44 protein-coding genes, 10 tRNA genes, 1 other RNA gene and 1 riboswitch (2 of these 56 only partly in view) are annotated in these 57,671 nt (G+C 70.6%); of the genes, 30 read left to right on the top strand and 25 right to left on the bottom strand.

Features of this window, described 5'->3' with window-relative positions:
* Together trmB and OG867_RS14850 are read left to right on the top strand one after the other, a co-directional pair.
* Nucleotides 1–289, top strand: the final stretch of a protein-coding gene (gene trmB / locus OG867_RS14845; RefSeq protein WP_406285740.1) for a tRNA (guanosine(46)-N7)-methyltransferase TrmB. Its footprint begins 548 nt before the window's first position; the window shows 289 of its 837 coding nt (coding positions 549–837); the start codon falls outside the window, past its left edge; it ends in the stop codon at nucleotides 287–289.
* A 50-nt stretch (nucleotides 290–339) separates the two neighbouring features.
* Nucleotides 340–1,926 carry a PrsW family intramembrane metalloprotease gene (locus tag OG867_RS14850; RefSeq protein ID WP_406285742.1) on the top strand — a complete coding sequence of 529 codons (1,587 nt, stop codon included), beginning with the start codon at nucleotides 340–342 and terminating at the stop codon, nucleotides 1,924–1,926.
* Nucleotides 1,927–1,929: 3 nt separating this feature from the next.
* On the opposite strand, the gene OG867_RS14855 is transcribed toward OG867_RS14850, so the two are convergent.
* The 4 genes from OG867_RS14855 to OG867_RS14870 form a co-directional block, all read right to left on the bottom strand.
* Nucleotides 1,930–2,874 carry an aldo/keto reductase gene (locus tag OG867_RS14855; RefSeq protein WP_406285744.1) on the bottom strand — a complete coding sequence of 315 codons (945 nt, stop codon included), beginning with the start codon at nucleotides 2,872–2,874 and terminating at the stop codon, nucleotides 1,930–1,932.
* 187 nt (nucleotides 2,875–3,061) lie between these two features.
* Entirely contained in the window at nucleotides 3,062–4,231 is a 1,170-nt protein-coding gene (locus tag OG867_RS14860; protein WP_406285746.1) for a M23 family metallopeptidase, read from the bottom strand.
* Nucleotides 4,232–4,242: 11 nt separating this feature from the next.
* A riboswitch (cyclic di-AMP (ydaO/yuaA leader) is annotated at nucleotides 4,243–4,396 on the bottom strand.
* A gap of 211 nt (nucleotides 4,397–4,607) precedes the next feature.
* Nucleotides 4,608–5,771, bottom strand: a complete 1,164-nt coding sequence (locus tag OG867_RS14865; protein WP_406285749.1) for a PP2C family protein-serine/threonine phosphatase — start codon at nucleotides 5,769–5,771, stop codon at nucleotides 4,608–4,610.
* A gap of 169 nt (nucleotides 5,772–5,940) precedes the next feature.
* Nucleotides 5,941–6,014: transfer RNA gene (locus OG867_RS14870), tRNA-Met, on the bottom strand.
* 279 nt (nucleotides 6,015–6,293) lie between these two features.
* Here OG867_RS14870 and OG867_RS14875 point away from each other — a divergent pair.
* Both OG867_RS14875 and OG867_RS14880 read left to right on the top strand, forming a co-directional pair.
* Complete coding sequence (locus OG867_RS14875) at nucleotides 6,294–6,578, top strand: hypothetical protein (RefSeq protein WP_406285751.1); 285 nt, start codon at nucleotides 6,294–6,296, stop codon at nucleotides 6,576–6,578.
* 102 nt (nucleotides 6,579–6,680) lie between these two features.
* Nucleotides 6,681–7,091: an SHOCT domain-containing protein gene (locus tag OG867_RS14880; protein WP_406285753.1), complete on the top strand. Its 411-nt coding sequence runs from the start codon at nucleotides 6,681–6,683 to the stop codon at nucleotides 7,089–7,091.
* A gap of 61 nt (nucleotides 7,092–7,152) precedes the next feature.
* On the opposite strand, the gene OG867_RS14885 is transcribed toward OG867_RS14880, so the two are convergent.
* The 6 genes from OG867_RS14885 to OG867_RS14910 all read right to left on the bottom strand — a co-directional run bounded on the left by OG867_RS14885 (nucleotide 7,153) and on the right by OG867_RS14910 (nucleotide 16,224).
* A tRNA-Lys gene (locus OG867_RS14885) sits at nucleotides 7,153–7,226 on the bottom strand.
* A 111-nt stretch (nucleotides 7,227–7,337) separates the two neighbouring features.
* Nucleotides 7,338–9,467, bottom strand: a complete 2,130-nt coding sequence (locus OG867_RS14890) for an FG-GAP repeat domain-containing protein (RefSeq protein WP_406290961.1) — start codon at nucleotides 9,465–9,467, stop codon at nucleotides 7,338–7,340.
* Nucleotides 9,468–9,514: 47 nt separating this feature from the next.
* Nucleotides 9,515–12,517, bottom strand: a complete 3,003-nt coding sequence (locus OG867_RS14895; RefSeq protein ID WP_406285756.1) for an FG-GAP-like repeat-containing protein — start codon at nucleotides 12,515–12,517, stop codon at nucleotides 9,515–9,517.
* Between the two features lie 278 nt (nucleotides 12,518–12,795).
* Nucleotides 12,796–14,922 (bottom strand): DEAD/DEAH box helicase, encoded by a 2,127-nt coding sequence (locus tag OG867_RS14900; protein ID WP_406285759.1) that lies wholly within the window; start codon nucleotides 14,920–14,922, stop codon nucleotides 12,796–12,798.
* A 240-nt stretch (nucleotides 14,923–15,162) separates the two neighbouring features.
* On the bottom strand, nucleotides 15,163–15,744 hold the full coding sequence (locus OG867_RS14905) for a hypothetical protein (RefSeq protein WP_406285761.1): 582 nt from the start codon (nucleotides 15,742–15,744) through the stop codon (nucleotides 15,163–15,165).
* Nucleotides 15,745–15,873: 129 nt separating this feature from the next.
* On the bottom strand, nucleotides 15,874–16,224 hold the full coding sequence (locus tag OG867_RS14910; RefSeq protein ID WP_018101725.1) for a metallopeptidase family protein: 351 nt from the start codon (nucleotides 16,222–16,224) through the stop codon (nucleotides 15,874–15,876).
* Between the two features lie 86 nt (nucleotides 16,225–16,310).
* Between OG867_RS14910 and OG867_RS14915 the strand changes: the two genes are divergently transcribed.
* From OG867_RS14915 to OG867_RS14945, 7 genes are all read left to right on the top strand, one after another.
* The gene (locus OG867_RS14915) at nucleotides 16,311–17,843 is read left to right on the top strand and encodes a metallophosphoesterase (protein ID WP_406285764.1); all 1,533 of its coding nucleotides are present in this window, start codon (nucleotides 16,311–16,313) and stop codon (nucleotides 17,841–17,843) included.
* Nucleotides 17,844–17,923: 80 nt separating this feature from the next.
* Nucleotides 17,924–17,996: transfer RNA gene (locus tag OG867_RS14920), tRNA-Glu, on the top strand.
* Between the two features lie 38 nt (nucleotides 17,997–18,034).
* Nucleotides 18,035–18,109, top strand: a tRNA-Asp gene (locus OG867_RS14925).
* A 24-nt stretch (nucleotides 18,110–18,133) separates the two neighbouring features.
* Nucleotides 18,134–18,207: transfer RNA gene (locus OG867_RS14930), tRNA-Phe, on the top strand.
* A gap of 138 nt (nucleotides 18,208–18,345) precedes the next feature.
* Entirely contained in the window at nucleotides 18,346–22,266 is a 3,921-nt protein-coding gene (hrpA, locus tag OG867_RS14935) for an ATP-dependent RNA helicase HrpA (RefSeq protein WP_406285766.1), read from the top strand.
* A 105-nt stretch (nucleotides 22,267–22,371) separates the two neighbouring features.
* A tRNA-Asp gene (locus OG867_RS14940) sits at nucleotides 22,372–22,446 on the top strand.
* 138 nt (nucleotides 22,447–22,584) lie between these two features.
* The gene (locus OG867_RS14945; protein ID WP_406285768.1) at nucleotides 22,585–22,899 is read left to right on the top strand and encodes a DUF6274 family protein; all 315 of its coding nucleotides are present in this window, start codon (nucleotides 22,585–22,587) and stop codon (nucleotides 22,897–22,899) included.
* Nucleotides 22,900–23,377: 478 nt separating this feature from the next.
* Here the strand turns inward: OG867_RS14945 and bldC are convergent, their stop codons facing one another.
* A complete protein-coding gene (gene bldC, locus OG867_RS14950) occupies nucleotides 23,378–23,584 on the bottom strand; it encodes a developmental transcriptional regulator BldC (RefSeq protein WP_003949541.1) in 207 nt (68 codons plus the stop codon).
* 534 nt (nucleotides 23,585–24,118) lie between these two features.
* Entirely contained in the window at nucleotides 24,119–24,964 is an 846-nt protein-coding gene (locus tag OG867_RS14955) for a hypothetical protein (RefSeq protein WP_328901303.1), read from the bottom strand.
* 177 nt (nucleotides 24,965–25,141) lie between these two features.
* On the opposite strand from OG867_RS14955, the gene OG867_RS14960 reads away from it, so the two are divergent.
* Together OG867_RS14960 and OG867_RS14965 are read left to right on the top strand one after the other, a co-directional pair.
* On the top strand, nucleotides 25,142–26,233 hold the full coding sequence (locus tag OG867_RS14960) for a Glu/Leu/Phe/Val dehydrogenase dimerization domain-containing protein (protein WP_328901302.1): 1,092 nt from the start codon (nucleotides 25,142–25,144) through the stop codon (nucleotides 26,231–26,233).
* A gap of 290 nt (nucleotides 26,234–26,523) precedes the next feature.
* Nucleotides 26,524–26,781 carry a DUF3073 domain-containing protein gene (locus tag OG867_RS14965; RefSeq protein WP_018101730.1) on the top strand — a complete coding sequence of 86 codons (258 nt, stop codon included), beginning with the start codon at nucleotides 26,524–26,526 and terminating at the stop codon, nucleotides 26,779–26,781.
* Between the two features lie 147 nt (nucleotides 26,782–26,928).
* Here the strand turns inward: OG867_RS14965 and purM are convergent, their stop codons facing one another.
* From purM to OG867_RS14985, 4 genes are all read right to left on the bottom strand, one after another.
* A complete protein-coding gene (gene purM, locus OG867_RS14970) occupies nucleotides 26,929–28,002 on the bottom strand; it encodes a phosphoribosylformylglycinamidine cyclo-ligase (RefSeq protein WP_328901301.1) in 1,074 nt (357 codons plus the stop codon).
* Nucleotides 28,003–28,062: 60 nt separating this feature from the next.
* Entirely contained in the window at nucleotides 28,063–29,589 is a 1,527-nt protein-coding gene (gene purF / locus OG867_RS14975) for an amidophosphoribosyltransferase (protein WP_406285772.1), read from the bottom strand.
* 364 nt (nucleotides 29,590–29,953) lie between these two features.
* On the bottom strand, nucleotides 29,954–30,754 hold the full coding sequence (locus OG867_RS14980) for a sterol carrier family protein (RefSeq protein ID WP_406285775.1): 801 nt from the start codon (nucleotides 30,752–30,754) through the stop codon (nucleotides 29,954–29,956).
* Nucleotides 30,755–30,816: 62 nt separating this feature from the next.
* Complete coding sequence (locus OG867_RS14985; protein WP_406285777.1) at nucleotides 30,817–31,455, bottom strand: TetR/AcrR family transcriptional regulator; 639 nt, start codon at nucleotides 31,453–31,455, stop codon at nucleotides 30,817–30,819.
* A gap of 126 nt (nucleotides 31,456–31,581) precedes the next feature.
* On the opposite strand from OG867_RS14985, the gene OG867_RS14990 reads away from it, so the two are divergent.
* A complete protein-coding gene (locus tag OG867_RS14990) occupies nucleotides 31,582–33,108 on the top strand; it encodes an MFS transporter (protein WP_406285779.1) in 1,527 nt (508 codons plus the stop codon).
* Nucleotides 33,109–33,231: 123 nt separating this feature from the next.
* Here the strand turns inward: OG867_RS14990 and purL are convergent, their stop codons facing one another.
* From purL to purS, 3 genes are read right to left on the bottom strand one after another with little or no spacing between them, the layout of a single operon-like run.
* Entirely contained in the window at nucleotides 33,232–35,481 is a 2,250-nt protein-coding gene (gene purL, locus OG867_RS14995) for a phosphoribosylformylglycinamidine synthase subunit PurL (protein ID WP_328901296.1), read from the bottom strand.
* Nucleotides 35,478–36,158, bottom strand: a complete 681-nt coding sequence (gene purQ / locus OG867_RS15000) for a phosphoribosylformylglycinamidine synthase subunit PurQ (protein WP_328901295.1) — start codon at nucleotides 36,156–36,158, stop codon at nucleotides 35,478–35,480. The genes purL and purQ overlap by 4 nt, the downstream gene beginning before the upstream one ends.
* Entirely contained in the window at nucleotides 36,155–36,415 is a 261-nt protein-coding gene (gene purS, locus OG867_RS15005; protein WP_406285783.1) for a phosphoribosylformylglycinamidine synthase subunit PurS, read from the bottom strand. Before purS ends, purQ begins: the two co-directional genes overlap by 4 nt.
* A 386-nt stretch (nucleotides 36,416–36,801) precedes the next feature.
* Here purS and OG867_RS15010 point away from each other — a divergent pair, with 386 nt between their 5' ends.
* The 8 genes from OG867_RS15010 to OG867_RS15045 all read left to right on the top strand — a co-directional run bounded on the left by OG867_RS15010 (nucleotide 36,802) and on the right by OG867_RS15045 (nucleotide 41,467).
* On the top strand, nucleotides 36,802–37,137 hold the full coding sequence (locus tag OG867_RS15010) for an Lsr2 family protein (protein WP_328901294.1): 336 nt from the start codon (nucleotides 36,802–36,804) through the stop codon (nucleotides 37,135–37,137).
* 133 nt (nucleotides 37,138–37,270) lie between these two features.
* Nucleotides 37,271–37,342: transfer RNA gene (locus OG867_RS15015), tRNA-Gly, on the top strand.
* Nucleotides 37,343–37,421: 79 nt separating this feature from the next.
* A tRNA-Gly gene (locus OG867_RS15020) sits at nucleotides 37,422–37,494 on the top strand.
* A 172-nt stretch (nucleotides 37,495–37,666) separates the two neighbouring features.
* On the top strand, nucleotides 37,667–38,611 hold the full coding sequence (locus tag OG867_RS15025) for an ABC transporter ATP-binding protein (RefSeq protein ID WP_406285786.1): 945 nt from the start codon (nucleotides 37,667–37,669) through the stop codon (nucleotides 38,609–38,611).
* On the top strand, nucleotides 38,608–39,408 hold the full coding sequence (locus OG867_RS15030) for an ABC transporter permease (RefSeq protein ID WP_406285789.1): 801 nt from the start codon (nucleotides 38,608–38,610) through the stop codon (nucleotides 39,406–39,408). Before OG867_RS15025 ends, OG867_RS15030 begins: the two co-directional genes overlap by 4 nt.
* Before the next feature lie 18 nt (nucleotides 39,409–39,426).
* Nucleotides 39,427–40,758, top strand: coding sequence for a sensor histidine kinase (locus OG867_RS15035; protein ID WP_406290964.1), 1,332 nt, complete (start codon nucleotides 39,427–39,429; stop codon nucleotides 40,756–40,758).
* Nucleotides 40,759–40,760: 2 nt separating this feature from the next.
* Nucleotides 40,761–41,372, top strand: a complete 612-nt coding sequence (locus tag OG867_RS15040) for a response regulator transcription factor (protein ID WP_018101743.1) — start codon at nucleotides 40,761–40,763, stop codon at nucleotides 41,370–41,372.
* Nucleotides 41,373–41,394: 22 nt separating this feature from the next.
* A tRNA-Gly gene (locus tag OG867_RS15045) sits at nucleotides 41,395–41,467 on the top strand.
* 54 nt (nucleotides 41,468–41,521) lie between these two features.
* On the opposite strand, the gene OG867_RS15050 is transcribed toward OG867_RS15045, so the two are convergent.
* From OG867_RS15050 to ffs, 6 genes are all read right to left on the bottom strand, one after another.
* Nucleotides 41,522–42,433: a phosphoribosylaminoimidazolesuccinocarboxamide synthase gene (locus OG867_RS15050; protein WP_406285791.1), complete on the bottom strand. Its 912-nt coding sequence runs from the start codon at nucleotides 42,431–42,433 to the stop codon at nucleotides 41,522–41,524.
* Between the two features lie 116 nt (nucleotides 42,434–42,549).
* Nucleotides 42,550–44,001: a N,N-dimethylformamidase beta subunit family domain-containing protein gene (locus tag OG867_RS15055; RefSeq protein ID WP_406285794.1), complete on the bottom strand. Its 1,452-nt coding sequence runs from the start codon at nucleotides 43,999–44,001 to the stop codon at nucleotides 42,550–42,552.
* A 196-nt stretch (nucleotides 44,002–44,197) separates the two neighbouring features.
* A complete protein-coding gene (locus tag OG867_RS15060; protein WP_406285796.1) occupies nucleotides 44,198–45,877 on the bottom strand; it encodes a hypothetical protein in 1,680 nt (559 codons plus the stop codon).
* Nucleotides 45,878–46,109: 232 nt separating this feature from the next.
* On the bottom strand, nucleotides 46,110–47,378 hold the full coding sequence (gene purD / locus OG867_RS15065; protein ID WP_328901287.1) for a phosphoribosylamine--glycine ligase: 1,269 nt from the start codon (nucleotides 47,376–47,378) through the stop codon (nucleotides 46,110–46,112).
* A 69-nt stretch (nucleotides 47,379–47,447) separates the two neighbouring features.
* Complete coding sequence (locus OG867_RS15070) at nucleotides 47,448–49,643, bottom strand: DNA polymerase III subunit gamma and tau (RefSeq protein ID WP_406285798.1); 2,196 nt, start codon at nucleotides 49,641–49,643, stop codon at nucleotides 47,448–47,450.
* Nucleotides 49,644–49,706: 63 nt separating this feature from the next.
* Nucleotides 49,707–49,803: signal recognition particle sRNA small type (gene ffs / locus OG867_RS15075), an RNA gene on the bottom strand.
* 110 nt (nucleotides 49,804–49,913) lie between these two features.
* On the opposite strand from ffs, the gene OG867_RS15080 reads away from it, so the two are divergent.
* From OG867_RS15080 to OG867_RS15115, 8 genes are all read left to right on the top strand, one after another.
* Nucleotides 49,914–50,001 (top strand) — tRNA-Ser (locus OG867_RS15080).
* Nucleotides 50,002–50,280: 279 nt separating this feature from the next.
* Nucleotides 50,281–52,731, top strand: a complete 2,451-nt coding sequence (locus OG867_RS15085; RefSeq protein ID WP_406290966.1) for a helicase-associated domain-containing protein — start codon at nucleotides 50,281–50,283, stop codon at nucleotides 52,729–52,731.
* A gap of 94 nt (nucleotides 52,732–52,825) precedes the next feature.
* A complete protein-coding gene (locus tag OG867_RS15090; protein ID WP_328901284.1) occupies nucleotides 52,826–53,731 on the top strand; it encodes a phosphorothioated DNA-binding restriction endonuclease in 906 nt (301 codons plus the stop codon).
* Between the two features lie 66 nt (nucleotides 53,732–53,797).
* Nucleotides 53,798–54,076 carry a CopG family transcriptional regulator gene (locus OG867_RS15095; protein ID WP_328901283.1) on the top strand — a complete coding sequence of 93 codons (279 nt, stop codon included), beginning with the start codon at nucleotides 53,798–53,800 and terminating at the stop codon, nucleotides 54,074–54,076.
* Nucleotides 54,073–54,498, top strand: coding sequence for a PIN domain-containing protein (locus OG867_RS15100; protein ID WP_274344534.1), 426 nt, complete (start codon nucleotides 54,073–54,075; stop codon nucleotides 54,496–54,498). The genes OG867_RS15095 and OG867_RS15100 overlap by 4 nt, the downstream gene beginning before the upstream one ends.
* Nucleotides 54,499–55,041: 543 nt before the next feature.
* Nucleotides 55,042–55,257, top strand: a complete 216-nt coding sequence (locus OG867_RS15105; protein WP_406247461.1) for a type II toxin-antitoxin system VapB family antitoxin — start codon at nucleotides 55,042–55,044, stop codon at nucleotides 55,255–55,257.
* A complete protein-coding gene (locus OG867_RS15110) occupies nucleotides 55,254–55,676 on the top strand; it encodes a PIN domain nuclease (RefSeq protein ID WP_406285802.1) in 423 nt (140 codons plus the stop codon). Before OG867_RS15105 ends, OG867_RS15110 begins: the two co-directional genes overlap by 4 nt.
* Before the next feature lie 1,229 nt (nucleotides 55,677–56,905).
* Nucleotides 56,906–57,671, top strand: the 5' portion of a protein-coding gene (locus OG867_RS15115) for a hypothetical protein (protein ID WP_406285804.1). The gene runs 593 nt beyond the window's last position; 766 of the gene's 1,359 nt are visible here — the first part of the coding sequence; the start codon lies at nucleotides 56,906–56,908; its stop codon lies beyond the right edge, outside the window.

Below are 57,671 nucleotides of genomic sequence, written 5' to 3' on the forward strand. Positions count from 1 at the left end.
CGACCCGTGGCCCAAGTCCCGCCACCACAAGCGCCGGCTGATCCAGCCGGAGTTCCTGGACCTGGTGGCGGGCCCGCTGAAGCCCGGGGCGATCGTGCACTGCGCGACCGACTGGGAGCCGTACGCCGAGCAGATGCTCGACGTGCTCACCGCGCACCCCCTCTTCGAGAACACGGTGGCCGGCGGCGGTTACGCCCCGCGGCCCGCGTTCCGCCCGCGGACCCGGTTCGAGGGCCAGGGTCTGGGGAAGGGCCACGTCGTGCACGACCTGCTCTTCGCGCGCGTCTGAGCCCGACGGGCACCATGGCCGTTGTCGGACCCGCTCGTTAGGGTCGAGGGGTGTCCGACGGGTCTGTTCAGCGACAACGGTGGGATCAGCCGGCCGTCCCCGTGCTCCAGGAGCAGCGGGTCGGCGAGATCCTGGCCGCCGTGCCGGCGCGGGGCCAGTGGCGTTACCGGCCGCGCCGCGTCGGCCTGCTCTGGCGGAACCGGACGTTCCGAGTCGTCGCCGTCTTCACGCTGCTCGCGCTCTGCGGGGTGGTGATCCTCGCCCTGGTCCGCGACCAGACCGGCACCGAGGGATTCCTCGTCGGCCTGAGCCTGGCCGTCCTGCCTGTTCCGGTACTGATGACGGCTTTCCGCTGGCTGGACCGGGTCGAGCCGACTCCGTGGCGGAATCTGCTGTTCGCCTTCGCGTGGGGTGCGTGCGCGGCGGCCCTGGTCGCCATCCTCGCCAACTCGTTCGCGACCCGGTGGATAGCCGACAGCGATCCGGGGAACGCCGACACCGTCGGCGCCACGGTCATCGCACCGGTGGTCGAGGAGAGCGCCAAGGCGGCCGCTGTCCTGCTGCTCTTCCTCTTCCGCCGGAGGGACTTCACCGGGATCGTGGACGGCGTCGTCGTCGCCGGGTTCACCGCGACGGGGTTCGCCTTCACCGAGAACATCCTCTACCTGGGCAACGCCTTCGGCGAGGACCAGCAACTGGACTCCGGTTTCGCGTCGGTGACCGTGGTGACGTTCCTGGTCCGGGCCGTGATGACCCCCTTCGCCCACCCGCTCTTCACCGTCATGACCGGCATCGGTCTCGGGATCGCCGCGAGCAGCGCCCCTGGCCGGCGGGTGCGGCGCATCGCCGTCCCGCTGCTCGGCCTGATCCTCGCGATGGGCATGCACGCCCTGTGGAACGGCTCGGCGACCTTCGGCCGGTACGGCTTCTACATCGTGTACGGGGCGTTCATGGTCCCGGTGTTCGGCCTGGTGACCTGGCAGATGGTCCGGGCCCGCCGCAAGGAGCTCCGCTCCCTGGCCGTCGAGCTCCCCGCGTACGCCGAAGCCGGCTGGCTCACCCCTGACGAACCCCGCGCCCTCGCCTCGATGCGGGCCCGCGCCCTGGCCAGGAACGCGGCCCGCCGGCGGTACGCGGTGAGCGCGTCCGGCCATCCGTACCACCCGGACTACGCGAGGGTCCGTGCCAAGGAGGCGAAGGAGCGCGGCAGGGCGGCGGCGCGGGCGGTCGCCGAGTACGAGGCGTTCGCGACGTCCCTGGCCTCCCTGCGCCGGCAGGCCGGGCTGGGCAGGGCGGACCCGGACTTCGCCGCGCGCGAGCTGGAGCTGCTGCATCACCTGTGGCAGCGCCGTGAGATCGCGGGCCCCGCCCTCGCGTACGCGGCCCGGGCCACCCACCGCCGGCCGCCCGGCTACACGGCCGCCTGGCCACCCCGCCGGCCGTACGCGGGCGGGCCCACGCCCTACGCGTACGGCAACCCGGCCCCGTACAACGGCCACCCGCATCCGTACAACGGCAACCCGGCCCCGTACGGCAGCCCATCCCCGTACGGCAGCCCGCCCCCGCACCCGACGACGCAGCCCTACGGTCAACACGCCTACGGCCAGCAGCCCTACAACAACGGGCCGCCGGCCTGACCCCTACGCCGACGCCGCCGTCAGCGTCGACAGCTCCTCGTCCGTCAGCTCAAGCCCGGCGACGGCCAGCAGGGCGGGCAGCTGGTCGAGCGTGCGGGCGGAGGCGATCGGCGCGGCAACCGTCGGGCGGGACGCGAGCCAGGCCAGGGCCACCGTCGCGATCTCGGCGTCCCGGTCCCGCGCCACCGTGTCGAGCGCGGCGAGCACCCGCTGTCCGCGCTCCGACTCCAGGTGACCGGCCGCGCTCCCGGCGCGGGCACTGTCCACGGTCGTCCCCAAGCGGTACTTGCCGGTGAGGAAGCCGGAGGCCAGCGCGTAGTACGGGACGGCCGCGAGCCCGGCGTCGGCGGCGGTGTCCTGGAGCTCGCCCTCGTAGGTGTCCCGGGAGACGAGGTTGTAGTGCGGCTGAAGCGCCACATAGCGGGCCAGGCCCTCGCGTTCGGAGAATTCCAGCGAGGCGCGCAGCCGCGCGGCACTGATGTTGGAGGCGGCGATCTCGCGGACCTTGCCCTCCTTCACCAGCTCGTCGAGCGCGGTGATGATCTCCTCGACCGGGACGGTCTCGTCATCGAAGTGCGTGTAGTACAGGTCGATGTGGTCCGTGCCGAGCCGGCGCAGCGACTCCTCGGCGGCCGACTTGATCGTGGGTGCCGAGAGGCCCTTGTAGCCGGGGAGCGCGCCGACCTTGGTGGCCACCACGACGTCGGACCGGTTGCCGCGCGACGCGAGCCACGTGCCGATGACCCTCTCCGACTCGCCGCCCTCGTTGCCGGGCACCCAGTGCGAGTAGGCGTCGGCGGTGTCCACGAAGTTGCCGCCGGCCGCCGCGTACGCGTCGAGGACGGCGAAGGACTGGGCCTCGTCCGCGGTCCAGCCGAAGACGTTTCCACCGAGGCAGAGCGGGAAGACCTGGAGGCCCGACGGGCCGAGATTGCGCAGTGAAGTCATATGTGGAACAACAGCTTCCGGCCTGCCCGCTATTCCGTGCCCCATCCATCCGGAAGGCTGCCGCATCCGGCAGCTGCGGCCACGCAGACCGGCAGCCCTGACGTCGGGGGTGTGCGTCAGGGCTGCCGGGGTTCGGACGGCCGCGGGCAGGGAAGAGCCCGGGCTCAAGAATGCGGAGCGGAAGTGCTCAGACCGTGAGACCGCGGGCGCGCAGCCAGGCCATCGGGTCGATGCCGGTGCCGTCGGGGGTGTGGACCTCCAGGTGGAGGTGCGGGCCGGTCACGTTGCCGGTCGCGCCGACGCGGCCGATGGTGTCGCCGGTGGTGACCTTCTGCCCGACCGTGACGCCGATCGAGGACTGGTGGCAGAACCACAGCTCGGTGCCGTCCTCCAGCTCCAGCACCGTGCGGTAGCCGTAGGCGCCGGACCAGCCGGCCGACTTGATGGTGCCGGTGTGGATGGCCTTGATCGGGGTACCGGTCGGGGCCGCGAAGTCGAGGCCCGTGTGGTAGCCGGAGGACCACATCGAGCCGGCCTCGCCGAACGTCGAGGTGATCGTGTACGAGGAGGTCGGGATGGCGTAACTGGCGGCGAGCTTGGCCAGGCGCAGGGCCTCGGCCTTCTTCTTCGCCTCCTCCTCCGCCTTCTTCTTCTCGGCGGCGGCCTTGGCCTCGGCCTCGTCCTGCTGCTTCTTCGCCTCGGCGGCCGCCTTCTCGGCAGCTGCCTTCTCCTCGGCCGCCTTCGCCTCGGCGTCGGCGGCGCCCTGCTGCTGCTCGGCCTGCTGGAGGATGCGGGCGCGCAGCGCCTCGCCGGCGTCCGTGGTGCCCTGCTCGGCCTCGGCCGTGGTGATGCCGGCGGTCGTCAGCGGGGCTGCGGCGGTGGCGGCAGCGGGGGTCTCGGCCGCGCTCTCGCCGGAGAACAACGCCCCCACGCCGGGAAGGGACTTGGCGTCGGGGAGATTGTCCGCGATGGAATCGGGAAGAGAGATGGAGACCGGCGGCTTGCTCTGCGCGGTGGCCATGCCTCCCGCGCCGACGGCCGCGATGACACCGACGCCGAGGACGGTGGAGCTACGGGCCAGACCATTGCGCTGCTTGGCGACACGGTGCTTGCCGCGGACGGGGCGAACGGACTCCTCGGTGGGGTTCCATTCCTCCCAGGCCCGCTCGGAGTCGGCGTCATCGGCGCGGAAGCCGCTGCCGAAACCGGCGCCGGTGGCGAAGCCGTTGCCCCGATCGGTCGTGTAGTCGCTTCCCTGTTCCGGGATGTACGCGGTGCCGGGGCCGGACACGAAGTCGGCGCCGTACTCGGGCACGAACCGGGAAGGTGATTCGGGGGCAGGCTTGTTGGACGCCACGCGGGCGCACTCCTTTCCTTCCTTCTCGCCTACCGGGTTAGCTGACGGGTTCGGAGCAGGAAGGTCTCCTACGGGTTCCTCCGCCTCTTGTGAAGACGAAGATGCCCGATTCACCCCATGTAGGTGGTTCCCCGGTTCCCTTGCGGAATTCGGCGCACGCGCACGGCGCCGTCCCTGACGACGGCTGGGACAACCGCGCTGCGTTATCGAACGTTAATAGACAGACGGGTCCGATTCCAAGCTGTTCCCACTGATCGTTCACGCGCTTGGCCTGGACTTTATGGGACACAACCGGGTGGAATCGGGCGAGTTGATCAGCGTTCGGTCACTACGCTTTTTCCGACGTTGCGTCAAATGTTATGCGGAGCGGCGTCTCTCAGTCACGCAGTGTGGCACCCCCCTTGACGATCTTCACCGTCCTGCGCCGGTCGGGCTGTCCCTTGGCCGGCCGAGCCACCGCGAGCAGCGCCATGTCGTCGGTCGACTCGCCCCCCGTATGCCGCCGTACGTCGTCGGTCAGCGCGGACAGCAGCTCCTCGGGGCCCGGGAAGAGGCGCCCGCGCAGCCGCTCCGCCGGGTCGTAGAAGACGCCCTCGGCGTCACGGGCCTCCGACAGGCCGTCCGTGTAGAACAGCAGCGTCCCGCCGGACGGCAGCTCCCACTCGTCCGAGCGGTCCGGCCGCACCCCCAGGTCCATGCCCAGCGGCAGGGCGGGCTCCGAGGGCGTCAGCGCCTCCACCGCCCCGTCCCCGTACAGCAGCAAGGGGTCCGGATGGCCGCGGTTCACCAGCCGTACGCGTTCCGCGCCCGGCGGGATCTCCGCGAACACGGCGGTCACGAACCCCTCGAACGCGTCCAGATTGCTCCGCCGTACCGACTCACGCGCCAGCGCGCGCTCCAGCCGCTGCGCCACGCCCTCCAGCGACTTCTCCTGCTCCGCCGCCTCCCGGAACGCCCCGATCACCACCGCCACCGCGCCGACCGCCTCCAGCCCCTTCCCGCGCACGTCCCCCAACACAAGCCGTACGCCGTACGGAGTGTCAGCGGCCGCGAAGAGGTCGCCCCCGACGAACTCGTCCGCCTGCGCCGCCTCGTACCGCGCGGCCACCTGGAGTCCGCCGATCCGCTCGGGCGGCGCGGGGAGCACGGCCCGCATGGCCGTCTCGGCGATGATCCGGGCGGACGCCAGTTGTTCGCTGCCGCGCCGCACAACACGGTTGATCACCGCGGCCTGGAAGGCGACGGTCAGCACGGTGAGCATCTCGATGACCGGGACCGCGCCCGGCAGGTCCCCCGTGTAGAGCCGCATCGCGGCGATCGCGACGACCCCGGCGAGCCCGATCCGGAGGGTGGCGCCGAGGCCGAAGAACGGCGCGGCGATCAGCGGGGCGGCCGCGAACATCGGGATCGCCGTGAACGCGGGCGGGGTGAAGTAGTCGAAGACCACTCCCACGACGATCATCGTGGCGGGCAGCACCCGGACGAATCGACGGCTGTCCACACCGTCACGCCCTCGCCACCGTCGCGCCCACTTCCCCACCTGCGGTCTCCTGCCCGGTGCGGCCACGGCCGATACCGCGCACCTCTCTCAGCCTCGCGCCCGCCCGGCAACCGGGCGAATCCTCGGCCGCCGATGGGGCGAAAACGCGTAGGCGCCGACAACGCATCAGGCCCGGCACGCTGTCAGCGTACCGGGCCTGATCCTTCAGTAGCGGGGACAGGATTTGAACCTGCGACCTCTGGGTTATGAGCCCAGCGAGCTACCGAGCTGCTCCACCCCGCGTCGGTAAACACAACTCTACTGCATGTTCGGAGCTCTCATGACCACCCGTCCCGCACACCCCGTGCGCACCGACGGCGCGGACCGCGGCCCCCCTTGACCAGAACGCCAAAGTGCCGAAAAAGAGAAGGCGTTGCGAGGGAACATGTGTTCTTTCGCAACGCAGCTGCTGCACCCCCGGCTCGGTGGGCTGCCGTGCGAGCAGGCCCCCGACCGCGCATGCCGGCGCGCGGAGAGCCGCTCCCGGTCTCTGATCGCAGCCTGCCTGGAGGGCTCTCGACCATGGCCGCACCACTCGCCTCCGATCACACCCCCGCCTCCTCGGCCGCCCCGCCGTCACCCGTACGCGCCGCCGCCAAGAGCGGCCTCATCGGCGGTGCGATGGGCGCGGCGATGAGCGCGGCGGTGAACTACCTGGCGATCGGCCTCCCGGGCAGCGCGTCCAGCAACGCGTTCAACCACGCGATATCGGGCCTGATCAGCGGGTTCCTCGCCGGTTTCATCGGCATCATGGTCCACGGCAAGAAGGCGGCCGCAGCCGCCGACGCGTCCGAGCCGGAGAAGTAGGCGCCACCCCTCCACAGCGCACCCCCTCCAACGGGCGCACGGACCCATATGGCGATATGACTGATTTCAGACTCAGCCATTTCGAGGCTCCGGGAGTGGACGATGGACGACTATCCCCTGCTCAACCTGTTCTGGACGATGCTCTGGTTCTTCCTCTGGATCATGTGGCTCTTCCTTCTCTTCCGGGTCATCATGGACATCTTCCGCAGCGATGACCTGAGCGGCTGGGCCAAGGCCGGCTGGCTGATCCTGGCGCTGGTGCTGCCCTACGTGGGCGTGCTGATCTACGTGATCGCCCGCGGCAAGTCCATGGGCAAGCGCGACGTCCAGGACGCGAAGGAACGCGACGCCGCCTTCAAGGCGTACATCAGGGACGCGGCGGGTACGGAAGGCGGCGGCAGCCACAAGAGCGGCGGCCATGTCGAGGACCTGTCGAAGCTCGCCGACCTCAAGGACAAGGGCGCGATCACCGAGGAGGAGTACCAGCGAGCGAAGTCGAAGCTCCTGGTCTGACGCCCGCCCCCGCACATGACAGAGCCCCGGGTCGCGCACGCGCTGACCCGGGGCCACGAGGTAGGCCGTGTGGGACTCGAACCCACAACCAACGGATTAAAAGTCCGCTGCTCTGACCAATTGAGCTAACGGCCCTCGGCACATCACCCCGAGCATAGCCCGCCCCGGCCGCGCAGCCGATCGGGTATCGGCTGCGCGGCCCCGTCACCGGGGTGGGGGCGGGCTCAAGGGCTCAGGGCTCAGGACTCAGAAGATGCCCTTGTACGTCTGCCAGCCGGTGGCGATCTGCGTACGGGCTCCGAAGGAGCCCTTGCCGTTGCCGTTGTTGCGGAACAGCTTGCCCGCCGAGTCGCGCACGACGAAGTCGTTCCGGCCGTCGCCGTTCAGGTCGCCGACGCCGATCAGCGCGTTGTACGAGCTGCCCCAGTCCGAGAACACCTTCACGCGCGCCGCGAAGCGGCCGTTGCCCAGGCCGTTGTAGCGCCACAGGCCGCCGCTGCGGTCGTGGCCGAGCAGGTCAGGGATGCCGTCGCCGGTGATGTCGCCGACGCCGGTGATCTGAGCGTACGTCCGCCAGTCGGTGTTGATCCGGGTCTTCGGGAGGAACTTCCCCGCGGCCGTGCCCGCGTAGAAGTAGATGTCGCCGGTGGACGTCTGACGGGCGACGAGGTCGGCCCGGCCGTCGCCGTTCAGGTCGCCGGGCGACGTCAGCACGTCGTACTGCTGCCAGCCGCCGCCGATCACGGTGTGCTTGCTGGTCGGCCTGTAGCCGGAGGTGCCGCAGCTGCCGTCGTACCGGCGCAGTTCGCCGCCGGGCATCCGGACGAGGAGCTCGGAGCAGCGATCGCTGCCGGTGTCCGCGAAGGGTACGGCGACCGTGCCGGCCGGCCAGCCGGTCCCCGACGCCTTGCCGCTGAAGACACCCGAGTCCTGCCCGAACTGGATGGTCAGGTCCCCGTGGGAGTTGAGCGTGACGAGGTCGCCGATGTGGGAGCGGCCCTGGTCGTGGAAGCCCGGCTTGCCGCCGCTGACCGCGATGGTCCCGTTGGCGGTGTACTTCCCCGTACCGTCCTCGGCCGTCGCCGTCAGGGTCCAGCTGTGCGGGCCGTTGCCCGTGTATCCGCCCGCGTCCGTCAGGCCGTCCCAGTCGACGTCCGCCGCGGTCCCGTCACCGCCCTTGAGGGTGCGCACCGTGCGGCCCGTCCAGTCCTTGACGGCGTACGTCCAGGAGACGGGCTTGTTGAACTGCCAGGTGCTGTTCCAGCTCTCCAGCCCGTCGACGCCCTTGATGTCCATGTACGAGTCGCCGAGATCGGCGGCGATCTTCGCGAGGGGCTGCGCGGGCACCCCGCTGGGCACGACGTGCAGGGTCTGCGCCGCGTCGAGATACGCGATGTCGCCGCCGAACTTGTCCACCGCCCAGGTCAGCCGCCGCTGATCGGCGGTCTTCCCCGCGGGGAGCGCCGCAATCGCGCGCGGGGCGGCCGCCTTGCCCGTGTGGAAGTCGGTGAGCAGCAGTTCGCCCGCGCTCCGGTCGTGCCGGACGAGGTAGCCGTCGCCGACGAGTGCGGGCCCGGACGGCACGGTGAACGACTTCTTCGCCGTACGGTCGTACACACCCGCGGCACCGGTCGTCCCGCAGTTCCAGTACACCCAGCGGCCGACCGCGCGCACCTCCTTGATCACGCAGGGAGCGCCGGTGGCCGCCGTCTCCACGACCTTCTTCGTCTCCAGGTCGGTCGCGGTGAGCGCCCCGGTGGCGGTGGTCGCCGCCCACAGCGCGGTGCCCCAGACGGAGGCCGCGCCCGGCGTGCGGACGATGGGCTCGGCGGTCGAGGTGTGGCCCGGGTACATGCCCGCCCGCTGCTTGGCGGGGGAACCGCCGTTGACGACGTAGGCGCGCCCGGTCAGGTCCACGACCTTGGCAGTATCCACGGGGTACTTGACGTCGCCACCGTGGTACGAGTTTCCGGGCGCCCAGAACTTCACCGACTCGGTGCCGGCGTCGTCGCCGTCGACGAACACCGTACCGACGTCACCGTGGCCCGAGGCGACCAGCTCGACGCAGGCGCCGTTGTCACAGGGCACCGTCCCGAGGTGCGCGCCGTTGGCGTACGTCCCGGCGAAGGCACGGCTCTCGCGCGCCCCCACGGTCAGGGCGTCGGCGGACACCCGGCGGTCGTACACCGTACGGTCGCCGGAAGCGCTCAGCTCCGTCGTCACCAGCCGCCCGCCCGCGAAGTCGAGGCCGTACACCCCGGTCGTGGCCACGGTGGCCGGGGCGGGGTCGGCGGCGCTCGCCGGTACGGCGGCCGTGGCGAGGACGGTCGCCCCGGCCACGGCGCCCACGAGCGCGGCGCGCCCGCGTATGAACACGGTCAAGAGAAGTTCCTTTCCGGGAAGCCCGGAGGTCAAATGATTGATCAGAAGAGATTCTTGTACATCTGCCAGCTGCCGCCGACCTTGGTACGCGCCGCAAGCGCGCCCTTGCCGTCGCCGCGGTAGCTCCACAGCACGCCGGACGTGTCGCGGGCCAGCAGGTCCGCGCGGCCGTCGCCGTTCAGATCGCCGGAGCCGACCATCGTGTCGTACATGGTCCAGCCGTAACCGATCTTGGTACGGGTGCCGAGTGTGCCGTTGACGGTGGCCGGGTAGCGCCACACGTCGCCCGAACGGTCGCGGGCCACCAGGTCGCCCTTGCCGTCGCCGTCCAGGTCGCCCGTCCCGGCCAGGAGGTACCCCTGCCAGCCGTAGCCGATCTTCACCCGGGGCTCGAAGAAGCCGTCGCCCTTGCTCTTGTAGAAGTACAGATCGCCCGCGGGCGTCCGGCCGAGCAGATCGGCGCGCCCGTCGCCCGACATGTCGCCGGGCGAGGTCAGGGCGTCGAACATGTTCCAGCCGGTGCCGATCTTCGTGTGCGGCGTCGTGGGCTTGAGCGCGGCCCCGCAGCCCGGCTTGTACGCGCGCAGCTCGCCCGCCTTCGTACGGACCAGGACGTCGTTGCACCGGTCGCCGCTGATGTCCTCGAACGGCACGGCGGCGGTCACGGTGTTGTCGCCCGTCCAGCCGGTGGCCGACACCTTGTCCTCGACCCGCCCGGCCCCGGTCCCGGTACCGGCCCGCCAGTCGGCCTGGCCCGCCGAGGTGAACGCGAGCAGGTCCCCGAACCCGTCGTTGCCGACGAAGTCCCGTGGCGCGGCTGCCGCTCCGGAGACCTTCACGGTCCCGGAAGCGGTCAGGGCGGCACCCCGGCCGTCGGCGGGCTTCGCGGTCAGCGTCCAGCTGTACGCGCCATTGGCCGCGAACCGGCCACCCGCGTCCTTGCCGTCCCACCCGGCCTTCACCAGGCCCCGCGCCTCACCACCGGCCAGCGTGCGGACCGTGGCCCCCGTCGCGGCGTTCCGCAGCGTCAGCTGCCAGGACGACGCGGGCTTCGACAGCCACCAGCGGGGTGACCAGGGAGCGCTCGCGACGTTGACCGATGCCGCGGCGGCGAAGTCGCGGACGGACAGTGCGGAGGCCGACACACCGGACGGGACCACGTGCACCCTGCCGTCCGTGTCGGCGAAGGCGAGCGGGCCGCCGAACCGGTCGACGGTCCACCCCTCGCCCTGCGCGGGATTGGCCGGCCGGCCAACGACGTGGGTGCCCGTCGTGCCCCGCACATCGGTGACGGAGAGGACCCCGTCCTTCTCCCATCCGACGTAACCGTCACCGAGCATCGCGTCCCCGTGGGCGGGGAGACGGACCGACTTCTTCGTGACGGTGCCGTAGACGCCGGAGGTGCCGGTCGCGCACTCCCAGTACAGGTCGGTGCCGTTGGCGCGAAGATCCGTGAGGTCGCAGTCGCCGACGTCGACGCTGCGGACGTTGTCTCCGGTGCGTACGTCGAGCGCTTGGACGACGCCCTGTGCGGCACCCTCCACCCACAGCGTGGATCCGTCGATCGCGAACGCCGGCATGTACGCGTTCTGGGCGGGGCCCGTGTAGACCGGCTTCCCGGTGTCCAGGTCGATGACTTGCAGGCGCGGGTTGTAGTCCTCCGAAGACGGTCCGGGAATCCTTGCCACGGTGTAGCGGCCGGAAGCCTGCATCGTGTCGTGCGGCTGCTGGTACGTGGACTGGTCGTTGACCTTCCGGGCCGGCAGGGACGCCGACTCGTCGAGGACGCTCAGCCCCTCGCCGTTGATGCCCTGGTACGCCAGCCGGCCGTCACCGGTGGACTGGATCTCCTCGCACCAGTCCCAGTCACAGCCCGCGTACTGGTTGAACAGCCCCCGGTCCACGCGCGGTCCGGCCGTCGGACCGCCGCTCGGCGAGACGTCGGTCCGGCGCAGCCGCGCCTTGCCGAACGGGATCCTGTCGACGGTGTGCAGGCGCCCCTGAGCCATGCTCATGCCCTCGACGACGGTGGCGATCGCGGCGACGTCGGCCACCTTCGCCGTGGTGACCCTGCCTTCCGCGCCCGCCCGCAGCGCGTACACGGAACTGGTCGCGTCCTGACTCCCGCTCGCCCTGCCCAGCAGCATCGTTCCGTCGGGCTCGACCACCGGTATCGCCGCGGCACGGTCGAGGACCACGCGCTCCGGGCCGCCGGTCACCGGGACCGCGAGGACGGCGTGGTCGGTCGCGGTGTCCCCGCCGGTCGCCGACGGCCGGGTGTACAGGACCTCGTCGCCGACCACGCCGAGCAGTTTCCCGCCACCCACATCTGTGAGGGTGATCTCGTGGGCGGGCTTCGAGAGGTCCGTCAGGTCCCACACGCGGTAGGTGCCCGTGTCGCCGAACCGCTGGACCACCCGCTGTTCTCCGGGCGTCACCCAGCTGTTGAGGAGGGCCGTCGGGTGCAGTCCCGAGTCGTCCAGCCGGTACACGACCCGTCGGCTGTTCACAGTCGCCTCGACGAACACGCCGTCCGCGCTGCCATGCTCCTGGACGTACAGCGACCTGGCCCCGTCCGGCAGTCCGGCCACCGGGGTCTCCACCACCTGGCCGTTCTTCCAGGACAGCTGACGCAGTCCCGGCTTGCCCTCGGGGGTGGCGGTCGTGACGACCGTGCCGCCGTAGGTGCCGGCGTGGCGCCACCCCGAGGGGATCGGCAGGGACCACTCCTGCCCGGTCCGCATGTCCCGCTGGACGGGCGACGCCAAACCGGTGAAGGTCACGACGTCCGTGCCTGCCACTGTGGCGACCCGCTGCCTGTCCGGCACCGGGACGGCTCGCGTGGACCCGTCGGCGTACGAGGTCCAGTTGTAGCCCTCTCCTGCCTGCCCCCACAGATACCCGGTCGCCCCGGCGCCCACCAGGCGGGCCGCGTTGGGGTTCTGGTTCTGCTCCGCGGGGATGACGAGCCCGGCGGGCGGCGAAGCCTCCGCGCCGGCGGAGGGAGGCACGAACGCCGCCCCGATCCCCAGCGCCGCGATCATCGCGACAGCACTTCTCACGGCCGTACGGCGTCTCAAGACGAGCCCCTCCTGGGTGCTTCAAGAGCATGAGGAGGACGCGGCAGCATGCGCCGCGGTCTGTGCGAAGTGAAAGCCCCCCGGCCCCTACCCCCCATGCGATGCAGGTGACATTAACAGCAGCCGCGCATGCACCGGTAGCCAGATTCGAACTCGTTCAAAGAACGATTCCGCGAACAAACGAAAGCGGGCCCGTCCACGAAGGACGGGCCCGCTTCATCAGGTCGGAGACCTACGGACGATCAGCCGTTGCGCTTCCAGCGCGGCTTGTCGTCGCGGCGGCCGAAGGAGCCGGTGCTGGTGCCGGTACCGGTCGAACGGTGGTCGTCGCGGCGGCCGTTCGGGCGGTCGCCGCCGGAGCGGAAGCCACCGGACGGGCGGTCGTCACGACGGTCGCGGTTGAACGGACGGTCGCCGCCGCCGGAGCGGAAGCCGCCCGAAGGACGGTCGTCACGGTTGAACGACGGGCGCTCGTCGCGGCGCTCGAAGGAACGGCCACCACGGTCGTCGCGGCGGTCGCCACCGGAGCGGAAGCCACCCGAAGGACGGTCGTCACGACGGTCGCGGTTGAACGACGGACGGTCGTCGCGGCGCTCGAAGGAACGGCCACCACGGTCGTCGCGGCGGTCGCCACCGGAGCGGAAGCCACCCGAAGGACGATCGTCACGACGGTCGTTGCTGCTGCGGAACGAGGGGCGGTCGCTGTTGCCCCGGTAGCCGCTCTGACCGGCGGGACGGCCGGAGCGCTCGCCGACGCGGTCGTCACGGCGGTCGTTGCCCCGGTAGCCGCCACCGCGGTTGTCGCGGCGCTCGTAGTTGCCCCGCTCGTCGCGGCGGTCCTCGCGCACGGCCGGCTGCTCCGGCACGGAGGCGGCGGCAGCCGCGAGGGCGGCCTCGGCCTCGGCGGTGACCTCGGCCACGGCGGCCTCGGGGTCGTCGCCGCGCTCACGGGCGGCACGCGCCACCAGGCGGTCGGCCTCCTCGCGGAGCTCGACGGCGCGGCGCTGGGCGCGCTCCAGCTGCTTGGTCAGCTCGGCGGCCTCGCGCTCGGCCTGCTTCGCGGAGTTGTTCGCGGAGTCGGCCTGGACCTCGGTGAGCGAACGGGCGCCGGTGATCTCGGCGACCTCCGGCTCAAAGACGCCCGCGCCCTGCACGATGTGACGCGAGGCGTCGACGCCCGCGTCCTCCATCAGGCGGAAGATCTGGCGGCGCTGGTGCGGCAGGGCCAGCGAGACGACCACACCGGACTTGCCGGCACGGGCGGTACGGCCCGAGCGGTGGAGGTAGTCCTTGTGGTCACCGGCCGGGTCCACGTTCAGGACCAGGTCGATGCCGTCGACGTGGATACCGCGCGCGGCGACGTCGGTCGCGACGAGCGCGTTGACGTAACCCTTCTTGAAGTCCTCCAGGACCCGGGTGCGCGCGCCCTGCGTCATGCCACCGTGCAGCGCGTCCGCCTTGACGCCCGCGTCGACAAGCTGCTCGGCGATGCGGTCGGCGCCCAGCTGGGTGCGGACGAAGATGATCGTGCGGCCCTTGCGGGCGGCGATCGCCGAGGTGACCGGCGCCTTGTCCTTCGGCTTCACGACGAGGACGTGGTGCGACATGGTCGAGACGTTGCCCTGGGCGGAGTCGACCTCGTGGGTGACCGGGTTGCTCAGGTAGCGCTTGACCAGCGTGCCGATCTCGTTCTCCATGGTGGCGGAGAAGAGCATGCGCTGGCCGCCCCCGGGGATCTGGTCCAGCAGCTCGGTGACCTCGGGCAGGAAGCCCAGGTCGGACATCTGGTCGGCCTCGTCGAGGACGGCGACCTGGACGTTCTCCAGCGAGCACGCGCCGCGGTTGATGATGTCGCGCAGCCGGCCCGGGGTGGCGACGAGGATGTCGACACCGCGCTCCAGGGCGTAGATCTGGTTGCCCATCGACGTACCGCCGCAGACGACCTTCATCTTCAGGCCGAGCACGTCGCCGTACGGCTGCAGCGCATCCGCGACCTGCATCGCGAGCTCACGGGTCGGGGTGAGGATGATCGCGCGGGGCTTCTTCTTCTCGGTGCGCCCCTCCGCCAGCGCCGACAGGGTCGGCAGGCCGAAGGAGAGGGTCTTGCCGGAGCCGGTACGGCCGCGGCCGAGGATGTCCTTGCCGGCCAGGGCGTCCGGGATGGTCGCCGCCTGGATCGGGAAGGGCGTGGTCACACCGTTCTGCGCGAGCTTGCGGACGATGCCCTCGGGCAGGCCCAGGTCGGCGAAGGTGACGGTCGGCTCAGAAGCCTCGGCGGCCTCGGTGACGACAGCCTCGGTGACGACGGCCTCGGTGACGACGGCCTCGGTGACAGCGTTGAGCTCGTCGTTCTCGACGTTCTCGGGCATGACGGTGTGGTCAGAACTGGAAATTGACATGCGAAATGCGAAACCTTCCGGAGTCTCGGCACGCGCCCATAACTCCGTGATTTCGCAATGTCGACCGCCTCAATGCGGTCCAGCCACGGCAAGGGAGAGTACGCGCCACACGGCGCTCTTCTGTGTCGGCGCCGGGCAATAGGATCAAGCGATCTACCACCATACGCACTCTCACCCACATTGCGCAAGCCGTCTCCTCCGCCCGTCCCCTCAGGCCGGTCCCACCTGCGGTGATGCCTCCGGTGTACGCAGCTCCGCCACCTCGTCCGGCCAGCCCAGGGCGTCGGTACGGAACTGAGCCGCCGGAGACGCCGAGGGCGCCGGCGGCGCGGGATCAGAGGGCTCCGGACCGGGCTCCTCCGGCTCCGGCGGCGCGGGTGTGTCCGCCGGATCCTCCGGACCGGGTACGGGGTCGGGGCCGGCCGGCGCCGAGGGCTCCGGCGGCGCGGACCCGCCCGGGCCCGCCGGTCCGGAGGGATGCGCGGCCCGGCCCTCGCCCTTCTCCGACCCGCCCCCGGGCCCGTCGGCCGCCGGGGCGCTCCCGGAGGGCGACGCGGAAGCGCTCGGCCCGGCGCCCCGGCGCTCCGACTGCGCACCGGCGCCGCCGAACCGGGAGTGCCCGGTCCCCGTCACCGTGGAGCCGTTCGGCTCGACCGCGGCGCCCTTCGGCTCGGCGGACCGCGAGGGCGCCGGTTCCGCACCGTCGGAGCCGACGCTCATACAGCCGGTGGACGTGGCGAGCGTGACAGCGGTGACCGCTGCCCAGCGGACGGGGACGGAGAACTGGCGCACGGGGGCACCTCCGGGGACACGAGGAAGGACGGGGCCTGACATGAACGAGACGGGTGCGCTCTGCCCAACTCCCTTGACCCCGCCCGGGACACGCCCGGCGGGCCGGCTCCTTCGGCGCGGCCGCCCGGCTCACCCGTAGCCGAGCGCGTGCAGCCTCTCGTCGTCGATGCCGAAGTGGTGGGCGATCTCGTGCACGACGGTGATCTCCGTCTCGGCCACCACGTCCTCGCGCGTCTCGCACATCCGCAGCGTCGGACCCCGGTAGATCGTGATCCGGTCCGGCAGCACGCCCGCGTACCACTCACCGCGCTCGGTCAGCGGCGTGCCCTCGTACAGGCCGAGCAGTTCCGGGTCATCGGACTCCGGCTCGTCCTCGACGAAGACCGCGACGTTGTCCATCAGCCGGGTCAGCTCCGGCGGAATCCGGTCCAGCGCCTCGGCGACCAGTTCCTCGAACGCTTCCCGCGTCATCTCCAGCACCCGGCCATTGTCCCGTACGGCACCCCCGCCCGCCCAGGTCCCCGCGCCCGGGCATACCCGCACCACGACTGGGGCAGGGGCACCCAATGGCCCGCGCCCGACTCCCCTTCCGCAGCCCGATACCCCGCCGCGCGATGCCCCACAGCGCCGCCCGCGGGCCCCTCGCCGCACCCCGCCCGTCCGTCCGGGCGCTCGGACTGGTCGTCGTGGTGCTGTTCGGCGCCTGGCTCGGGCTGCTCGCGGTGGGCAGCGTCCGGACGACCGTGGGGCCGATGGACACGACGATGACCCTGCGGCCCTCGCTCAGCGGCGGCACCAAGATCAACGTCTCGCCGCTCGGCGCCCTGGAGCTGGACTCGCACCACGCCCCGGTCCGCCTGGACGTCGACGTGGACCAGCTCGACCCGGTCCGCTCGCAGGCACTGGTCCAGCACCCCGAACGGCTGGCCGGACTGGAGGACGAGGTCACGTCGGACGTCGCGTCGGGCACCCGCGAGCTGGCGCTGCGCTCCTGCGTGGCGGTGGTGACCGGGGCGACGGCGCTGGGCCTCGTGGTGTACCGCCGGCCGCGCCGGGCCCTGGCCGCCGGGGGCCTGGCCCTCGCGCTGCTGGCCGCGTCCGGCGTCAGCGCGTACGCCACCTGGAACCCGAAGTCGGTCCTGGAGCCCAAGTTCTCCGGGCTGCTCTCCAGCGCCCCTTCGGTCGTCGGCGACGCCCGCTCGATCGTCAGCGACTTCGACGTCTACCAGCAGGAGCTGGCCCGCCTGGTCACCAACGTCACCAAGCTGTACGACGCCACCTCGACGCTCCCCGTCTACAGCCCGGACCCGGCGACCCTGCGCGTTCTGCATGTCTCGGACGTCCATCTGAACCCGGCCGCGTGGCACATCATCGGCTCGCTCGTGGAGCAGTACGACATCGACGTGATCATCGACTCCGGCGACACGATGGACCACGGCACCGCCGTCGAGAACAGCTTCCTGGACCCCATCGCCGACCTCGGCGCCCCCTATGTCTGGGTGCGCGGGAACCACGACTCGGCGGTGACGCAGAAGTACCTGTCCAACAAGAAGCGCTTCCGGAACGTCCACGTCCTGGACCAGGGCCGGGCCGTGACGGTCGGCGGGCTGCGGGTCGCCGGGACCGGGGACCCGCAGTTCACCCCGGACCGGACGGGCCCCGAACAGGCGGAGGACGTCGAGGGCGTGGCCGGCCGCACGCTCACCGCAGCCCTGCGCGAGCAGCAGCGGTCCGGCACCCCCGTCGACATCGCCGTCGCCCATGAGCCGGAGGCGGTGAAGGAGACGGACGGCGAGGTGCCGCTGGCGCTGGCGGGCCATGTGCACCACCGCCGGAACGAGGTCCTGAAGGGCGGCACCCGGCTGATGATCGAGGGCTCCACGGGCGGCGGCGGGCTGCGGGCCGTCCAGAACAAGAAGCCGGAACAGGTGCTCGCGTCGGTGCTCTACCTGGACCGCTCCACCCGCCGTCTGCAAGCCTGGGACGAGATCACCCTGGGCGGCCTCGGACTGACGACGGCGGAGGTCAGCCGCCATCTGCCCGAACAGAAACCGGCTCTCACGAGCCCTTCCCCGACCGGGCCGACCCCGTCCCCGTAAACCGTTTTGGCGAACGCCCCCGGCATCCCATATGCTTCTCACGTCCCCGACGCGCTGCAAGGCGCGCAGGTGGGCCCTTAGCCCTCATCGTCTAGTGGCCCAGGACGCCGCCCTTTCAAGGCGGTAGCACGGGTTCGAATCCCGTTGGGGGCACGCTTGAACGTGTGCGAGACTCGTCTCGCACATTGCTTGGTCCTGTGGAGCAGTTAGGAGTGCTCGCCACCCTGTCAAGGTGGAGGCCGCGGGTTCAAATCCCGTCAGGACCGCTGAGGTTTCACGTGAAACCTTGTGGCTGGGTAGCTCAGTTGGTACGAGCGATCGCCTGAAAAGCGATAGGTCGCCGGTTCGATCCCGGCCCCAGCCACTTCCCGAAGGCCCCGTCCGGTGGACGGGGCCTTCGCCGTTCCCGGAAGTCTCCCGAAGGTCTCCGGCGGCCCACCGGGGAGCGCCGCCCGAAATGGGTTCGCCCTTCCTCCGGCCCGGGTGAGATCCTGGGATCCGTATGTCTACTTCCTTCGCCGATCTCCAGTCCCGGCTCGCGCAGCTCTCGCTCCGCGACGCGAACCGGCTCGGCCGCCGCCTCGAAGGCGCCCGCCGCATCCGTAAGCCCGAGGCCCAGCGGGCCGTGCTGGACGAGATCGCCGCCCAGGCGGACAAGGCAGCCGGGCGGCTCACGCAGCGGGCCGGCCGGATGCCCGCCCTCACGTACCCAGAACAGCTCCCGGTCAGCCAGAAGAAGGACGAGATCCTGGAGGCGATACGCGACCACCAGGTCGTGATCGTCGCCGGTGAGACCGGCTCCGGCAAGACCACCCAGATCCCCAAGATCTGCATGGAGCTGGGCCGGGGCCTCCGGGGCATGATCGGGCACACCCAGCCACGCCGGATCGCCGCGCGCACGGTGGCCGAGCGGATCGCCGACGAGCTGAAGACGCCGCTCGGCGAGACCGTCGGCTGGAAGGTCCGCTTCACCGACCAGGTGAACCCGGACGCGACCTTCGTCAAGCTGATGACGGACGGCATCCTGCTCGCCGAGATCCAGACGGACCGCGAGCTGCTGGCGTACGACACGATCATCATTGACGAGGCCCACGAGCGGTCGCTGAACATCGACTTCCTGCTCGGCTATCTGGCCCGACTGCTGCCCAGGCGCCCCGATCTGAAGGTCGTCGTCACCTCCGCGACCATCGACCCGGAACGCTTCTCGCGCCACTTCGGCGAAGCCCCGATCATCGAGGTCAGCGGGCGTACGTATCCGGTCGAGGTCCGCTACCGCCCGTTGCTCGAAGAGGACGCCGACGACGCCGACCGCGACCAGATCACCGCGATCTGCGACGCCGTGGACGAGCTCCAGTCCGAGGGCCCCGGAGACGTCCTGGTCTTCCTCTCCGGCGAGCGCGAGATCCGCGACACCGCCGACGCGCTCGGCAAACGGAACCTGCGCAACACCGAGGTGCTCCCCCTCTACGCGCGCCTGTCGCACGCCGAGCAGCACCGGGTGTTCCAGCGCCACACCGGCCGCAGGATCGTGCTGGCCACCAACGTCGCCGAGACCTCGCTGACCGTCCCCGGCATCAAGTACGTGATCGACCCGGGCACCGCCCGCATCTCCCGCTACAGCCACCGCACCAAGGTGCAGCGGCTGCCGATCGAGCGGATCTCGCAGGCCAGCGCCAACCAGCGCAAGGGCCGCTGCGGCCGTACCTCGGACGGCATCTGCATCCGGCTGTACTCCGAGGACGACTTCCTCACCCGCCCGGAGTTCACCGACGCGGAGATCCTCCGTACGAACCTGGCCTCCGTCATCCTCCAGATGACCGCCGCCGGCCTCGGCGACATCGAGAAGTTCCCCTTCATCGACCCGCCGGACCACCGCAACATCCGCGACGGTGTGCAGCTCCTCCAGGAGCTCGGCGCGCTCGACCCCGGGGAGAAGGATCCGAAGAAGCGGCTCACCCCGCTCGGCCGCAAGCTCTCGCAGCTGCCGGTGGACCCGCGCCTGGCCCGTATGGTCGTGGAGGCCGACCGCAACGGCTGCGTCCGCGAGGTCATGGTCATCGCCGCCGCGCTCTCCATCCAGGACCCGCGCGAACGGCCCTCCGACAAGCAGACACAGGCCGACCAGCAGCACGCCCGGTTCAAGGACGAGACGTCCGACTTCCTGGCCTTCCTGAACATGTGGCGCTACATCCGCGAGCAGCAGAAGGAGCGCGGCTCCTCCAGCTTCCGCCGGATGTGCAAGCAGGAGTACCTGAACTTCCTCCGCATCCGCGAGTGGCAGGACATCTACGCCCAGCTGCGTACGGTCGCCAAGCAGATGGGGATCGAACTCAATGAGGAGGACGCGCCCGAGCAGTCGGTGCACACCTCGCTGCTGGCCGGGCTGCTGTCGCACATCGGTCTGAAGGACACCGAGAAGAACGAGTACCTGGGCGCCCGCAGCGCCAAGTTCGCGATCTTCCCCGGTTCGGCGCTGTTCAAGAAGCAGCCACGGTTCGTGATGTCGGCGGAGCTCGTGGAGACGTCCCGGCTCTGGGCGCGGGTCAACGCCAAGGTCGAGCCGGAGTGGATCGAGCCGCTGGCCCAGCACCTGCTGAAGCGCACCTACAGCGAACCGCACTGGGAGAAGGACCAGGCCGCGGTGATGGCGTACGAGCGAGTCACGCTGTACGGCGTACCGATCGTCGCCCAGCGCAAGATCAATTTCGGCCGGATCGACCAGGAGACCTCGCGGGACCTCTTCATCCGCAACGCCCTGGTCGAGGGCGACTGGCGCACGCACCACCAGTTCTTCCACGACAACCGCAAACTGCTCGGCGAGGTCGAGGAGCTGGAGCACCGCGCCCGGCGCCGCGACATCCTCGTGGACGACGAGACGCTGTTCGACTTCTACGACCAGCGCATCCCCGAACACATCGTCTCCGGCGCCCACTTCGACTCCTGGTGGAAGCACAAGCGGCACGACGAGCCGGACGCGCTCGACTTCGAGCGCTCGATGCTCATCAACGAGAAGGCCGGAGCCGTCACCAAGGACGACTACCCGGACTCCTGGCGGCAGGGGAAGCTCAAGTTCCGGGTGACCTACCAGTTCGAGCCGGGCGCGGACGCCGACGGTGTGACCGTCCACATTCCGCTTCAGGTGCTGAACCAGGTCACGTCGGAGGGCTTCGACTGGCAGATCCCGGGCCTGCGCGAGGAGGTCGTCACCGAACTGATCCGCTCGCTGCCCAAGCCGATCCGCCGGCACTACGTGCCCGCGCCGAACTACGCGGACAAGTTCCTGGACCGGGCCGTGCCCCTCCAGGAACCGCTGCCGGTGACGCTGGCCCGTGAGCTCCAGCGGATGGTCGGGGTCCCGGTCACCGCGGACGACTTCGACCTGAGCCGGGTCCCGGACCACCTCAAGATCACCTTCCGGATCGTGGACGAGCGGCGGCGCAGGGTTGCCGAGGACAAGGACCTGGAGGCGCTGAAGCTCCAACTGCGCCCGAAGGCCCGTCAGGCCCTCTCCAAGGCCGCCGCGGCCACCGCGGGGCCCTCCGGTGAATCCATCGAGCGCTCGGGCCTGAAGGACTGGTCGATCGGCACGCTGAACAAGGTCTTCGAGACGCGCAGGGCCGGCCAGCCGGTCAAGGCGTATCCCGCGCTCGTGGACCAGGGCGAGACCGTCGCCGTGCGCCTCTTCGACACCGAGGCAGAGCAGGCGCAGGCGATGTGGCGCGGCACCCGGAAGCTGATCCTGCTGAACATCCCGGTGAACCCGGCGAAGTTCGCGTCGGACAAGCTGACGAACCAGCAGAAGCTGGCCCTGTCCCGCAATCCGCACGGCTCGATCCAGGCCCTCTTCGACGACTGCGCGACGGCGGCCGCCGACCGGCTGATCGCGGCGCACGGCGGCCCCGCCTGGGACGAGGCGTCGTTCCGGACGCTGTACGACAAGGTGCGCGCGGACCTCGTGGACCTGACCGTGCGCACGATCGGCCAGGTGCAGCAGATCCTGGCGGCCTGGCAGGCGTGCGAGCGCCGGCTGAAGGCCACCAACAGCCTGGTCCTGATCAACAACGTCACCGACGTACGCGACCACCTGGCGCGCCTGATGCCGCCCGGCTTCGTCACCGCGACCGGGCTGCGCAGGCTGCCCGACCTGATGCGCTACCTCGTGGCGGAGGACCGCAGGCTCCAGCAGATGCCGACCAACGTCCAGCGCGACACCACGCGCATGGAGAAGGTCCACGAGATGCAGGACGAGTACGCCTGGCTGCTGGAGCAGTTGCCCAAGGGCCGGCCCGTCCCGCAGGAGGTGCTGGACATCCGCTGGATGATCGAGGAACTGCGGGTGAGCTACTTCGCGCACGCCCTGGGCACGGCGGTCCCGGTCTCGGACAAGCGGATCGTGAAGGCGATCGACGCCGCCGCACCCTAGTCCATCTCCGTAACGGGACTGCCACCCGGAGTGAGTTCGACCGCACCCGCTGAACTCCTGTACAGTCTGTTTTCGCAGCCGGACGCAAGGAAGGCAGCGAAACCTGGTCCTGTGGAGCAGTTAGGAGTGCTCGCCACCCTGTCAAGGTGGAGGCCGCGGGTTCAAATCCCGTCAGGACCGCAGAACGAAAGCCCGGATCGCATCGATCCGGGCTTTCGCGCGTCTTGACTGCGGTGCCTGCCGACGAGTACTCAGAAACCAGGGGCCGCCCCCGGATTCCCGGAGCGGGGGGGCGCGCATCCACCGGGAGGTGGCGCGATGGGGGCATCCACGGGCGAAAGCCGGCGCGAGCGGACCCAGGGCCTCGCGAGGGCACCCAGGCACGACGTCCGCGCGCTGCTGCGCGCGCATCTGGCCGCCTCCGGCTACCGGCACCCCACCCGACACTGCGCGGTCTGCGCCCGGCTGCTGAGGCTCGCCATGGAGCCCGTGACGACCCCACGGGCCGCCGGGCGGCCCGGGCGGCCCGGGCGGCCCGGGCGGCCCGCCGGACCGCCCGAGCCGCCCACCATGCGCCGAAGGATCCCCGTACAGCCGTCGCGAAGTGAGGACGTAAGTCCTCCCACGACATGACCTTCGGCGCGGCCGTCGGCTTCCTCACAGTGGCAGGCTCGTAGTTGGCAACACTCGTGCAGTGTGACGGGTGTCACTGAATCAGTTTTGAGAAGGGGGTCCTTTACACCCTTCCTACAACTAGCGAATTTAATATGTGCAATTGCACCTCCCGGAAGGATGCCCTCCGGATACCCCCGCATCGCCCGCCGACACCAAGGGCGACGGCCCGGGTGACGCCACCGGCGAGGCCCCTGCGGCCGGGCCGGGCTGCGCAAACAGCGCCGTAAGCCGACGGGGGGGCAGACGCAAGGCGGAGCCGTTACGGGCGCAAAAAAATCGCGCTGGACCCGGCGGAGTCCAGCGCGATCGGATGACATGACCCGTACGACACAGGTATGGCGCCCGTTGGGGCGGGCGCCCGTCATATGGAGCTATGGGAGAGCAAGTGGGTTGGGGGACCCAAAAGCCCAGGTGTGACGGGGAGACAGGGGGTTTGTCAGGCCTCGCTGCGCTGCTGCGGAATACCCGCAAGCAGTGCGCGGACCTCTGCCTCGCGGTACCGGCGATGTCCACCGAGCGTGCGGATGGACGTGAGCTTGCCTGCCTTCGCCCAACGGGTAACCGTCTTCGGGTCCACGCGGAACATCGTGGCGACCTCAGCCGGGGTCAGCAGCGGCTCGGCATCAGGGGTGCGAGCGGTCATGAGCGGCCTCCTCGGGAGAACCGAACCATCTCGGTTCTTTCCTCTAAATTCTGCACCTTGACCCACGTTGCCCGAAATGGCGGACGCGGGCCGAGTCGGTTATAGGACGAACGGCTTGTCCTCGGCACTACAACTACACCATCCGTCCAGCCCGGTCGGCCAAACCGATGGAATTGCCCTCCCAGGTGTTCATCAGCGACGGAAAGCCGATGGACCATGCCATAGCGGACAGTCACACCACCGTGACGATCAGTCACAGAGCGATCAGGGGTCATCAGACCCCCCATAGCGTGCAATGCCGAGTGATCCGCCCATACATGGACGGATGGAGTCCTCACCGGACTCCTTGTCCTATTTTGGCACGAGGGGTAGGGAAGGACGCAAGGGCCCCGTAAGTGCTATCCATCACGGTTGAGGCAAAGGCCCGGTTCGGGACGTAGGTCCCGCCACCCCTTGGGCCCCTTCCGCCCCTTCACCCACACGTGTCACATCCGACACCGGTTCACGAGCCGTCCGTGCACAGTGCCCCGGCGATCAGTTGGCGAACTGACGGTCCCTTACGGCCCGCCAGCGCTCCGCGAGACGCGCGTACGCCTCGGCCGCCCGCTCCGCCTCCCCCGCCCGCAGCGCGGCGATCCCCTCCGCCACGTCGGCGGCGCTCCGGTCGACGCTGAGCTCCCGCTCCGGCAGTGCGTGCACGAGCCCGCCGTAGTCCAGCTCCACGAGCGAGCGCGGGTGGAACTCCTCCAGCCACCGCCCGATGTCCACGAGCCCCGCGGTCAGCGGACCCTCGTCCATCGTCTCCCGCAGCGTCCGCAGCGACCTGGCCAGCCGGCGCCGCGCCTCGACCATCGGCGTCCGGTACCGGAACACCGGAGGTTCCCCGTCCGGCCCGGCCACCACATGCTCCCGCTCCTCGTCCGCGAACAGCACGAACCAGCGCACCGGGACCTGCCACACCGCCGTCCTGATCCACGGCCGGGCGTCCGGATTGCGCTCCGCCCACCGCTCGTGGTCGGCCAGCGCCTGGCCGCGCACGACCGGAGGCAGCACCGCGTCGAGCACCGGCCCGGGGAACAGCTCCGCCAGCCCGTCCAGCGCCATCCAGCCGCGCAGCCGGGTCCGCCACGGGCACACGCACACCGCGCCGTCCACCTCGGCCACGAACGCGTCGGCGCTCTCGTGCGCCGGCACACCGGCGGGCGGGGTCGCCACCAAGTCGGCCAGCGAGCGCCTGAGTTCGTCCTGTGCCGTGGGCATCCGGTCGCGGGCCGCGTAGCGGGCCCAGTGGGCGCGCTCGCCCTCCGGGAAGGCCGCCAGTGGCTCGTACACCCGGAGGTAGGACGCGTAGGGAACCAGCACCGAAGACACCACCGACATGCGGTGATCGTGTCACGCCCGTCCCCCGGTGGGGGGTGATCCTTGGCACTGGAACAGATCTACGTGGGGGTAGGACTTACGCTCTTGCCCAGCCGGGCCGTCCGTACGGCCGGTCCGGCGGGCCCTCCCCACCTTCAGGAGGGTCTTTCCGCCGCTTCGTACTTGGGAGTCACCACAGTGACCGATGTGACCGGCGCGCCTGTCGATGTCCTGCACACCCTGTTCCACTCGGACCAGGGCGGACACGAGCAAGTCGTCCTCTGCCAGGACCGGGCCAGCGGCCTCAGGGCCGTCATCGCCCTCCACTCCACCGCCCTGGGCCCCGCCCTCGGCGGCACCCGCTTCTACCCGTACGCCTCCGAGGCCGAAGCCGTCGCCGACGCGCTGAACCTGGCGCGCGGCATGTCGTACAAGAACGCCCTGGCCGGGCTCGACCACGGTGGCGGCAAGGCCGTCATCATCGGCGACCCCGAGCAGATCAAGAGCGAGGAACTGCTGCTGGCCTACGGCCGGTTCGTCGCCTCGCTCGGCGGCCGGTACGTGACGGCCTGCGATGTCGGCACCTACGTCGCCGACATGGACGTCGTGGCCCGCGAGTGCCGCTGGACCACCGGCCGCTCGCCCGAGAACGGCGGCGCCGGCGACTCGTCGGTGCTCACCGCGTTCGGCGTCTTCCAGGGCATGCGGGCCTCGGCCCAGCACCTGTGGGGCGACCCGACGCTGCGTGGCCGGAAAGTGGGGGTCGCCGGTGTCGGCAAGGTCGGCCACTACCTGGTCGAGCACCTGCTCTCGGACGGCGCCGAGGTCGTGATCACCGACGTGCGCGAGGAGTCCGTCCGCCGGATCACCGACAAGCACCCCGAGGTCGCCGTCGCGGCGGACACCGAGGCGCTGATCCGTACCGAGGGCCTGGACATCTACGCCCCCTGCGCGCTGGGCGGCGCCCTCAACGACAACACCGTGCCGGTACTCACCGCGAAGGTGGTGTGCGGCGCGGCCAACAACCAGCTCGCGCACCCGGGCGTCGAGAAGGACCTGGCCGACCGCGCCATCCTGTACGCGCCCGACTACGTGGTGAACGCGGGCGGGGTCATCCAGGTCGCCGACGAGCTGCACGGCTTCGACTTCGACCGGTGCAAGGCGAAGGCCACGAAGATCTTCGACACCACGTTGGCCATATTCGCACGTGCGAAGGAAGACGGCATTCCGCCGGCCGCGGCGGCCGACCGGATCGCCGAACAGCGGATGGCGGACGCCCGCCGCCGCTGAGCCGGCACCCCTCCGTGGGGCCGCGGCCCGCCGACCGGCGAGACAAGACTCACGCCGGTCGGCGGGTCGCCTGCCGATAAGAGGTTAAAATCGCAGTTGACCAGCGAGGACGGGGCGTCTCGTGGGTCCTCTTCCGGGGCGCGTGATGCGGGCGGCGTACCGTATGGCCGCGGAAGCAGGTACCGTTAAAGCTCTACAGGCACGGTCTCTCTGCCGAGAGTCCGTCCTGAAACATGAACGCGTGTCAAGACTCTGGGGCCGTCGAGCCCCGTCACCGAGGGGGTCGAGCCATGGGGCGCGGCCGGGCAAAGGCCAAGCAGACAAAGGTCGCCCGCCAGCTGAAGTACAGCAGCGGCGGGACGGACCTGTCGCGTCTGGCCAATGAGCTGGGCGCATCGACTTCGAGTCAGCCACCGAACGCGGAGCCGTTCGAGGATGACGACGAGGAAGATGACCCGTACGCACAGTACGCGGATCTGTACAACAACGACGAGGACGAGGACGAGAACGACCAGTCCGGTCCGTCGTCCAAGCGCCGCGGCGCTTGACCTCGCGCTGACACATCACCCCGGTTCGGAGCTCCTCCGGACCGGGTTTTGTGCTGCCGGTGTACGGGAGTTTCGTGCTGCCTGTGTACGGGAAAGGCGAGGCGGCCGGTGACCGGCCGGGCCCGTCGGCCCGACCGGTGTTCCCGCTCAACGTGCGTACGAACCCACCAGCTCGGCGCCGGTCGCGTGGTCGCCCCGGGCGGTGATCTCGCCGGCGACCCAGGAGTCGACACCCCGGTCGGCCAGCGTCATGAGGGCCGCGTCCACGGACTCGGCGGGGACGACCGCGATCATGCCGACGCCCATGTTCAGCGTCTTCTCCAGCTCCAGCTGCTCGACCTGACCGGCCTTGCCGACGAGGTCGAACACCGCGCCCGGGGTCCACGTGGAGCGGTCCACCGTCGCGTGCAGGGTGTCCGGGATGACCCGCGCCAGGTTGTTGGCCAGGCCGCCGCCGGTGACGTGGCTGAAGCCGTGCACCTCGGTCGTACGGGTGAGGGCCAGGCAGTCCAACGAGTAGATCCGGGTCGGTTCCAGGAGCTCCTCGCCCAGGGTCCGGCCGAACTCCTCGACCTGACGGTCCAGCGCCCAGCCGGCCCGGTCGAACACCACGTGGCGGACGAGCGAGTACCCGTTCGAGTGAAGCCCGGAGGACGCCATGGCGATCACGGCGTCACCCTCGCGGATGCGTTCGGGGCCCAGCAGGCGGTCGGCCTCGACCACGCCCGTACCGGCTCCGGCCACGTCGAAATCGTCCGCGCCCAGCAGACCCGGGTGCTCGGCCGTCTCGCCGCCGACCAGCGCGCAGCCGGCCAGCACACAGCCCTCGGCGATGCCCTTGACGATGGCCGCGACACGCTCGGGATGCACCTTGCCGACGCAGATGTAGTCGGTCATGAACAGCGGCTCGGCGCCGCAGACGACGAGGTCGTCCACGACCATGCCGACGAGGTCGTGGCCGATCGTGTCGTACACGCCCATCTGGCGGGCGAGGTCGACCTTGGTCCCGACGCCGTCCGTGGCGGAGGCCAGGAGCGGACGCTCGTAACGCTTGAGCGCCGAGGCGTCGAAGAGGCCGGCGAAGCCGCCGAGGCCACCGAGACCCGCGACCTCGGGGCGCTGCGTCTTCTTCACCCACTCCTTCATCAGCTCGACGGCGCGGTCGCCGGCCTCGATGTCGACGCCCGCTGCCGCGTAGGAAGCACCTGTTGTCTCAGACATTGCCTGGGATCTTTCGTGTGGAGATACGGGGCTGGGGGAAGGGCTGCCGGACGGTCCGGATCACGGACGCCGCAGCGCGTCGGACGCCGCGGTCGCCGCGGGGCCCGCCGCCAGCTCGGTCTCCAGCAGCTGCTTGCCGAGCAGCTCCGGGTCCGGGAGCTCCATCGGGTACTCGCCGTCGAAGCAGGCGCGGCACAGGTTCGGCTTGTCGATCGTCGTCGCCTCGATCATCGAGTCGATCGAGATGTACGCGAGCGAGTCGGCGCCCATCGACGTGCCGATCTCCTCGACGGACATGCCGTTGGCGATCAGCTCGGCGCGGGTCGCGAAGTCGATGCCGAAGAAGCAGGGCCACTTCACCGGCGGGGACGAGATCCGGATGTGGATCTCGGCGGCGCCTGCCTCACGGAGCATCCGGACCAGTGCGCGCTGGGTGTTGCCGCGGACGATCGAGTCGTCCACGACCACCAGGCGCTTGCCCTTGATGACTTCCTTGAGCGGGTTCAGCTTGAGGCGGATGCCCAGCTGGCGGATCGTCTGGGACGGCTGGATGAAGGTCCGGCCCACATAGGCGTTCTTCACCAGGCCGGCACCGAACGGAATCCCGCTGGCCTCCGCGTAACCGATGGCGGCCGGGGTCCCGGACTCCGGCGTCGCTATGACCAGATCCGCCTCGACGGGCGCCTCGACGGCCAGCCTGCGACCCATCTCCACTCGGGAGAGGTAGACGTTGCGGCCCGCGATGTCGGTGTCGGGGCGCGCCAGGTAGACGTACTCGAAGACGCAGCCCTTGGGCTTCGCTTCCGCGAATCGCGAGGTACGCAGACCGTTCTCGTCGATGGCGACCATCTCGCCCGGCTCGATCTCGCGGACGTAGCTGGCGCCGCAGATGTCGAGGGCGGCGGACTCCGACGCGACGACCCAGCCGCGCTCCAGGCGGCCGAGGACCAGCGGGCGGATGCCCTGCGGGTCACGGGCGGCGTAGAGCGTGTGTTCGTCCATGAAGACCAGGGAGAAGGCGCCCCGCACCTCGGGAAGCACCTTGGCGGCGGCCTCCTCGATGGTCAGCGGCTTGCCGTCGTCGTCGGTCTGGCCGGCGAGCAGCGCGGTCACCAGGTCGGTGTCGTTGGTCGCGGCGACCTGGGTGGCACGGCCGTCCTTGCGCGGGAGGTCGGCGACCATCTCCGCGAGCTGGGCCGTGTTGACCAGGTTCCCGTTGTGACCGAGGGCGATCGAGCCGTGCGCGGTCGCACGGAACGTCGGCTGCGCGTTCTCCCACACCGAGGCACCGGTGGTGGAGTAGCGGGCATGACCGACCGCGATATGGCCCTGGAGCGATCCCAGGGAGGTTTCGTCGAAGACCTGCGAGACCAGTCCCATGTCCTTGAAGACCAGGATCTGGGACCCGTTGCTCACTGCGATGCCCGCGGACTCCTGTCCACGGTGCTGCAGGGCATACAGTCCGAAATAGGTGAGCTTGGCGACCTCTTCGCCCGGAGCCCAGACACCGAAGACGCCGCAAGCGTCCTGGGGGCCCTTCTCTCCGGGGAGCAGGTCGTGGTTGAGTCGTCCATCACCACGAGGCACGCCATCGAGTGTAGGGGAGATCGACCACTGGTCCGAATTGGGGATCCCCGGCCCCACCACCGGCGAGGCGCCTTGGAAGTCCTCTCCCGGAGCCCTCGGAACAGTCACACACGGTAGTCGCGGGCCTTCCCCGATCTACGCGCGGCGACCGCCGCAGGGCAGGCGGCGCCCGGATCACCGGCCCTCCACCGACAGGTTCCGGCCACCCGGAAGACTCCACGAAACGGCCCCTCGTGGCACTGCGTGAGCCGGTTCCCGGGCGTCGGGAGCAACCAGCCCGACCGGTCGTTTCGTGGCGAGCCTCACACCGTGGGCGCCCGGTATGCGGCATCTCGGGACGTCCGCCGGGCGTCCGGGGGCGGGGTCAGCCCATCAGCGGCAGCAGCTCGGAGAGATCCGCGCGCTCGCCACTCGCGGCGACCTTGGCCGCTTCGACCTCCCGTGCCCACTCCGTACGCCCGGTCGCGAGCCGTATCCAGGTGAGCGGGTCGGTCTCGATGACGTTGGGCGGGGTGCCCCGGGTGTGGCGTGGCCCCTGGACGCACTGCACCACCGCGAACGGCGGCACCCGGACCTCGACCGAACCGCCGGGCGCCCTCTCGGCCAGCGCGTCGGCGAGAAACCGGCTGCACGCGGCGAGCGCCTGCCGGTCGTACGGGACGGAGAGCCCGGTCGCCTCGTTGAGGTCCCCGGTGTGGACGACCAGCTCCACGGTGCGGGTGACCAGGAAGTCGCCGAGGCGCATCGCCCCGACCCGGGTGGCCAGCAGCCGGTCCTCGGATGCGCCGGCGACCAGGGTCTCGAAGCGGGCGGCGACCTCCGCGTAGAGCGCGTCCAGGTCGGGGACGGCGGCGGCCCGTTCGGTGGTGTCGTCCGCGATCTTGTCGGCGCGGGACGCTGTGGTGAACGGCCACTCCAGGAGGGACACCTCGGGTTTGGCAAGGGCCGGTGCGGGAAGCTCCAGCGTCTGGCTGACGTGTGAGAGGGCCATGGTGACGTGCGCGGCTAGCTCGCGCACCGTCCAGTCACCGAGTCCGCTCGGCGCGGCGAGCTGCTGCGGGGTGAGCGTGCGCACGCCGTCCCGGACGTGGGCGAACTGGGCGAGGACCGCGGTGCGGGTCCTGGCCGGGTCGTAGCGGCGGGCGCGCTTCTGCGAGGGCGGCATGCCGGGGAGCCTACGACGGGGCACTGACAGGGCGTCCGCCCCGTGTCTGCGGCGCCCCCGGGTCAGGTGCGCGTCGCGTAGTCGCCGAGGCCCTTCTCCAGCAGGTCGAAGCCCCGGTGGGCGAGGGCGACGGCGTCGGCGACGACCGCGTCGGCCGGTTCGCCGGCCAGCAGGCGCCTGCGGTTCTCGGTGAGCAGGGCGTTTCGCGTACCGAGGAGCTGGGAAGCGACGATGCGCGCGATGACCGGCTCCTCGCCCTCCTCGATCAGGGCCTCGGTGAGCTGGTCCTGCGTACGTACGAAAAAGGAGTGGGCGCGGGCGAGCAGGGCGGGCGTCTCCACGATGAGCCGCACGATGCCCAGTGCCAGCGGGTGGTCCCCCATCCCCACCGAAGGATCGTGACGCTCGATGGCCTCCACGAACTGCCGGCGCAACGCCGCGACCACCGATTCACCGGGCGCGCGCTCCCGCACGATCCGGGCGGCGTCGTCGACGTGCTCCTCCAACGGCGCGAAGACCAGGTCTTCCTTGCTGTCGAAGTAGTTGAAGACGGTCATCTTCGATACATCGGCCGCGTCGGCGATCTCCGCGACGGAGACCTGATCGAACCCGCGCTCGGAAAAGAGCTTGGTGGCCGTTTCCAGCAGCCGCCGCCGGGTTTCCCTCTTCTTGCGCTCGCGCAGGCCCATCCCCTCGGTCATGACCTCACTGTACCAGGATGAAAATTGATCCTGGATGAAAACTTGACTGGGTACACAAAAACGGTGGACAGTGGAGGCGACCACAGCGGTGCGCGTCAGCACCGCCCAGCAGGGGGGAGCCCACTCATGCCCGGATCAGCCACAGCGCCCGCGCCACGGCACACGACCGCGGACGGACAGCAGGCCGGCGGCCGGAGCGTCACGATCGCCGTGGCGCTCTGCATCGTCACGATCCTGCTGGCCGTACTGGACTCGAACATCGTGTCCTCGGCGACCGTTCCGATCGTCCGCGACCTCGATCCGGTCCACGGCGTCGACCGGATCCCCTGGCTGATCGCCGCCTACCAGCTCGCCGCGACCGCCGCACTGCCCCTGTACGGCAAGCTCTGCGACACCCTCGGCTCGAAGAAGGTCTTCATCGGAGCGCTCGCCACCTTCCTCACCGGCTCCGCGCTCTGCGGAATGGCCCAGTCCATGGGCGAGCTGATCGCCGCCCGCGCCTTCCAGGGCATCGGCGGCGGCGGGCTGATGAGCGTCACCATGGTCGTCCTCCGTCAGCTCGGCACGGCGGGCCCGAAGGAGGGCGAGGGCGCCGAGCCCAAGGGCGGCGACAAGAGGGGCAGCATCGGCGGGATCATCGCCGGTGCCGGCATGGCGCTCGGCCCCTGGCTGGGCGGTGCCCTGGCCGACCACGCGGGCTGGCGCTGGATCTTCTACGTCAACCTGCCCGTCGGCATCGCCGTCCTGATCGCCGCGGTCTTCGTGGTGAAGCTCCCCGTCCACACCACGCGCCGCCGCATCGACTTCCTCGGCGCCGGTCTCGCCGCCGCCTTCTCCACCGCGCTGCTCCTGGTCACCGAGTGGGGCGGCGAGGACTACGCGTGGACCTCGCCGGTCATCGTCGGCCTCGCCGTCGCCGCCGTCGCCGCGCTCGGCCTGTTCCTCTGGCGCCAGGCCACCGCCGCCGAACCGATCCTGCCGCTCTCGCTCTTCCGGCTGCGGCTCATGCGGTACGGCTTCGCGATCCAGGGTCTGGTCGGCGTCGCGATGATGGGGTCGATCGTCTACGTGATGATCTACCTCCAGGTGGTCCGCCAGGTCGCCGCGACGTCGGCCGGTCTCTTCCTGGTCCCGATGGCGATCGGCATGACCGTCGTCGGGCTCGTCTCGGGGCGCCTGGTCGCGGCCGGCTGGTCACAGAAGACCTTCGTCGTCAGCGGCACAATCTTCGCCTCGGCCGCTCTCGCCCTGCTGACCACGCTCGACACGGACACCAACCTGTGGACCGTGCGCGGCGCGCTGCTGCTCATGGGGATCGGCTTCGGCCAGCTCATCGGCCAACTGATCGAGCTCGTCCAGGACACCGCCCCGCCGGCCCAGCTGGGCGTCGCCACCACCGGCGTCCGCTTCTTCCAGACCCTCGGCACGGCCCTGGGCGCCTCCCTCTTCGGAGCCGTACTCACCAGGGTCTACGCCGCCGAGGGCCCCGGCGGAACGACCAGCGGCATCGGCCACCTCACCGGGACCGCCCGCGACCAGGCCCTGGACGCCTTCGTCTCCTCGACGGACGTGGTCTTCGCCTGCGCCACCGGCGCCATGCTCTTCGCCCTGATCCTGGCGATCCGGCTGCCCGGCGCCCGTACAAGGGCCTGACTCTTCCCCGTACGGGCAAGGGCCGAACCCCCCATCGAGGCCCCGCAGTTCCCCGTACGCACCACGCGAAAACCCCCGACCGGGCAGAACCGGTCGGGGGTTTCGGCGTGTGCTGTCCGGGAACTACGCGAGCAACGCCGGGATCGTCTCCTCGTGCGCCGTGCGCAGCTCGCTCAGCGGGATGCTGAACTCGCCCTGGATCTCGATCGCGTCGCCGTCCACGACACCGATGCGGGTCACGGGCAGACCGCGCGCCCCGCACATGTCGTTGAACCGCAGCTCCTCGCTGCGCGGCACCGAGACGACCGCGCGGCCCGCGGACTCGGAGAACAGCAGCGTGAACGCGTCGAGGCCGTCCGGCACGACCAGCCGGGCACCCTTCCCGCCGCGCAGGCAGGACTCGGTGACCGCCTGGATCAGACCGCCGTCCGACACGTCGTGCGCCGCGTCGATCATGCCGTCGCGGGAGGCCGAGATCAGGATCTCGGCGAGCAGCTTCTCGCGGCCCAGGTCCACCTTGGGCGGCATCCCGCCGAGGTGGTTGTGGACGACCTCGGACCAGGCCGAGCCGCCGAACTCCTCACGCGTGTCACCCAGCAGGTAGAGGAGCTGGCCCTCTTCCCCGAAGGCGACCGGCGTACGCCGCGTGACGTCATCGATCACACCGAGCACGGCCACGACCGGCGTCGGGTGGATCGCCGTCTCACCGGTCTGGTTGTACAGCGAGACGTTGCCGCCGGTGACCGGAGTGCCCAGCTCCAGGCAGCCGTCCGCGAGACCGCGGGTGGCCTCGGCGAACTGCCACATGACGTCCGGGTCCTCGGGCGAACCGAAGTTCAGGCAGTCCGAGATCGCGAGCGGCTTGGCGCCGGTCGCGGCGACGTTCCGGTACGACTCCGCCAGCGCGAGCTGCGCACCGGTGTAGGGGTCGAGCTTCGCGTACCGGCCGTTGCCGTCGGTCGCCATGGCCACGCCGAGGTTGGACTCCTCGTCGATGCGGACCATGCCGGCGTCCTCGGGCATCGCGAGCACGGTGTTGCCCTGCACGAACCGGTCGTACTGGTCCGTGATCCAGGACTTCGACGCCTGGTTCGGCGAGGCGACCAGCTTGAGGACCTGCTCGCGCAGCTCCGCGCCGTTCGCCGGGCGGGCCAGCTTGCCGGCGTCGTCGGCCTGGAGCGCGTCCTGCCAGGACGGGCGGGCGAACGGGCGGTGGTACGTCGGGCCCTCGTGGGCGACGGACCGCGGCGGCACATCCACGATCTGCTCGCCGTGCCAGAAGATCTCCAGCTGCGAGCCCTCGGTCACCTCACCGATGACGGTGGCGATGACGTCCCACTTCTCGCAGATCTCCAGGAAGCGGTCGACGTGCTGCGGCTCGACGATGGCGCACATGCGCTCCTGCGACTCGCTCATGAGGATTTCCTCGGGCGAGAGGGAGGAGTCGCGCAGCGGCACGGTGTCGAGCTCGACGCGCATGCCGCCGGAGCCCGCGGAGGCCAGCTCGGACGTGGCGCAGGAGAGCCCGGCGCCGCCGAGGTCCTGGATGCCCGCGACGAGCTTCTCCTTGAAGATCTCCAGGGTGCACTCGATGAGGAGCTTCTCCTGGAACGGGTCGCCGACCTGGACGGCCGGGCGCTTGGCCGGGCCGGTCGACTCGAAGGTCTCCGAGGCCAGCACGGAGACACCGCCGATGCCGTCGCCGCCGGTGCGGGCGCCGTACAGGATGACCTTGTTGCCGGGCCCGGAAGCCTGCGCGAGGTGGATGTCCTCGTGCTTCATCACACCGATGCAGCCGGCGTTGACGAGCGGGTTTCCCTGATAGCAGGAGTCGAAAACGACCTCGCCGCCGATATTCGGCAGACCGAGGCAGTTGCCGTACCCGCCGATGCCCGCGACCACACCCGGCAGGACCCGCTTGGTGTCCGGGTGGTCGGCCGCACCGAAGCGCAGCGGGTCCACGACGGCGACCGGGCGGGCGCCCATGGCGAGGATGTCGCGGACGATGCCGCCGACACCGGTCGCCGCGCCCTGGTAGGGCTCGATGTACGAGGGGTGGTTGTGCGACTCGACCTTGAAGGTGACCGCGTACCCCTGACCGACGTCGACCACACCGGCGTTCTCGCCGATGCCGACGAGCATCGCGTCGTTCTCCGGGACCTTCTCGCCGAACTGCTTGAGGTGGACCTTGCTGCTCTTGTAAGAGCAGTGCTCGGACCACATCACGGAGTACATGGCGAGCTCGGCACCGGTGGGACGGCGGCCCAGGATCTCGCGGATACGCGCGTACTCGTCCTCCTTGAGGCCGAGTTCCTTCCAGGGCTGCGCGGTGTCCGGGGTTTCGGCCGCGTGCTCGACCGTGTCCAGGCTCATGCGTTGACCAGCTTCTTGATGATCGAGGTGAAGAAACCGAGACCGTCGGTGCGACCGGTGCCGACCAGCGGCTCCACGGCGTGCTCCGGGTGCGGCATCAGGCCGACGACGTTGCCCGCGGCGTTGGTGATGCCGGCGATGTCGCGCAGCGAGCCGTTCGGGTTGTGGCCCACGTAGCGGAAGGCGACGCGGCCCTCGGCCTCCAGCGCGTCGAGCGTGTGCTCGTCGGCGGTGTAGCGGCCGTCCATGTTCTTGAGCGGTACGGAGATCTCCTGGCCCGCGGAGTAGTCCGAGGTCCAGGCGGTCTCCGCGTTCTCGACGCGCAGGGTCTGGTCGCGGCAGATGAAGTGCAGGTGGTTGTTGCGCAGCATCGCGCCGGGCAGCAGGTGCGCCTCGGTCAGGATCTGGAAGCCGTTGCAGATGCCGAGGACCGGCAGGCCCGCCTTCGCCTGCTCGATCACCGTCTCCATGACCGGCGAGAACCGGGAGATGGCTCCGGCGCGCAGATAGTCGCCGTACGAGAAACCGCCCGCCAGGATCACCGCGTCGACCTGGTGCAGGTCCTTGTCGCGGTGCCACAGCGATACGGGCTCCGCGCCCGCGACGCGAACGGCCCGGAGGGCGTCCTGGTCATCGAGCGTGCCCGGAAAGGTGACGACTCCGATACGAGCAGTCACTTCGACTCCTCGGCGTTCTCCACCTTGACGGTGAAGTCCTCGATCACGGTGTTGGCGAGGAACGTCTCCGCCATCTCGTGAATACGGGCGAGGGCGGCGTCATCGACCGGCCCCTTGACCTGCAGCTCGAAACGCTTTCCCTGACGTACGTCCGCGATTCCCTCGAAGCCGAGACGGGGCAGTGCGCGCTGCACCGCCTGTCCCTGCGGGTCGAGGATCTCGGGCTTGAGCATGACGTCGACTACGACGCGTGCCACTGGCACTCCCGGTGTGGTGGTGTGGTGCGGCTGTTTCTCCGGAGGGGGTACCCCGGACCCCCGCGGGTCCACTCAGCGTACCTGGCCGGAAATTCTACGCGGGTAGATATGAAACGGGATAGATCACGTCCAGATATCGGCCGATCGCCGGACGGTGGAAAAGCCGCGAAACAAATGCTCACGAGCGGCACACATAGCGGGCGGACACGCGGAAGTAATTGGACGGGCTTCACAATGCGGTACCACTCGCTGTACAAATGATTACCGGGGAATGCAGCATTGCCCCGGAGCACCGACAACAGTCGGCCCGCATCCGCGCTCACAGCCGGAAGGCCGGCATCGACGCATGTCAGACGCGTCGATGCCGTAGGAAAGGACCGATATCCGTGGCGCAGCGCGTAGTGGTCACACTCTCCGACGACATCGACGGGGGCACGGCGGCGGAAACGGTCACCTTCGCCCTGGACGGGAAGTCGTACGAGATCGACCTCAATCCGTCCAACGCAAAGAAACTGCGGAACGCCCTGGCCCCGTTCATGGCGGCCGGCCGCAAGCAGACAAATGCCGGCAAGCACGGCAAGACTCCCGTTCCGTACCGGCACACCTCGCTCGCGCCCGACCCGGCGGCGGTGCGCGCCTGGGCGCGCTCGCACCGGATGGACGTGCCCGCCCGGGGCCGCATCCCGAAGAGCGTGTACGAGGCTTTCCAGGAAGCGAGTTGACCCGGCGACAGGTCCGGCGGGGCACCGGTGGAGGACCTGCGGGGGAGCCGACTTGCGCGACACCCCCGCAGGTCGGATAGAGTCTGGAACACGCCGAGGGGCGAGGCCGAAAAGGCCGAACCCCACGCAGCGTGCGGGTGTAGTTCAGTAGTAGAACATCCCCCTTCCAGGGGGAAGGCGCAGTGTGCAATTCCTGTCACCCGCTCTGCACGACTTGCAGGACCACTCCGGTGGATCAGGTAGAGTAGTGCTCGCTCCACCGGTGAAAGCCGAGTGGTTGCCATGCGGACGTAGCTCAGTTGGTAGAGCGCAACCTTGCCAAGGTTGAGGTCGCCAGTTCGAACCTGGTCGTCCGCTCAGAATACGAAGGCCCCGGTCGATTTCGACCGGGGCCTTCGTCATGTTCTCGTCTCTTCCGGCCGGCTCCCTGTGTCTTCCCGGCCCGTGCCCCACCACCCATGACGTTTGTCATGAGTGGTGATGACAGTCCGCACTGCCGCGGTCCCGGCACGGACGGAAACCTGAAGACATGACCAGCGACGACAAGTCCCGTGAGTGCGTGATCCAGGCGGAAGACGTCCGGCGCAGTTATGCCGGCGGCTTCGAGGCCGTGTCCGGCGTCTCCTTCTCCGTGGCCCGCGGCGAGCTCTTCGCCCTCCTCGGTACGAACGGGGCCGGCAAGACCTCCACCGTCGAGCTCCTGGAGGGCCTGGCCCGGCCCGACGGCGGCACGGTCCGCGTGCTGGGCCGCGACCCCTACGGCGAGCGCTCGCAGGTCCGCCCGCGGATAGGCGTGATGCTCCAGGAGGGCGGCTTCCCGTCCGAGTTGTCGGTGACCGAGACGGTACGGATGTGGGCGGGCTGCACCACCGGCGCCCGGCCCACCGGCGAGGCCCTGGAGCTGGTCGGGCTCGGCCACCGCGCCCGCGTCCGGGTCAAGCAGCTCTCGGGCGGTGAGCGGCGGCGGCTCGACCTGGCGCTGGCGCTCCTCGGCCGGCCCGAGGTGCTCTTCCTGGACGAGCCGACCACCGGCCTCGACGCGGAGGGCCGTCGCGACACCTGGGCACTGGTGCGCCGGCTCCAGGAGGACGGCATCACCGTGCTGCTCACCACGCACTATCTGGAAGAGGCCGAAGCCCTCGCGGACCGGCTGGCGATCATGCACCGCGGCCGGATCGTTACCGCGGGCACCACGACCGAGGTGACGGCGGCCCGCCCCGCCCGCATCCGCTTCGAACTGCCCGAGGGCGTTCCGGCGGCACGGCTGCCCCTGGAGCTCCGCGCCGCCGCCGAGGGCCCCCTGGTCGAGATACGGACGCACCGCCTCCAGGACGCCCTGGCCGAACTGCTCCGCTGGGCGGCCGAGTCGGATGTCCGGCTCCACGGGCTCGACGCCCGCTCCGCCTCGCTCGAAGAGGCGTTCCTCGACATCGCGAAGTCCGCCGCCGAAACCGAAGAGGTGCCTGTCCCATGACCACCGCGACCACCCCCGCAGCCGGCCCCGCGCGCACGACGGCCGTGAGCCGGCTGACGGCCCTCGGCCGGGCCGAGCTGTCGTTGCTCGCCCGGAACAGGACGGCGATCTTTGTCGCGCTCCTCATGCCGGCGGCCATGATCATGGCGATGAAGTCGGCGTTCGAGAAGGTCGACCTCGACGGGACCGGGCTCACCGTCGCCGGAGCGGCGCTCATGGGCGGCGTCGGGACGGTGCTCATCCAGGCCGTCTACATGAACCTGACCGCCGCCTACGTCGCCCGGCGCGAGGATCTGGTCCTGAAGCGACTGCGGACCGGCGAGGTCACCGACGGGGAGATCCTGGCCGGGACCGCCCTTCCGGCCGGCGCCCTCGCCCTGGCCCAGAGCGCGGTGATCGTCGTCGCCGGCACAGCCTTCTTCGGCCTCGGCGCACCGGAGCGCCCGGAACTGCTCGTGACGGGGCTGCTGTTGGGCGTGGTGCTGCTGACGGTCCTGGCCGCGGTCACCTCCGTGATCACCCGCACCGTGCAGACCGCCCAGCTGACGACGCTGCCGCTGTTCCTCGTCTCGATGATGGGCTCGGGCCTCTTCATCCCCCTGGACATATTCCCCGACCGGCTCGCGGCGGTCTGCGCGTACCTGCCGCTGACCGGTGTGATGACCCTGGTCCGGGACGGCTGGTTCGGCGGCCCCGAGGGCACCGACCTGCTCGGCGCCGCGTTGACCGGGCTGGTCTGGACGGCACTGGCCGTGTTTGCTGTGCAGCGGTGGTTCCGTTGGGACCCTCGCCGCTGACAAGGAGGTAGGGCCGTGATGCGCGTACGGGGCTGGCATCGCAGCTGGCAGGAGCGCAGCAAGATGGAACGGATCGACCTGTACTCGCGGTTCACCGTCTCCTGCATCCCCTGGCTCTTCGCTCTGGCCTGGCAGGGGACGCCCTTCCACCACGACATCCGCCACGAACCGCTTCCGCTGGCCCTCGGCCTGGCGCTGCTCCTGGTGAGCCTCGCGCAGTGCGTGCTGAGCAACCGCAACCTGCACGCTTCGTACGAGCACTACTTGGGCATCTCCGTCTTCCCGGGGCGGCGCCTGCTCGCTCCCGTGGTGCTTCTGGTCGTGGCCGTCGGGCTCTTGGCGGCCCTGGCCGGGGTGGACGGCGTCAGGGGCTCGGGACTGCTGCTCATGACGTTGAACGCGCCGATGGCCCTCGTGATCACGCGGGTGCTCCTGGTGCCGGTCCGCCGCTTCCTGGTCGAGTCCCTCTGCCTCACCGCCCTGATCACCGGCGCCCTCGCGGTGGCCGGTATCCAGGGTGGCACCCTGGCGGGAGTGCTGCCCTGCAGCCTCTTCGGCTGCGTGCTGGTCCTGATCTCGGTCCGGCCCAGCGCCTGGAGCATGAGCGTCATGTGGCAGGCCGAGCAGGCCCGGGGCATACAGGCCAGGCTCGCCGTGGCGGAGGAACGGCTGCGGTTCGGGCGGGACATGCATGACGTGCTGGGCCGCAACCTCGCGGTGATCGCGCTCAAGAGCGAGCTTGCGGTGGAGCTCGCCCAGCGCGGCCGCCCGGAGGCGGTGGACCAGATGGTCGAGGTGCAGCGGATAGCGCGCGCCTCGCAACAGGAAGTACGCGATGTGGTGCGCGGCTACCGCGAAGCGGATCTGAGCACGGAACTGGCCGGTGCTCAGGGCGTGCTGAGCGCGGCCGGCATCGAGTGCACGGTGACCGGCGACAGCGGCGAGCACCTGCCCGCGCCCGTGCAGTCGGCGCTCGGCTGGGTCGTCCGGGAGGCGGCCACCAACGTGCTGCGCCACGGCGACCCGCGCCACTGCGTGATCCGGGTGCGGGTCACCGCCGGCTCCGTGGCGCTCCAGGTCGAGAACGACGGCGCGACGCCCGCCGGGACGCCGCCCTCGCCCGCCACGGACGGGCCGGGCTCCGGGCTGGCCGGCCTCCGCGAACGGCTCGCCGCGCTGGACGGCTCGCTGGAGGCGGGCCCGGCGAAGGGCGGCCTGTTCCGGCTGACGGCGACGATCCCGCTGGCGGCGGTCCCGCTGGCACGCCGCGCGCCCCTGGTCCTGCGTCCCGCGGCCATGGTGGCCCCGGGTGTGATGGTGAGGTCGCGATCCGGCCTCGTGGAGGAATGACGATGACCGCGGTACGGGTGCTGCTCGCCGATGACGAGCATCTGATCCGGGGCGCGCTCGCCGCCCTTCTCGCGCTGGAGGAGGACTTGGTGGTGGTCGCGGAGGCGGCGACGGGTCCGGAGGCGCTTGCCATGGCCCGGGCTCACCGCCCGGACGTCGCGGTGCTCGACCTGGAGATGCCCGGGGCCGACGGTGTGAGCGTAGCCACATCGCTGCGGGCCGAACTGCCGGACTGCCGGACCATGATCGTGACCAGCCACGGCCGGCCCGGCCATCTCAAGCGGGCCCTCGCGGCGGGCGTGCGGGGCTTCGTGCCCAAGACCGTGAGCGCCCGCCAACTGGCCGGCATCATCCGTACCGTGCAGGCGGGGAACCGTTACGTGGACCCGGAGTTGGCGGCCGACGCCATCGCCGCCGGGGACTCGCCGCTGACCGTGCGCGAGACCGAGGTGCTGGAGCTCGCGGTCGACGGGGCGCCGGTCTCGGAAATCGCCGAGCGGGCCTCGCTCTCGCAGGGGACCGTACGGAACTACCTCTCGGCGGCCGCCTCGAAGCTGGGTGCGGAGAACCGTCACGCGGCAGTGCGTCTCGCGCGCGAGCGGGGATGGGTATAGTAGGTGTCGCGCTTCGGCGCTTGCGGACGTAGCTCAGTTGGTAGAGCGCAACCTTGCCAAGGTTGAGGTCGCCAGTTCGAACCTGGTCGTCCGCTCAGACGAAGAGAAGCCCCCGGCCTTTCGGCCGGGGGCTTCTTCGTGTGGCGCTCCTACCAGGACGTGCCGGTGAGAAGTTCGTACGCCTCGATGTACTTGGCGCGGGTCGCGTCCACGATCTCCTGGGGCAGCGGCGGCGGAGGCTGCTCGCTCGTACGGTCCCAGCCGGAGGCGGGGGAGGTCAGCCAGTCGCGGACGAACTGCTTGTCGTACGACGGCTGGGCGTGGCCCGGCTCCCAGGAGGCGGCCGGCCAGAAGCGGGAGGAGTCCGGGGTCAGGACCTCGTCGGCGATGATCAGTTCCTCGCCGCCGTCGGCGGTGGGCGCGTAGCCGAACTCGAACTTCGTGTCCGCGAGAATGATCCCCCGCTTGCGGGCGATGTCGCGGGCCCGGCCGTACACGTCCAGGGTGGTCCGGCGCAGCGCGACGGCGGTCTCCGTACCGACCTGGCGGGCCACCTCCTCGTAACTCACGTTCTCGTCGTGGTCACCGACGGCGGCCTTGGTGGCGGGGGTGAAGATCGCGCCCGGGAGCTCGGAGCCGTCGACCAGGCCGTCGGGGAGGCCGATGCCGCAGACGGTACGCGAGGCGTTGTACTCGACCAGGCCGGAGCCCGCCAGGTAGCCGCGGGCGACGCACTCGACCGGGACCATCCGCAGCGACCTGCAGATCATCGTGCGGCCCTCCCAGTCGGCGGGCGCCCCGGCGGGCACCTCGGTCGACAGGACGTGGTTCGGCACGAGGTCGGCGAGCTGGTCGAACCACCACATCGAGAGGCGGGTCAGGACGCGGCCCTTGTCCGGGATCTCGGTCGGCAGGACCCAGTCGTACGCGGACATCCGGTCGCTGGCGACCATGACGAGGTCACCGGCCTCGTTCCGGTACAGGTCGCGCACCTTGCCGGTGTGCAGGTGGGTGAGCCCCGGCACCTGCACCGGCTCGGGCTTTTCTACGAATCCGGACACGCTGCCTCCGCGTACGTTGTTCCAAGAACCGTTCCGATTGTCCCGTACCCGGGAACGGCCGGCTGCGGAGGGGTGCCGTCCGGGTGGGCGCGGAAGCGCGGGATGGCGTCCTCCGGTCAGGCGCGCTTGCAGATCCGGTCGAGGAGGTTGGCGGTGGCCTTCTGGATGCGCGGGTCCACATGGCCGGGGCGATCCAGGGCCGGGGACCAGGCGAAGGTGCCCGAGGCGAAGACGAGCGCACCGGAAGGGGCCCGGTACAGCGAGGTCTCCTGGTGCCGCATCACGCCCTCGCTGTCCTGGTACGGGGAGTGGGCGAGCAGGATGCGGTTGTCGTGCTCCGGCAGCGTGGTGCGCGGGAAGTAGCGGTCGGCCTCGCCCGCCACCAGACCCTCGATCTCGTCGCCCTCACCGGCACCCGTCGCGTCCCACAGCCAGTGCTCCGCGTTCCGCACGACCAAGGGGTGTGGCTCGGGGACCCGGCCCGCGTACTGGATGCCGAGCAACTGCTGCTCCGGGCGGTCGATCTCACGCCAGAGCGCGGGCTTGCCCGGCCCTCGGCGCTTGCGGCAGGTGAGCAGCCGGTCCGGCACCCCGGACGCCGAAGGCCCCAGGCTGACCTGCCAGTACATGGTGTTGGCGGAGAGGTAGACCAGGGAGGTGCCGTGCTCGCGGGCGCGCTCGGCGGCACGGCGCATCGGCACCGACCAGTACTCGTCGTGGCCCGGGAAGACCAGGCCCCGGTAGCGGGTGGGGTCGACCCGGCCCGCGTGCAGGTCGCGGGTGTCGGCATAGGCGAGGTCGTAGCCGTAGCGCTCGGCCCAGCGGATGAAGTCGTACGCGTGTCCGACATGCAGCGGGAGGCCCGCACCCGCGTAGGGGCGGTCGAAGGAGACGGTGACCGCCGCGTCCTCCTCCCCGAGGAGCCGGCCCTCCTCGTCCCAGGCGTGGTAGAGGCTGGCGCCGGTCCGGCCGTCCTCCGGATAGAGGTTGTACGCCTGCCAGGTGACGTCCGGGAGGACGAGCAGCAGGTCCGCCGGGTGGTTGTCGCGGATCGTGAACGGGATGTGCGAGCGGTGGCCGTCGAGCGTGGTGAGCACGGCGACATACGCCCCGAGCGACCAGTAGCTGGGGATCTGCAGCCGCCAGGACAGCCACCAGTGGTGACAGGAGACCGTGCGGTCGGCGGTGAGCGGGGCCGGCTGCACGATGCCCGAAAGACGGGGGCTCGTGGTGATCTTCGAGGCGCCGTCGCCCCCGTAGTGGCCGATCCGGTAGACGTCCACGGAGAACTGCTGCGGCGGGTCCACCGTGATGTGGAAGTCGATCGCCTCACCGGGGGCCGCGGCGCCCGTGGAGGTGAAGCCCTTGATCTGCCGGCGCACATCGTCGGCGGTGCGCGTGCCGCCACCGGACAGGGTGGGGTCCGCGTACCAGGGCACGACCTGGCCGGTGTCGTCGAAGTAGTTCTCGCTGCCGCGCAGCCAGGGCAGCGGCCCCTGGCCGAAAGGGTCGGTCACGGCATGCGCCAGCGCACCCGATTCCCACCGACGGATCTGTTCAGCCCCCATCACGCTCCCCCTCCCTCAGGCCCCCGGATCAACAGTGGTGCGCCGTCAGTCAGCGCCGTTCCCCAGCACATCACATAACGCACGCACTCCGTCACCGTTCGTCGTGAATTGACGTTAACGGAAGCTGCTGCTCCGGTTATGCGGTTGTTCTCGGCCATCCAGTCTGCCGCGCCCCCCCTGTCGGCTGGGGCCTGTTTCAGACGAGACGGACGGGCTTGTCGGTGCGTACGCCGACCGAGGCGAGCCAGGACCGCAGCGGCCCGGCGTCGCCGTCCTCGATGAGGCTGAGGACGGGGCTGCCGAGGTCCGCGCGGCGCTCGCCGTCGACCAGCAGCGCGGGCCCGTCGAGCCAGTCGAGGCCGGGCGCCGCGCCCGCCGTGTCCACGGCGGCGCAGCAGACCATGGCCGCGACGTGGTCCGCGAGCAGTTCGGTGCCTGTACGGGGCGGCTGGAGCGGGAACAGCGGGAGCGGGTCGGGGCCCCAGAGGGCGAGGAGGTCGTCGCCGGCGGTGGGGTCGGGGCCGGGGGCGGGCAGGGCGCCCGGGGCCATCGCCCTCGCCCGCTTCTCCGCCTCTGCCTCCTCGCGGGCCACGGCGGCGAGGATCCCGGCCGCCAGCTCCTCGCCACCGGCCTCCCCCGCCTCCAGGTGCTCGACCACACGGTCCAGCGTGGGCACCCCGCCGACGGCGGCGGCGGGCGGAACGCCCATGGCGTCCAGGACGCGGTGCAGCCGGGCCGCCTCCGAGCGCCACTCCCGGTCGACGACCTCGTCCGGATACTGCTGCCAGTCCACCGGGGACCAGTCGGGGCCGGTCTCGGCGGGCCCGCCGTGGAAGAGCCGGGCCGCCAGCAGGGACGCCGCCTCGTCGGCCGCCCCCGGCTCCTCCAGGAGGTCGCAGGCGGGCCGCTCGCCGAGCCGGGAGGCGTACCCCTCGGCCAGCCGGTCGCGGCGGGAGAGCTCGGTGAGCGCGGCGACGACGCCCGCGTCCAGCTGCGAGGGCCAGCGGCCCATCCGCCAGGCGGGCAGCGCGACCCGGGTCAGCAGCCGGTCCCAGCCGGCGTAGGCGAGGCCCACCTGCTCCTGCGCGACGATCCGCAGCCCGTAGTCCACCTCCCGGGCGCGCGAGGAAGCGGCGGCGGCGACCCCCCGCTCCATCTCCGCGGCATGACCGCGACAGCTGCGCAGCAGTATCCGGGCGATCCGCCCGACGAAGACGCGCGGCAGCCGAAGGGCCCGGCGCACCGGCCCCCGGGCGGGGGCGGCGGCATCGGCGACCACCCCGTCCAGGCCCCGGACGAAGCGCCGGGCGGCGGCTATGTCGGGCTGGGCGGACGCGCTGGTGCCCGCCACGACCGGAGCGAGCAGGGCGCGCAGCTCGGCGACCCGCATCCACCACAGGAACGGTGAGCCGATGACCAGTACGGGGGCCGCCTCGGTCCGGCGGGCGGGGCCGCCGGACGCCGGATGCGTACGGTCCTCCAGCCAGCTGTCGCAGTCGGGCGTGAGGGCTATGGCCGAGGGCGCGGGCACATCGAGCCGGTCCGCGAGCTCCCGGACCAGGCGGTAGAGGTCGGGCGCCGCCGACTCGCTGAGCGGAACGGTCGGACTGACCGCCGGCTTCGCCCGTACGACCGCGAGCGCGACGGCTCCCGCGATCAGCAGCACCACGACCGCGCAGACGGCCACGGCCCAGCGCGCCACGTCCCAGCCGCCGCCGTCCGCGAACCCCCGCGCGCCCGCGGCGAACAGCACCACGGCCAGCGCGGCGGGCAACAGCGCGACCGCCGTCGCCCTGCCGCGGATGCGCAGCAGGACGAGCGCCCGGGCCCGCGCTGCCCGCGCACCCGGCTCCTCACCCGTACCGGTACCGGACACGGCTGGACCTCACCCCCTCTGCCCCCACGGCGGTGTTGCTCACTCCCCCACTGTGGCACCCGCCACTGACATCGCAATATCGGTGGGGCCAAGTGCCGGAACGCTTGCGCCGCACCCTAGTTGGGGGTGCGGCGGGCGTCATCCGGATGGCTTAGCCGTCACTCGATGGAATGGCTTTGGTCAAAGGTGTTGAGGGGCAGGGGGTCAGCGGGGTACGGGCCGCGCTTCCGGCTCAGGATCCGGCGGTGGCCGCGTCCTCCGCGGCCTTCTTGGCGATGTCCGTACGGAGCTGGGAACCGTCGAGCCGGATCCGCGCCGCCGCCGCGTAGGCGCGCTCGCGGGCTCCCGCGAGGTCATCGGCCGTCGCCGTCACGGACAGCACGCGGCCGCCGGCGCTGACGACCGTGTCGCCATCGCGCTTGGTGCCGGCGTGCAGCACGTACGCGTGCGGGGCGTCCTGCGCCGCGACCTCGTCCAGCCCCTCGATCGGGTCACCCGTGCGCGGGGTGCCCGGGTAGTTGTGCGAGGCGATGACCACGGTGACGGCCGCCTCGTCGCGCCACGCCAGGGGCGGCAGCTGGTCCAGGGTGCCGTTGGCGGAGCCGAGCAGCACACCGGCCAGCGGCGTCCGGAGGCGCGCCAGGACGACCTGGGTCTCCGGGTCGCCGAACCGGGCGTTGAACTCGATGACCCGCACCCCGCGCGAGGTGATCGCGAGGCCCGCGTACAGCAGCCCCGAGAAGGGCGTACCGCGCCTGCGCATCTCGTCCACGGTCGGCTGGAGCACCGATTCCATGACCTCGTCGACCAGCTTGGGATCGGCCCACGGCAGCGGGGAGTACGCGCCCATGCCGCCGGTGTTCGGACCCTCGTCGCCGTCGAGGGCGCGCTTGAAGTCCTGGGCGGGCTGGAGCGGCAGCACGGTGGTGCCGTCGGTGATCGCGAAGAGGCTCACCTCGGGGCCGTCGAGGAACTCCTCGATGACCACCCGGTCGCAGGCCAGCGCGTGGGCGCGGGCCACCTCGACGTCCTCGGTCACGACGACACCCTTGCCCGCGGCCAGACCGTCGTCCTTGACCACGTAGGGCGCGCCGAACGCGTCGAGGGCGCTGTCGATCTCGGCGGGCGTGGTGCACACGTAGCTGCGGGCGGTGGGCACGCCCGCCCCGGCCATGACGTCCTTGGCGAACGCCTTCGAGCCCTCCAGCTCCGCGGCGGCGCCGGACGGGCCGAAGCACGGGATGCCCGCGGCGCGCACCGAGTCGGCGACACCGGCGACAAGCGGCGCCTCCGGGCCGACGACCACCAGCCCGGCGCCCAGCTCGGCGGCGAGGCGCGCGACGGCGGCGCCGTTGAGGGCGTCGACCGGGTGCAGTTCGGCCACCTCTGCGATGCCGGCGTTGCCGGGGGCGCAGTACAGATCGGTGACGTCGGGGTCGAGGGACAGAGAGCGGCACAGGGCGTGTTCGCGGGCGCCGCCGCCGATGACGAGGACCTTCACGGGTGCAGCCTAGCCGCCGGGGCGCCGCGCCCTCGACGGCCGCCGGTCCGTGGACAGGGGGCGGCCCGCCTACTCGTTGGTGAACTCCTCGACCACCGTGGCACCCAGTTCGCGGACGATCAGCTCGTGCCCGGAGAGGGCGGAGTCGACCAGGTCGGGGTCGTCGGCCTCCGGGATGTCGTCCTCGGGGGCGACCGGCTTCGGCGCCTCGGGGGCCGCGTAGGAGGCGGACGGCGACCCGGCCGGGGAGCCGGAGCCGGGGCCCGGCTGCTGCGGAGCGGGCGCGGGAGCCGGTGCCGGGGCGGGCGCGGGGGCTGCGGACCGCTCGTACGACTGCGGCGCGGGCGCGGCGGGGCGCGGCGCGGCGGGCGGCGGGCTGTACGGGCGCTGGCCGCCGCCGGACGGGGGCTGCGGAGGCTGTCCGGCGCCACCCGACGGATCGACGATCGCCTCGATCTTCCACTGGGCGTTGAACTGCTCCGCCAGCGCCTGGCGCAGCACGTCCTCGCTGCCGCTGCTCGTGAAGTTGTCCCGCGCACCCGCGTTGAGGAAGCCGATTTGCAGCGTGCTGCCGTCGAAGCCGGTCACCTGGGCGTTCTGGCTGAGAAGGATCCACGTGAAACGTCGACGGTTCTTCACCGCCTCCAGGATGTCGGGCCACATATTGCGCACCTGGCCGGCGCCCTGCGCCAAGCCCGGAGCGGTCTCGGGCGCCGCGGGCCCGGGGGGCGCGGCGGGGGCGGGGGGCGCGGCGGGGGCGCTCTGCGGAGCCGGTGTCGGGGCGGGGGCCCGGCCGGGTGCGGCGGCGGTGGGCCAGCCACCGGGCCGGCGCCCCTGGTCCGGGGCGGACGCGGCGGCGGGCCAGGCACCGGGCCGCTGTCCGGCGGCGGGCGCCTCTGCGGGCGGCGGTGCCTGTACGGGGGCGGGGGGCGGGGTCTGGGGGGCGACCGGGGCCGGAGCGGGGGGCTGCGCGTCCCCCCAGGCGGCGGCACGGGCGGCGGCGGGCCCGGCGTCCGGCTGGGGGGCGGGCGGGACCGGTGCGTGGGCGAGGGCCTCGGGGCCGGGCACGTAGCCCATGGCGGGGCCGGGGCCGGTGGTGGCGAAGGAGGCGCCCCGCTCCAGCCGGTCCAGCCGGGCCTGCATGGAGCGTTCGTCGTCAAAGGCCGCGGGCAGCAGGACACGGGCACAGATGAGCTCGACCTGGAGGCGTGGCGAGGTGGCGCCGCGCATCTCCGTAAGCCCTTCGTTGACCAGGTCGGCGGCGCGGCTCAGCTCGGCGGCCCCGAACACGGACGCCTGGGCCTGCATGCGCTCCACGACGTCGGCGGGTGCGTCAATCAGCCCCTTCTCGCCCGCGTCCGGGACGGCGGCGAGGATCACCAGGTCGCGCAGCCGCTCCAGCAGGTCGGCGACGAACCGGCGCGGGTCGTTGCCGCCCTCGATGACCCGGTCCACGGCCTCGAAGGCCGCGGCCCCGTCGCCCGCCGCGAAGGCGTCCACGATCGAGTCGAGCAGTGAGCCGTCCGTATAGCCGAGCAGTGACGTCGCCATGGCGTACGTCACACCCTCGTCGCCCGAGCCGGCGAGCAGCTGGTCCATGACGGACATCGAGTCACGCACGGACCCGGCCCCGGCGCGCACGACGAGCGGCAGGACGCCGTCGTCCACGTGACTGTTCTCCCGGCCGCAGACCTCGGCGAGGTAGTCGCGCAGGGTCCCGGGGGGCACGAGGCGGAACGGATAGTGATGCGTCCGCGACCGAATGGTCCCGATGACCTTCTCGGGCTCCGTGGTCGCGAAGATGAACTTCAGGTGCTCCGGCGGCTCCTCCACCACCTTCAGCAGGGCGTTGAACCCCGCCGACGTCACCATGTGCGCCTCGTCGATGATGTAGATCTTGTAACGACTCGACGCCGGCCCGAAGAACGCCTTCTCCCGCAGATCGCGGGCGTCGTCCACGCCACCGTGCGAAGCGGCGTCGATCTCGATCACATCGATGGACCCCGGCCCGTTGCGCGCCAGGTCCTGGCAGGACTGGCACTCCCCGCAGGGCGTGGGCGTGGGCCCCTGCTCGCAGTTCAGACAGCGGGCCAGGATGCGCGCACTCGTCGTCTTGCCGCAGCCTCGCGGGCCGCTGAACAGGTACGCGTGATTGACCCGGTTGTTCCGCAGGGCCTGCTGGAGCGGGTCAGTGACATGCTCCTGACCGATGACCTCGGCGAACGACTCGGGGCGGTAGCGGCGGTACAGCGCAAGGGACGACACACCTACGAGGTTATCGGGGCGCACTGACAACCGGCCCCGACCGTGACCCGCACCACCCGGAAACGCAAGGGCCCCCCACGCACCCGCCAGAGCCAACCTACCCTTGCTGCCTTCCGGCCCTGGGGGAGTTCAGTCAGATAGCGCCACGTGAGGGGCTGACGCCCACCTTAGCCGATCCCCACCCCCACAAGTCCACCTCGACCCCCGCCCCGCCCCCTCCCCGGGGAACGGGTTCGCGAGCACTCCTCAACGTCTTGTATTGTTTGCGGCGGAGGATTCGCCTAGTGGCCTAGGGCGCACGCTTGGAAAGCGTGTTGGGGGCAACCCCTCACGAGTTCGAATCTCGTATCCTCCGCCATTGCTCTCACCGGGCAATACGTTGAAGGGCCCCGCAGCTTGCTGCGGGGCCCTTCGGCGTTGGTGGTCTCAGTTCTGGTCTCATTTATTTCCGACATAAGAGACATTTCATTCCGTCGACTTGTCGTCGCCGGGTCGAGTCACAGGACATCGCCTTCACTCAGAAGCGGGTTTCTGCCGACTCAGGACGCAGGCGTCCCCCGCGATCCGTCATTCTGGGCTCTGTGCAGGACCGATTCCGGTCGGAGACCATCGACACGCGTCCTTGTGAGGTGTCCCCATCGGCAAGCCCAGCGGATCAACTCTGGCCACCTGGCTGAGTGATCTGGAAGTCGACCGGCTTGAGCGGGTCCTGGCAGCTCGCCCGGATGCCGTGTCCCCGCCGGAACCACGATCGTTCGGCGAACTCGCGGACCGCCTTCAGCGCCCGGCGTCGGTGGCCCCGGTGCTGCCCGGACTCGCGCTGCCACACCTGCAGGTGGCCGAGGCACTGGCAGCGTTGGGGCCCGTTCCGTGTGCCGCCCTGGCCGATCTGCTGGATGCGACCGGAACGGAGAGCACGCGCGGGCTGGACGCGGCCTTGCAGGCGCTGGCCGACCGCGCACTCGTCTGGCCGGACGACGAAGGGCTGCTGCGCATGGCGACGCCGTTGCGGCAGGCGTGGGACTCGCCGCTGGGGCTGGACGCTCCGCTCACACGGCTACTGGCGAACACGACCTCCGAGGAACTGCGCCGCATGCTGGTGGCCCTGGGCATCCCGTCGCCCGGCACCACCAAGAAGCATCGGCTGACCGCTCTGCTGGAACACCACAGCAATCCGGAGCGGGTGGCCGCGGTGATCACTTCGGCACCTGCGTCCACCCGGAAGCTGCTTGAGCGGCGAGCGTCTCACCAGGGTGAACAGGCTCAATCACCGGCGCGTCTGATCACGTTCAGGGCCCCGTCGGCCGACTCCGAGCCGAGTGCGCGCTGGGCACTGGAGCGGGGACTGCTGGTCCAGGACCGGTACTCCGGGTACGGATCCACACGCATGCCCGCCGAGGTGGCGCTCGCACTGCGCGGAGTCGGCTGGCACGCCCCCTTCGAGCCCGTCCCGCCCGTCGTGAGGACGGCGTCCGTCACCTCGGCGGAAGTAGACCGGGAGGCGGCGGCAGCGGCCACGGGGTTCGCCGCACATGCCGCGTCGGTTCTGGCGACGTGCTCCGCTGCTCCGCCGGTCCTGCTGAAGTCCGGCGGGGTCGGAGCACGTGAGCTGTCCAGGATCAGCAAGGCGGCGCAGTGCGACGACATCGTCGTACGCCTTGTTCTGGAGACGGCGTACGACGCCGGGCTGCTGGCCCGGGACGGCGACCGGGTCGCGCCAACGGACGGATACGACACCTGGGCGGAACGAGAACCAGCGGAGCAGCTCACCGCGCTGCTCCACACCTGGCGGACGCTGCCGCTGACTCCGGCCCAGGCCCGCGACGAGGACGGCAAGGTACTGCCCGCGCTCGCCGGAGCACCGCCCTGCGGCGGCTCCATACAGGCCCGAGAGGGGCTCCTCGCCGCCGCAGCGGAGTTCCCGGCGCACCGGGGAGTGCACAGCCCCGCGGAGCTGGGGCCGATGGTTGCCTGGCACCGCCCGCTCGCCGAGCAACTCCCCCAGGACACCACGCCCTTCGCCACCGCAATCCGGGAAGCGGAACTGCTCGGGGTCGTCGCCCGCGGCTGCCTGTCCCCCATCGGTGCCGCTCTGCGGGCCGACGACACCGAAGCCGCCGAAACGCTCGCCGCTGCCTGTGAGCGGCTGCTGCCGGCAGCCACCAGGACAGCCCGTTTCGGCGCGGACCTCACCGCCGTTGTCACCGGCACACCGTCCGCCCGCCTCGCCGCACTGCTGGACACCGTCGCGGACAAGGAAGTCGGTGGCACGGCATCGGTGTGGCGGTTCAGCCCCACAACCGTTCGCCGCGCCCTGGACACGGGCCGCACGGCGGATGCCATCGCGGCCGACCTGGGCGCCATCGCGGTCGGCGGCCTCCCCCAGCCGCTGTTGTACATGATCAACGACTCCGCACGTACTCACGGCCGTGTGCGCATCGCCCCCGCTGCCTGTGTGATCCATGGCGAAGAAGCCGCCCTCCTAGCCGAACTCGTCACTCACAGAAAGCTCGGCGCCCTCGGCCTACGCGTGTTGGCACCGACCGTGCTGGTCAGCCGGACCCCACTCGACAAGACCCTCGCCGCGCTCCGGGCCGCCGGCTACGCCCCCGTCGCCGAGAGGGCCGACGGAACCGTACGCGTCGAGAGGGCCCGGCGCCGACGTGCCGCCGCCCCGGTCCCGGTCCCCCCACTCCCAGTACAGCGGCAGCGGTCCGTGCCGACGGTGACTCAGATGACTCCGGTGACCCTCGACCTGAGCACGCTGGCCGCCAGACTGCGGGCCGCCCCGCCGGCACTCCCGGCTCCCGACCCGTTCGGCACCGGGGTCCCCTACGGCACGGACACCGAGGAGATCGCCGCCGCGTACGCGAAGAACCTGGCGTACAGCGATGTCCGCCAGCTCGCCCATGCCGTCGACGTCGGCACAGCCATCACGGTCGAGTACGTCGCCGCCTCGGGCAACCGGACCGTACGCATCCTCAGCGAGCTCGTGCTCGACCCGCCCTACCTGTACGCCTGGTGCCACCTGCGCGACGACGATCGGGTCTTCACCCTCTCCCGCATCCACGGCATCATGCCCGGATAGCCGGGATCCACGTCGTGGCTCGGTGTTCGGCCGGTCACTGGGGCCATGCCCCGACACCCAGCACTGCGACGAGCCGCCACTACGATCGCCGACCATGGACTGGGTCGAGCGCACCGCGCAGTTGAGGCAGTGGACCAGGAGCGGGGCGCGGGCTCCGCACAAGCCGTTGCTGTTCCTGTACGCGCTCAGCCGGTTCCAGCAGGACGCCGACGACGAGCTGCGGTACAGCACGGTGGAGCAGGACCTGCGGCGGCTGCTCGCCGAGTACGGTCCTGGGAACCGGACGACGCCCGCCTATCCCTTCCATCATCTGATAAGTGACGGCGTGTGGGAGGTGCGCACCGAGCGCGGTCCGGGCAGTCCAGGGACCGGGGTCGGGGAGCTGCGCGCAACCGGCGCCACTGGGCGGCTGACGCCGGAGCTACGGGCGGCGCTGCGGCAGGATACGTCCCTGCTCGGCCGAATGACACGCGTACTCCTCGATCTGAACTTCCCGCCCTCCCTCCACAGCGAGCTGTGCGACGCCGTCGGCCTGGAACTGGAGCAGGCCGAGACCGGACTGGTCTCGGCCAAGCGCAGGCAGCGGGACCGGCGCATGCGGGAGATGGTCCTGACGGCGTACGAGTACCAGTGCGCCTTCTGCGGGTACGACGGCAGGATCGGCACGGTGCCGGTCGGGCTTGAGGCCGCCCATGTCCGCTGGTGGGCGTTCGACGGACCGGACGACCTCGAAAACGGACTGTGTCTGTGCTCGCTGCACCACAAGCTGTTCGACAAAGGCGTACTCGGTCTCGGAGAGGGCCATGGCGAGGGCCACCGCATCCTGGTCTCTCAGAGCTTCGTCGGCCGCAGCACCGCCGCCCGCGAGCACGTCATCACGCTCGCCGGCCGTCCGGTCATCGGCCCCCAGCCGGGCATCCGCCCCATCTCCGCCGCCCATCGTTCCTGGCACGCCAGCCAGGTATTCCAAGGCAGCCCACGTCCCGCCACGACCGCCTGAACGCCGACCTGGCGGTCACACGAACGCACTGGTACGGGGCGTGATACCAAGAGTATGGTCTCTTGTATGGCCACGAAGAAGGTAACTGTGACGATTCCCGAGGATCTCCTGGACGAGATCCGCGCGGAGGCGGCAGAACGGGGAATGTCGGCGTACGTCGCCGAGGCGCTGCGCTTCAAGCGCGACCGGGACCGGCTGCGGGAACTGTCCGACTGGCTGCAGGAGGAATACGGCCCCCTCACTGAGGAGGAGCGCACAGCAGCGTTCGAGGAACTGGAGGACCTCGACGCCGACCACGAGCGCCGCCGCGCCGCTGGAAAGCACAACGCCGGAGAGGCCGCGTGAAGAAGCGTGCCACTGAGCACAAGCAGCGGCCGTTGCGCGTCTTCGTGCTCGACTGCGAAGCCCTGTCCCTGGCTGTGCGAGGCGACCGGAAGATGATCGCCTGGCTCGACCTCGCGGCCCGGGGCGAAGCCGAGGTGGTGACGTCTCCGCTGACGCTGGTCGAGGCGTACGACGGCAGAACCACCGAGCAGCGCTGGGACTGGGTGCTCTCCCGGCTCAAGGTCGCCGACATCGGAAAGGACGAGGCCCGCCAGGCCCGCCGACTCCTGGCCGACGCCAAGCTGCACGGCCACAAGTACGCGATCGACGCGGTGCTCGCCGTCATCGCGCGCCAGCAGAAGGGTCAGGTCACCGTCTTCACCTCGGACGTGGACGACCTGGAGAAGCTGGTCCCGGAGTCGATCATCGTCAAAAAGGTCTGACCCGGCTCTCTGGTCTCAGTCTTGGTCTCATTCACCCTCGTCCAGCGCCGTCCATCAGCCACCCGACGCCCCGATCCGCCGCAGGTCAGAACACTCCTGATCACTTTTGAACCCCCGGGCGAACATTTGGAAAGCGTGTTGGGGGCAACCCCTCACGAGTTCGAATCTCGTATCCTCCGCAGGCCAGAGGCCCCGACCGTTACGACGGTCGGGGCCTCTGTCGTTTCCTCAGGCGTCGCGATCCGATCCGCTCTCGTACCAGGCCCCTCGGCGTTCGTCGTCTCCTCCGCCGGATCGGCGAGCCGCTTCGGAGCCCTCCGGCCCGCCCTCCTCGGTGAGTCCAGCGAGCGGCAATCGGGCCCGAGCCGTAGCCGGTGGCACCGTTGCCCGGTGAGCGACGATCACGATAAGCCTCATTTCTGCTGCGGACAGAGGGCCATCAGGCAGGGAGCATGGTGCGGCACAGAGCAATGCTCGCCCGAGACGCTTCGACATCCAGCGAGATATAGTTTCCGTACGGGTTGATATCAACGGAGGTGCTCGATGAGCCGCACAGTGATCGACCTGGACGACGAACTGCTGGCCGACGTGGCTCAGGCACTGGGGACCGGCACCAAGAAGGAGACGGTCAACACGGCCCTGCGCGAAGTACTCGACAACCGCCGACGGGCTCTCGCCCTCACCCGGCTGAGGGCCGCAGCGGGCGAGGGCGGCTTCGATCTCGATGTCTTCGAGGACAAGAGGGACTACCGGCGGTGAGCGCGGCACAGTTCCTGATCGACACCAGCGCGCTCGCCCGATTCTTCCGCGACGACGCCGAACAGTACGGCTGGGATCAGGCCGCCACGGCAGGGCTCATCGCGACCTGCCCTGTCACCGAGCTGGAGTTCTTCTACAGCGCCCGCTCCGCCGAGGACCGTGCGCGCGGCATCGAGGACATGCGGCTCCTGTTCGGCTGGGTGCCCGTCGACGACCGCGCGTACGACCGGGCCTGGCAGGTCCAAGAGCTGCTGACCCAGCGCGGTCAGCACCGAAGCGCGGGAGCCGTCGACCTCGTCGTCGCCGCCACCGCGGAACTCCAGGGCCTGACCCTCCTGCACCGCGACCGCGACTTCGACTGCATCGCCGCCATCACGGGCCAAGCCGTGCAGTGGTACGGCCCGGGCGCCGGTAAGTGACCACGCGCCCGGTCTCCGGGCTGGTCTCATGCTCATGCGCAGGCGTGCCCCACAGTTCAGGGCCCAGCAAGCACGAGTAGATCAACCCCTACCTGACCGGCACCTACCCGCACGACGTGTGACTCCAGGTGCGGACGCAGGCGCAGTTGGCGGGCCTGTCGAGCGGGTGAAACCCGGTTTCGACGATGTGGTGGGTCGCGGCCACGGATGTAAGTGGAGCGGATCGCAGCCGGCCCCAAATCACTCCAGCACCTCTTCGGGAGCATCGGCGATCCACTCTCCCACCGACAACAGCGAGTTCGCCCCGGACACCACACTCACCACCGTGCTTAGGACGCACTCCCATTCGTCTTTCGCTTCTGCCGCCTTTCCTCTCGGCCTACCGCCTGCGGTAGCCGCGCTCGGCCAGGCGAACGGGCAGGCCGCGCGGACGCGGTGGGCTGATCCAGTCTCCGATTCCCGTCCCTCCGGCTGAGGACATGACGCAACTCCTGCCACGCTCGCACCAGTCCAGCCAAGCCCTCCATAACGTTGCGGGCTTGAGCCAGGACTGCTCCTAAGAAGCCGAGGAAGACGGGGATCCCTACCAAGACAGCAGCCCAACACACCGATACTCCCATCCCGAACTCAGCCAGGAACGTCTATGACTAACGAACGAGGCGAACTCTCCCGCTCCTTTGAATCGACGTCAGTACCCAAACGGTCGCTTTCCACGGCGGCATCGCCCTGTCCCGAAGCTCCTTCGTCAGCCCCGCACGAACGGGCTTCACTCGTCTCCACGGTTCCACCTGGCAGACCATCGAATCTGTAGGCTGGAACCTACATTTCTGGATTTCCGCTTGGTCTTCTCCGTCTCGTGCATGTTGGCACTACGAGGTCCCACCCGCCTTTACCTGGTGGGGCAAATCCGTTGATCACTGTCCCATCCCCGGCTCAGTTCGTGGGAGCGGCGTGCGAAACATGACCTTGGGTGAGCGATAGCCCCGGCGCGACTCCCGGTCAGAGCCGACGTCGCTGCGTGATCGCCATTTCCGGTCAGCACCCATGGAGGGTGGAGCGGCACACTCCGCAGTACATGGCCGAGGTCCGGCCGTCGTATCGCATCAGCAACTCTCCACAATGCTGGCCGGATACCGGCCTGCGCCCCTCGTGCGCACTTGAGTGCGCTCCCCTGTCTCGACCTACCGTCCTTCGGCTCACGCCACACGACATCGACGGAAGGGCAGCCGGTGAACAGGGACGAATCCAAGACCGTCAGTGCGATTCTCGGCGAGCTGAGCAACACCTCGCACGTCCAGGTCCGCTCGTCCACCGAACTCGCCGCCCATGTCTCCGAGGCCGCGGACGACGAGGACGAGAAGCGGACAGGCAACGGGCAGGGACCGCTTCGCCGGCGCACCGAATACAGAGCCGTCCGGAATGCGCCGCGATCACTGACCCTCACACCCTGGGAGGTCATTCACGCCATCGGCCTCGGGGCCGCCTCGGCCCGACAGGGCGCGGGTCGAGGTCTGGCCGAGCACTGGGGGAGCCTGCGCTACATCCAGGCCCTGGAGGCCAACCAAGGCGATTACCTGCAGCTGTCGTCCGAGGGGCGCGATCTCCTGCGCTTCTACAAGGCCACCCAGTCCGGGGAGATCGGCACCGGCTTCGCCTCGCTCTTGGCCGAGAAGCTGGTCAGATCCCGGTACCCCGCCCACTCGGTCTCAGTGATTCCCGCGGACGTCGCTCTGAAGGCCGGCTGGACCCTCCGCAGCGCCTCCGGAACGGGCGCCCGCCCGGAGCCACTCCAGCGACGGCCCCACTTCTTCGTCGAAGCCTGGCAACCGGGGCAGCCGTCCAAGGTCCTCCTCGTCTCCTCCAAGGGCACCCACAGCAGCGTCCAGCAGGTGCACAAGCAGCTCAGCACGGCCAGCGCCCACGTGGAATCCGTGCACATCGGTCCCTACGGCACCGTCCCGTACCTGCTCATCGGGACGGAGATCCCCAAGAAGG

It is taken from the genome of Streptomyces sp. NBC_00209 (assembly GCF_045206345.1).
Taxonomy (GTDB): domain Bacteria; phylum Actinomycetota; class Actinomycetes; order Streptomycetales; family Streptomycetaceae; genus Streptomyces.

Bases quoted from the DNA above. Each gene is read 5' to 3' on its own strand.
- OG867_RS14985 (WP_406285777.1), bottom strand. From the start codon at position 31,455: ATGACCGAGGGGATGGGCCTGCGCGAGCGCAAGAAGAGGGAAACCCGG.
- OG867_RS15055 (WP_406285794.1), bottom strand. From the start codon at position 44,001: ATGGGGGCTGAACAGATCCGTCGGTGGGAATCGGGTGCGCTGGCGCAT.
- bldC (WP_003949541.1), bottom strand. From the start codon at position 23,584: ATGACCGCTCGCACCCCTGATGCCGAGCCGCTGCTGACCCCGGCTGAG.
- OG867_RS14990 (WP_406285779.1), top strand. From the start codon at position 31,582: ATGCCCGGATCAGCCACAGCGCCCGCGCCACGGCACACGACCGCGGAC.
- purM (WP_328901301.1), bottom strand. From the start codon at position 28,002: ATGTCTGAGACAACAGGTGCTTCCTACGCGGCAGCGGGCGTCGACATC.
- OG867_RS14875 (WP_406285751.1), top strand. From the start codon at position 6,294: ATGGCCGCACCACTCGCCTCCGATCACACCCCCGCCTCCTCGGCCGCC.
- OG867_RS15025 (WP_406285786.1), top strand. From the start codon at position 37,667: ATGACCAGCGACGACAAGTCCCGTGAGTGCGTGATCCAGGCGGAAGAC.
- OG867_RS15090 (WP_328901284.1), top strand. From the start codon at position 52,826: ATGGACTGGGTCGAGCGCACCGCGCAGTTGAGGCAGTGGACCAGGAGC.
- OG867_RS15040 (WP_018101743.1), top strand. From the start codon at position 40,761: ATGACCGCGGTACGGGTGCTGCTCGCCGATGACGAGCATCTGATCCGG.
- OG867_RS14955 (WP_328901303.1), bottom strand. From the start codon at position 24,964: ATGTCGGTGGTGTCTTCGGTGCTGGTTCCCTACGCGTCCTACCTCCGG.
- OG867_RS14980 (WP_406285775.1), bottom strand. From the start codon at position 30,754: ATGCCGCCCTCGCAGAAGCGCGCCCGCCGCTACGACCCGGCCAGGACC.
- OG867_RS14880 (WP_406285753.1), top strand. From the start codon at position 6,681: ATGGACGACTATCCCCTGCTCAACCTGTTCTGGACGATGCTCTGGTTC.
- OG867_RS15105 (WP_406247461.1), top strand. From the start codon at position 55,042: ATGAGCCGCACAGTGATCGACCTGGACGACGAACTGCTGGCCGACGTG.
- OG867_RS14945 (WP_406285768.1), top strand. From the start codon at position 22,585: ATGGGGGCATCCACGGGCGAAAGCCGGCGCGAGCGGACCCAGGGCCTC.
- OG867_RS15035 (WP_406290964.1), top strand. From the start codon at position 39,427: ATGCGCGTACGGGGCTGGCATCGCAGCTGGCAGGAGCGCAGCAAGATG.
- OG867_RS15030 (WP_406285789.1), top strand. From the start codon at position 38,608: ATGACCACCGCGACCACCCCCGCAGCCGGCCCCGCGCGCACGACGGCC.
- OG867_RS14895 (WP_406285756.1), bottom strand. From the start codon at position 12,517: ATGATCGCGGCGCTGGGGATCGGGGCGGCGTTCGTGCCTCCCTCCGCC.
- purL (WP_328901296.1), bottom strand. From the start codon at position 35,481: ATGAGCCTGGACACGGTCGAGCACGCGGCCGAAACCCCGGACACCGCG.
- hrpA (WP_406285766.1), top strand. From the start codon at position 18,346: ATGTCTACTTCCTTCGCCGATCTCCAGTCCCGGCTCGCGCAGCTCTCG.
- OG867_RS14900 (WP_406285759.1), bottom strand. From the start codon at position 14,922: ATGCCCGAGAACGTCGAGAACGACGAGCTCAACGCTGTCACCGAGGCC.
- OG867_RS14965 (WP_018101730.1), top strand. From the start codon at position 26,524: ATGGGGCGCGGCCGGGCAAAGGCCAAGCAGACAAAGGTCGCCCGCCAG.
- OG867_RS15095 (WP_328901283.1), top strand. From the start codon at position 53,798: ATGGCCACGAAGAAGGTAACTGTGACGATTCCCGAGGATCTCCTGGAC.
- OG867_RS14915 (WP_406285764.1), top strand. From the start codon at position 16,311: ATGGCCCGCGCCCGACTCCCCTTCCGCAGCCCGATACCCCGCCGCGCG.
- OG867_RS14855 (WP_406285744.1), bottom strand. From the start codon at position 2,874: ATGACTTCACTGCGCAATCTCGGCCCGTCGGGCCTCCAGGTCTTCCCG.